Annotated in this window: 52 protein-coding genes (1 of these 52 running past the window's edge); 18 read left to right on the forward strand and 34 right to left on the reverse strand. The window is 68.4% G+C overall.

Features of this window, described 5'->3' with window-relative positions:
- Positions 1-472: 472 nt before the first annotated feature.
- The 3 genes from BLS85_RS06545 (at position 473) to BLS85_RS06555 (ending at position 3,372) form a co-directional block, all read left to right on the forward strand.
- Entirely contained in the window at positions 473-1,150 is a 678-nt protein-coding gene (locus BLS85_RS06545; RefSeq protein ID WP_092784095.1) for a response regulator, read from the forward strand.
- Positions 1,137-2,501 carry a sensor histidine kinase gene (locus BLS85_RS06550; RefSeq protein WP_092784098.1) on the forward strand — a complete coding sequence of 455 codons (1,365 nt, stop codon included), beginning with the start codon at positions 1,137-1,139 and terminating at the stop codon, positions 2,499-2,501. Before BLS85_RS06545 ends, BLS85_RS06550 begins: the two co-directional genes overlap by 14 nt.
- Positions 2,502-2,640: 139 nt before the next feature.
- Positions 2,641-3,372, forward strand: coding sequence for a YfdX family protein (locus tag BLS85_RS06555; RefSeq protein ID WP_176793434.1), 732 nt, complete (start codon positions 2,641-2,643; stop codon positions 3,370-3,372).
- Positions 3,373-4,144: 772 nt separating this feature from the next.
- Here BLS85_RS06555 and BLS85_RS06565 read toward each other — a convergent pair.
- The 8 genes from BLS85_RS06565 to speB form a co-directional block, all read right to left on the reverse strand.
- Entirely contained in the window at positions 4,145-5,221 is a 1,077-nt protein-coding gene (locus tag BLS85_RS06565; protein WP_092784105.1) for a sugar phosphate isomerase/epimerase family protein, read from the reverse strand.
- A 30-nt stretch (positions 5,222-5,251) separates the two neighbouring features.
- Positions 5,252-6,130 carry an ABC transporter permease gene (locus BLS85_RS06570; RefSeq protein WP_092784108.1) on the reverse strand — a complete coding sequence of 293 codons (879 nt, stop codon included), beginning with the start codon at positions 6,128-6,130 and terminating at the stop codon, positions 5,252-5,254.
- On the reverse strand, positions 6,127-7,056 hold the full coding sequence (locus BLS85_RS06575) for an ABC transporter permease (RefSeq protein WP_092784111.1): 930 nt from the start codon (positions 7,054-7,056) through the stop codon (positions 6,127-6,129). Before BLS85_RS06575 ends, BLS85_RS06570 begins: the two co-directional genes overlap by 4 nt.
- Positions 7,053-8,063, reverse strand: a complete 1,011-nt coding sequence (locus BLS85_RS06580) for an ABC transporter ATP-binding protein (RefSeq protein WP_245699116.1) — start codon at positions 8,061-8,063, stop codon at positions 7,053-7,055. Before BLS85_RS06580 ends, BLS85_RS06575 begins: the two co-directional genes overlap by 4 nt.
- The gene (locus BLS85_RS06585; RefSeq protein WP_092784114.1) at positions 8,060-9,067 is read right to left on the reverse strand and encodes an ABC transporter ATP-binding protein; all 1,008 of its coding nucleotides are present in this window, start codon (positions 9,065-9,067) and stop codon (positions 8,060-8,062) included. The genes BLS85_RS06580 and BLS85_RS06585 overlap by 4 nt, the downstream gene beginning before the upstream one ends.
- 74 nt (positions 9,068-9,141) lie before the next feature.
- Positions 9,142-10,695: an ABC transporter substrate-binding protein gene (locus tag BLS85_RS06590; protein WP_092784118.1), complete on the reverse strand. Its 1,554-nt coding sequence runs from the start codon at positions 10,693-10,695 to the stop codon at positions 9,142-9,144.
- A 176-nt stretch (positions 10,696-10,871) separates the two neighbouring features.
- A complete protein-coding gene (locus BLS85_RS06595) occupies positions 10,872-11,597 on the reverse strand; it encodes a GntR family transcriptional regulator (protein ID WP_092784121.1) in 726 nt (241 codons plus the stop codon).
- A 3-nt stretch (positions 11,598-11,600) separates the two neighbouring features.
- The gene (gene speB / locus BLS85_RS06600; protein WP_245699117.1) at positions 11,601-12,506 is read right to left on the reverse strand and encodes an agmatinase; all 906 of its coding nucleotides are present in this window, start codon (positions 12,504-12,506) and stop codon (positions 11,601-11,603) included.
- Between the two features lie 628 nt (positions 12,507-13,134).
- On the opposite strand from speB, the gene BLS85_RS19045 reads away from it, so the two are divergent.
- A complete protein-coding gene (locus BLS85_RS19045) occupies positions 13,135-13,302 on the forward strand; it encodes a hypothetical protein (RefSeq protein WP_176793436.1) in 168 nt (55 codons plus the stop codon).
- 83 nt (positions 13,303-13,385) lie between these two features.
- Here BLS85_RS19045 and BLS85_RS06605 read toward each other — a convergent pair whose 3' ends face one another.
- From BLS85_RS06605 to BLS85_RS06660, 12 genes are all read right to left on the reverse strand, one after another.
- Positions 13,386-14,210 carry a phosphodiesterase gene (locus BLS85_RS06605; protein ID WP_092784126.1) on the reverse strand — a complete coding sequence of 275 codons (825 nt, stop codon included), beginning with the start codon at positions 14,208-14,210 and terminating at the stop codon, positions 13,386-13,388.
- Positions 14,207-15,238: an ABC transporter ATP-binding protein gene (locus BLS85_RS06610; protein ID WP_092784129.1), complete on the reverse strand. Its 1,032-nt coding sequence runs from the start codon at positions 15,236-15,238 to the stop codon at positions 14,207-14,209. Before BLS85_RS06610 ends, BLS85_RS06605 begins: the two co-directional genes overlap by 4 nt.
- 10 nt (positions 15,239-15,248) lie before the next feature.
- Positions 15,249-16,061 (reverse strand): ABC transporter permease, encoded by an 813-nt coding sequence (locus BLS85_RS06615; RefSeq protein ID WP_092784132.1) that lies wholly within the window; start codon positions 16,059-16,061, stop codon positions 15,249-15,251.
- A 16-nt stretch (positions 16,062-16,077) separates the two neighbouring features.
- Entirely contained in the window at positions 16,078-16,899 is an 822-nt protein-coding gene (locus tag BLS85_RS06620) for an ABC transporter permease (RefSeq protein ID WP_092784135.1), read from the reverse strand.
- A gap of 86 nt (positions 16,900-16,985) precedes the next feature.
- Positions 16,986-17,999: an ABC transporter substrate-binding protein gene (locus tag BLS85_RS06625; protein ID WP_092784138.1), complete on the reverse strand. Its 1,014-nt coding sequence runs from the start codon at positions 17,997-17,999 to the stop codon at positions 16,986-16,988.
- Positions 17,996-19,057 (reverse strand): LacI family DNA-binding transcriptional regulator, encoded by a 1,062-nt coding sequence (locus tag BLS85_RS06630; RefSeq protein ID WP_092784141.1) that lies wholly within the window; start codon positions 19,055-19,057, stop codon positions 17,996-17,998. The genes BLS85_RS06625 and BLS85_RS06630 overlap by 4 nt, the downstream gene beginning before the upstream one ends.
- Before the next feature lie 186 nt (positions 19,058-19,243).
- Positions 19,244-20,050, reverse strand: a complete 807-nt coding sequence (locus BLS85_RS06635) for a carbohydrate ABC transporter permease (protein ID WP_092784144.1) — start codon at positions 20,048-20,050, stop codon at positions 19,244-19,246.
- Complete coding sequence (locus tag BLS85_RS06640; RefSeq protein ID WP_092784147.1) at positions 20,047-20,910, reverse strand: carbohydrate ABC transporter permease; 864 nt, start codon at positions 20,908-20,910, stop codon at positions 20,047-20,049. Before BLS85_RS06640 ends, BLS85_RS06635 begins: the two co-directional genes overlap by 4 nt.
- A gap of 211 nt (positions 20,911-21,121) precedes the next feature.
- Positions 21,122-22,411 carry an ABC transporter substrate-binding protein gene (locus tag BLS85_RS06645; protein ID WP_092784150.1) on the reverse strand — a complete coding sequence of 430 codons (1,290 nt, stop codon included), beginning with the start codon at positions 22,409-22,411 and terminating at the stop codon, positions 21,122-21,124.
- A gap of 106 nt (positions 22,412-22,517) precedes the next feature.
- On the reverse strand, positions 22,518-23,510 hold the full coding sequence (locus tag BLS85_RS06650; RefSeq protein WP_092784153.1) for an ABC transporter ATP-binding protein: 993 nt from the start codon (positions 23,508-23,510) through the stop codon (positions 22,518-22,520).
- Positions 23,507-24,361 (reverse strand): DeoR/GlpR family DNA-binding transcription regulator, encoded by an 855-nt coding sequence (locus BLS85_RS06655; RefSeq protein WP_245699118.1) that lies wholly within the window; start codon positions 24,359-24,361, stop codon positions 23,507-23,509. The genes BLS85_RS06650 and BLS85_RS06655 overlap by 4 nt, the downstream gene beginning before the upstream one ends.
- Positions 24,362-24,626: 265 nt before the next feature.
- Entirely contained in the window at positions 24,627-25,175 is a 549-nt protein-coding gene (locus BLS85_RS06660; protein WP_092784156.1) for an ABC transporter permease subunit, read from the reverse strand.
- A gap of 32 nt (positions 25,176-25,207) precedes the next feature.
- On the opposite strand from BLS85_RS06660, the gene BLS85_RS06665 reads away from it, so the two are divergent.
- Positions 25,208-25,414, forward strand: a complete 207-nt coding sequence (locus BLS85_RS06665) for a hypothetical protein (RefSeq protein ID WP_143027114.1) — start codon at positions 25,208-25,210, stop codon at positions 25,412-25,414.
- A 192-nt stretch (positions 25,415-25,606) separates the two neighbouring features.
- Here BLS85_RS06665 and BLS85_RS06670 read toward each other — a convergent pair whose 3' ends face one another.
- The gene (locus tag BLS85_RS06670) at positions 25,607-26,404 is read right to left on the reverse strand and encodes a DeoR/GlpR family DNA-binding transcription regulator (RefSeq protein WP_176793439.1); all 798 of its coding nucleotides are present in this window, start codon (positions 26,402-26,404) and stop codon (positions 25,607-25,609) included.
- An 85-nt stretch (positions 26,405-26,489) separates the two neighbouring features.
- On the opposite strand from BLS85_RS06670, the gene BLS85_RS06675 reads away from it, so the two are divergent.
- From BLS85_RS06675 to mdoH, 8 genes are all read left to right on the forward strand, one after another.
- On the forward strand, positions 26,490-27,131 hold the full coding sequence (locus tag BLS85_RS06675; protein WP_092784165.1) for an SLOG cluster 4 domain-containing protein: 642 nt from the start codon (positions 26,490-26,492) through the stop codon (positions 27,129-27,131).
- Positions 27,132-27,214: 83 nt separating this feature from the next.
- On the forward strand, positions 27,215-28,336 hold the full coding sequence (locus BLS85_RS06680) for an ABC transporter ATP-binding protein (RefSeq protein ID WP_092784168.1): 1,122 nt from the start codon (positions 27,215-27,217) through the stop codon (positions 28,334-28,336).
- Positions 28,333-29,235, forward strand: a complete 903-nt coding sequence (locus tag BLS85_RS06685; RefSeq protein WP_092784171.1) for a carbohydrate ABC transporter permease — start codon at positions 28,333-28,335, stop codon at positions 29,233-29,235. Before BLS85_RS06680 ends, BLS85_RS06685 begins: the two co-directional genes overlap by 4 nt.
- Positions 29,232-30,062, forward strand: a complete 831-nt coding sequence (locus BLS85_RS06690; RefSeq protein WP_092784174.1) for a carbohydrate ABC transporter permease — start codon at positions 29,232-29,234, stop codon at positions 30,060-30,062. The genes BLS85_RS06685 and BLS85_RS06690 overlap by 4 nt, the downstream gene beginning before the upstream one ends.
- A 95-nt stretch (positions 30,063-30,157) precedes the next feature.
- A complete protein-coding gene (locus BLS85_RS06695; protein WP_092784177.1) occupies positions 30,158-31,411 on the forward strand; it encodes an ABC transporter substrate-binding protein in 1,254 nt (417 codons plus the stop codon).
- 634 nt (positions 31,412-32,045) lie between these two features.
- Positions 32,046-33,644: an OpgD/OpgG family glucan biosynthesis protein gene (locus tag BLS85_RS06700; protein WP_092784180.1), complete on the forward strand. Its 1,599-nt coding sequence runs from the start codon at positions 32,046-32,048 to the stop codon at positions 33,642-33,644.
- A gap of 17 nt (positions 33,645-33,661) precedes the next feature.
- The gene (locus BLS85_RS06705; protein WP_143027115.1) at positions 33,662-34,093 is read left to right on the forward strand and encodes a hypothetical protein; all 432 of its coding nucleotides are present in this window, start codon (positions 33,662-33,664) and stop codon (positions 34,091-34,093) included.
- A gap of 79 nt (positions 34,094-34,172) precedes the next feature.
- Entirely contained in the window at positions 34,173-36,242 is a 2,070-nt protein-coding gene (gene mdoH / locus BLS85_RS06710) for a glucans biosynthesis glucosyltransferase MdoH (RefSeq protein WP_092784185.1), read from the forward strand.
- Between the two features lie 7 nt (positions 36,243-36,249).
- Here the strand turns inward: mdoH and BLS85_RS06715 are convergent, their stop codons facing one another.
- From BLS85_RS06715 to BLS85_RS06725, 3 genes are all read right to left on the reverse strand, one after another.
- On the reverse strand, positions 36,250-37,713 hold the full coding sequence (locus tag BLS85_RS06715) for a RimK family protein (protein ID WP_092784188.1): 1,464 nt from the start codon (positions 37,711-37,713) through the stop codon (positions 36,250-36,252).
- Complete coding sequence (locus tag BLS85_RS06720; protein WP_218128328.1) at positions 37,710-38,873, reverse strand: peptidase C39 family protein; 1,164 nt, start codon at positions 38,871-38,873, stop codon at positions 37,710-37,712. Before BLS85_RS06720 ends, BLS85_RS06715 begins: the two co-directional genes overlap by 4 nt.
- Before the next feature lie 161 nt (positions 38,874-39,034).
- On the reverse strand, positions 39,035-40,003 hold the full coding sequence (locus BLS85_RS06725; protein ID WP_092784195.1) for a calcium/sodium antiporter: 969 nt from the start codon (positions 40,001-40,003) through the stop codon (positions 39,035-39,037).
- A 277-nt stretch (positions 40,004-40,280) separates the two neighbouring features.
- Between BLS85_RS06725 and opgC the strand changes: the two genes are divergently transcribed.
- Positions 40,281-41,405, forward strand: coding sequence for an OpgC domain-containing protein (opgC, locus tag BLS85_RS06730; protein WP_092784198.1), 1,125 nt, complete (start codon positions 40,281-40,283; stop codon positions 41,403-41,405).
- A gap of 356 nt (positions 41,406-41,761) precedes the next feature.
- Here the strand turns inward: opgC and cobF are convergent, their stop codons facing one another.
- Together cobF and cbiE are read right to left on the reverse strand one after the other, a co-directional pair.
- Positions 41,762-42,562, reverse strand: a complete 801-nt coding sequence (gene cobF / locus BLS85_RS06735; RefSeq protein WP_092784745.1) for a precorrin-6A synthase (deacetylating) — start codon at positions 42,560-42,562, stop codon at positions 41,762-41,764.
- A 4-nt stretch (positions 42,563-42,566) separates the two neighbouring features.
- Positions 42,567-43,805 carry a precorrin-6y C5,15-methyltransferase (decarboxylating) subunit CbiE gene (gene cbiE, locus BLS85_RS06740; RefSeq protein WP_092784201.1) on the reverse strand — a complete coding sequence of 413 codons (1,239 nt, stop codon included), beginning with the start codon at positions 43,803-43,805 and terminating at the stop codon, positions 42,567-42,569.
- A 207-nt stretch (positions 43,806-44,012) separates the two neighbouring features.
- Between cbiE and BLS85_RS06745 the strand changes: the two genes are divergently transcribed.
- The 3 genes from BLS85_RS06745 to cobJ are packed head-to-tail and all read left to right on the forward strand — an operon-like array spanning position 44,013 to position 47,114.
- The gene (locus tag BLS85_RS06745) at positions 44,013-44,645 is read left to right on the forward strand and encodes a precorrin-8X methylmutase (RefSeq protein WP_092784204.1); all 633 of its coding nucleotides are present in this window, start codon (positions 44,013-44,015) and stop codon (positions 44,643-44,645) included.
- 1 nt (position 44,646) lies between these two features.
- On the forward strand, positions 44,647-45,390 hold the full coding sequence (locus BLS85_RS06750; protein WP_092784207.1) for a precorrin-2 C(20)-methyltransferase: 744 nt from the start codon (positions 44,647-44,649) through the stop codon (positions 45,388-45,390).
- Entirely contained in the window at positions 45,387-47,114 is a 1,728-nt protein-coding gene (gene cobJ, locus BLS85_RS06755; RefSeq protein ID WP_092784210.1) for a precorrin-3B C(17)-methyltransferase, read from the forward strand. Before BLS85_RS06750 ends, cobJ begins: the two co-directional genes overlap by 4 nt.
- On the opposite strand, the gene BLS85_RS06760 is transcribed toward cobJ, so the two are convergent.
- The 8 genes from BLS85_RS06760 to BLS85_RS06795 form a co-directional block, all read right to left on the reverse strand.
- Positions 47,087-47,293 (reverse strand): DUF433 domain-containing protein, encoded by a 207-nt coding sequence (locus BLS85_RS06760; RefSeq protein ID WP_092784213.1) that lies wholly within the window; start codon positions 47,291-47,293, stop codon positions 47,087-47,089. The genes cobJ and BLS85_RS06760 overlap by 28 nt on opposite strands.
- Before the next feature lie 315 nt (positions 47,294-47,608).
- Complete coding sequence (locus BLS85_RS06765; protein WP_092784216.1) at positions 47,609-48,364, reverse strand: cobalt-precorrin-6A reductase; 756 nt, start codon at positions 48,362-48,364, stop codon at positions 47,609-47,611.
- Positions 48,354-49,454, reverse strand: a complete 1,101-nt coding sequence (gene tcuB, locus BLS85_RS06770; RefSeq protein WP_092784219.1) for a tricarballylate utilization 4Fe-4S protein TcuB — start codon at positions 49,452-49,454, stop codon at positions 48,354-48,356. Before tcuB ends, BLS85_RS06765 begins: the two co-directional genes overlap by 11 nt.
- Complete coding sequence (gene tcuA / locus BLS85_RS06775; protein WP_245699120.1) at positions 49,441-50,706, reverse strand: FAD-dependent tricarballylate dehydrogenase TcuA; 1,266 nt, start codon at positions 50,704-50,706, stop codon at positions 49,441-49,443. Before tcuA ends, tcuB begins: the two co-directional genes overlap by 14 nt.
- Positions 50,707-51,007: 301 nt before the next feature.
- A complete protein-coding gene (locus BLS85_RS06780; RefSeq protein ID WP_245699121.1) occupies positions 51,008-52,855 on the reverse strand; it encodes a TRAP transporter permease in 1,848 nt (615 codons plus the stop codon).
- Positions 52,856-52,865: 10 nt separating this feature from the next.
- A complete protein-coding gene (locus BLS85_RS06785; protein WP_245699122.1) occupies positions 52,866-53,843 on the reverse strand; it encodes a TAXI family TRAP transporter solute-binding subunit in 978 nt (325 codons plus the stop codon).
- Between the two features lie 223 nt (positions 53,844-54,066).
- The gene (locus BLS85_RS06790) at positions 54,067-54,891 is read right to left on the reverse strand and encodes a 4'-phosphopantetheinyl transferase family protein (RefSeq protein ID WP_176793441.1); all 825 of its coding nucleotides are present in this window, start codon (positions 54,889-54,891) and stop codon (positions 54,067-54,069) included.
- A gap of 14 nt (positions 54,892-54,905) precedes the next feature.
- Positions 54,906-56,195, reverse strand: a complete 1,290-nt coding sequence (locus BLS85_RS06795; protein ID WP_092784226.1) for an MFS transporter — start codon at positions 56,193-56,195, stop codon at positions 54,906-54,908.
- A 122-nt stretch (positions 56,196-56,317) separates the two neighbouring features.
- Here BLS85_RS06795 and BLS85_RS06800 point away from each other — a divergent pair, with 122 nt between their 5' ends.
- Positions 56,318-56,750 carry the 5' portion of an endo alpha-1,4 polygalactosaminidase gene (locus BLS85_RS06800; RefSeq protein ID WP_092784229.1) on the forward strand. The gene runs 320 nt beyond the window's last position, so 433 of the gene's 753 nt are visible here — the first part of the coding sequence; its start codon is at positions 56,318-56,320; its stop codon lies off the right edge, out of view.

The raw sequence follows: 56,750 nt of genomic DNA on the forward strand, positions 1-56,750 counted from the left end.
CGCCTGAAGGACCTCCTGCGGCGGCACAGGGGCATCGCCACCAAGTACCTCGACAGCTACCTGGCGTGGTACCACCTCACCGTTCTGCCTCAGCTCCCGTCACCAAGATCCATCCTGGCCTGTGTCGCCGGGCTCATCTCACCCAAAGATCCAATCTGCATAGCTAACGCTAATTGAGCCTAGAATAAAGAACGAATGGGATCGGTGTGAAGCGGCGCGGTGGCGGGGATCGGACCGGCGGTCATCGTAATCGTCGCTGACCGGCCAAGGTAATTGTCGGCGAACACAGCCGGACAGGCCAGAACCGGTCAGGCCCTGTCGTACCAGTCTGCTTTTGTCCTGACTCTTGAGAACAAAAGCTCTGCGCCGCTTCGCGGTGCCAGAGCAGAGCAGAGCAGGATGCGCGTCAGCATCAATAATGCTAACTCATCACGGGGATGATCAACGCCTGCTATGGGAGCACGAGACGGGCATGAAGATCCTGTTGGCCGAAGACGATGAGACGACGGCCCAATTCGTTCACAAGGCTCTGATGGAAAAGGGGCACTCGGTCGATCTGGTTTCGGATGGCCGGGATGCCCTGAGCTATTGCCTCTACAACACCTGTGATCTGGTCGTGCTTGACCGCACCATGCCAGGGATGGACGGCCTATCCGTGTTGAAGGCTCTGCGGGCGGCCGGGTCCTCCACCCCCGTGTTGTTCCTGACCATTCTGGGGGATGTCGACGAGCGGGTCGAAGGCTTGCTGGCCGGAGCCGACGACTACCTGGTGAAACCGTTTCATGTCTCGGAGTTGCTGGCCCGCATCACGGCCCTGAACCGCCGCCCACGGGACACCGAGCAACGCACCTGTCTGGTCGTGCATGACCTTGAACTGGACCTGCTGACCCGAACGGCCACGCGCCAGGGGGTCGTGATCGAGCTGCAGTCCAAGGAATTCGCTTTGCTGGAAATTCTGATGCGCAATGAAGGCCGCGTCATCACCCGGTCCATGCTGCTGGAACAGGTATGGGACTTCAACTTCGATCCCAAGACCACCGTCGTCGAGACTCACATCAGCCGCTTGCGAGCCAAGATCGACAAGCCGTTCGACGTGCCGTTGCTGCAAACGATCCGCAATCTGGGGTACTCGATCCATGCTCCCCGGTAACGTCTTTTCCGGCGCGCCGTTCAAGACCGCGCTCTGGATTCTCGCGGCCGCATGCCTTGCGCTGACTGTCACAGGGGCGGCGGTGTTCGGGATCGTGCGCTCCACCCTCTATGAGCAACTGGGTGCGCAGATCCTCGACGACACCATGCTGTTGCGGGACATTTACCAGACCGGCGGCCCTGCGGCCCTGACGGAAGCCGTGAAACAGTTCGAGCAATCGGCCGCGCCTGTCGGTGAGGCCATTGGCGTCTTCGCGCTGACCGGCGAGAGACTGAGCGGAAACATCCTGAAGATGCCGGAGATCGTCGGCTGGGGGCCGCTGTTTCCCCGCCCGCATGGACTTGACCCAAGCGCGGCGTTTTACGGCAATGTCAGCGTGCTTGGCGATCGGGTGCTGGTCGTCGGCCGTGATTTGGGCCTTGTCAGGACAGTCCAGACCCGGCTTCTGCGCGCCCTCGTCGGCGCCGGGGCGGCGGTTGCCCTGCTGTCTCTCCTGATCGGCTATGGAGCCAGTCGGGGCGTGTACCGCCGTCTTGCCGAAATGGCGGCCGCGCTGGAAGAAGTGTCCAAGGGGCGAACCGAAGTCAGATTGCCGATGACGGCCGGAAACGACCAGATCGACCGCATATCGCGCCAGATCAACGGCCATCTCGATCACCTTGCCACCCTGATCGACAGCACCCGCCACTCGATGGCGGCCATCGCGCACGAGTTGAAGACACCGCTCAATCACGCCCATGTTCTTTTGCAAAACGCCGCCCTGGCCACGAACGGCCATACCGATCCGGACGCCCTGGAACACGCCCGACAGGAGGTGAGCAAGATCAGCGGCATCTTTGACACCGTTTTGCGGATCTCCCGGCTCGATGCGGGCGCGGACCAGACCAATCTGGCGCCCGTATCGGTCGCCGACATCATGCAGGACATCGCCGCGATCTATGCCCCGGTGCTGGAAGCCAGCGACCAGAGTCTGCACTGCGACCTCGATGGCGCCCGAGACGCCCGGATCCTGGGTGATGTGCGGATGTTGCGCCAGATGCTGGCCAATCTTGTGGAGAACGCCAGCCGGCATTGTCCGGCAGGGACGTCCGTCTTCCTGCGGGTGCTTGCCTGCGAGAGCGGCATGGTGCGCCTGGAGGTTGCGGACACGGGGCCCGGAATACCGCCCGAAGCCCGCACCGAGGCGCTGAAACCGTTCGTCAGGGTCCGACGCCACCTCGGACCGGAGGGCACCGGGTTGGGCTTGGCCCTGGTCGCTGCCATCGTCGCGCGACATGGTGGAACCATCGCGCTGTCGGACAATGCGCCCGGGCTCATTGTGCGGATGTCCTTTCCCGCCTGCGATGTCTGACGTGGGCGGCTTCGGCGGCAGGGCCACGAGGCGTCGTGTGCCCGGGACCCCGACCGAAGGAACCGAGGCAGCGTGACTTGACGTGCGCACTTGTCAAATTTGTAAAGTTGGCGAAAAGGCGCTGGCAGGAATGGGATCTATGGTCATGGTGTTCCGCGCTGGAACACAGTCTCTCACCCCAACAAGGACTGCGACCATGAAGACCCTGAAAACCATTTCCGCCTTGGCCCTCGCGGGGACCATGATCGCCTTGCCGGTCGTCAACGCGACCGCCCAGGCCGCGGGCGCGGCAGTCGAACAAGCATCCGCCACCCCGACCGCCGAGGACAAGCAGACCAGCCTGAAGATCATGGACGAAGCCTTCAGCGCCATTCGCGAGATTCATGCCGCGCGCCTGGCGATCTTCAATGGCGAACCCGATCAGGCGAAAAAGTTCGTCAATGAAGCCAGCAGTGATCTGGCGGCGGTCCAGGACAACGTGAAGGACTTCGCCGTCGATACGGCTCACTCCAGCAAGGACGAGGATCTCTACGTTCCGTTCGATTCCACCCTGACGCTTTCTGAAGGGTTCGTGCCGAGCGTGGAAAAGCAGGAGACCCTCGACAAGGCCAACGAACACCTCGCCCAGGGCGAGCACGAGGCGGCAATCAAGACCCTGAAGCTGGCGGACATCGACGTCAGGATGTCGGCGGCACTGATCCCGGCCGACGCGAGCCTGGAGCATGTCAAGTCGGCCCAGTCGCTGATCGATGACGAGAAGTTCTATGAAGCCAACCTCGCCCTGAAGGCCGTCGAAGATTCCATCGTCATTGAATCGTACGATGTCGACAGCGTCCCGACCCAGGGCAGCACGGACAACGGCGCCGGTTGACGTTGCGCCTTGATCTCATCCTCGGCGGCGGCGGCGCTCCCGCGCCCGGCCCCTCCCCCGATCTGCCCGGGGGCGCGCCGCCCGCCAGGACTGAAACGCCCCGGGTTCGCTGGAGGCGAAAGAGTATGAGAGGGCCTGGGTTGGGGCACGGTTTTGTGAGACATCACGCTGCGCTACCTTGGGGTTCCCCAGGAGGTAGAGAGCATGACCGACAAGACCGATATCGATCCCCGCGCGCCGGAGGCCTCGGCGCCGCCGAGGCCGGGTCACCGAAGCGCTTCTCCGCGAAAAAGAAACTCGCCGCCGTGCAACGCCTGTTCCGGGGCGAGAGCCTGGAGACGGTGTCTCGCGACCTGGCCGTCCCGGCCCATCGCCTGTCGGAGTGGCGCGACCGCGTCCTGCTGAAGTTCAAACAGGGCGGGGCCACGTCGGGGGCGAACACGGCGCTGGCCGCGGCCATCAAGAACACCCCCCATGTGCCGGCCTCCCTGCTCGGCGAGACACGCCTGCCGAAACAGCCGCCGCCCCACGACGCCCTGGGATCGAAGGACGACGCGATCCTCACTGTCCTCTCCAGCCTGGAGACATGGACATCGACCAAGGGCGCCCTGACCTGGCTGAGCGACACCGCCAAAAACACCCTGAAAAAAAGTGGGCCGCTCAAAATCGAGGATAGCCTTCTGTTTTCGCTCACAAACCCCTGGTCCCTCCAAAACCCGGTGACGGATGCGGGTCTGAGTGTCGGGCCTGCGACGGCGACCGGGTGCCAGCCTTATTCCTGCCCTTCAATGATCGCGCTCGCCAACGCCCGCATCTCCGCGAACATCGTGCGCACCCACTGGAGCTGCGCCAACGCGTCCCGGTGCTCGATCTGGCGGCTCATGGCGTCGCTCAGACCGGGAAGTCGGGCGGTGAGGCTGGGCTCTCGGGGCGGGATGACAGGATCGGGCGGCTCGCCGGGGAAGCGGTAGGCCGGCGCGACGTAGTTCACCTCCTCCTCAAGGCCGATGGCCGTGACCTGGGGTGTCTCCTCGCCCAGCACCAGCAGGTCCGCCAGCATCCGCGCCAAGGGAACATCGCCGGTGCCCGTGCGGCAGCCGAACTGCGCCCACCCGCCCCGGTCAGGCAGCATGAGCACATCCTTCAGGTGCACCGCGCGCACCCAGGGGGCCTGGATGCGTAACGCCTCCATCGGCCGTTCGCCAGCGTTGACCATGTTGCCGGTATCGAACAGCAAGCCGACGCGCGGGTCCGCACAGGTCTTGACGATGCGGACCATTTCCTCCGACGTCAGATCCTCGTGCTGCTCGACCACGAGGCGGAACCGCCCCTTGGGGCCGAGACGGTCCAGGACCCAAAGAAGGTCGGCCGCGACCCGCTCCAGGATCCCGGACACCCGCCCCGCGTAACGCGGGTAGCAGCGGATGGACTCGGCGCCCAGGTCGGCGGCGACCGCCAGGGCCGCGCCCAGGTCCTCGGGCGTGGTGCTGCTCACCTCGACGTGCCAGCGCAGGCCGAGGTCCCGCGCCCGCGCGCCCAGGGCGCGCCGATCGGCGGGTGCCATCGCCGCCAGCGACCGCCGGCCGGCGTCGAAGACATGGCACTGCACGCCGGCCAGTCCGTGGGCCGCCGCGAAGTCCAGCAGGTCGCCCGGCCCCCAGACCTCGTCCAGCAGGTGGAAGTGGAACGTGTAGGCGTGGATGAACAGGGGAACCGCGTCGATCCGCGTCACCAGCCGGGACAAGGTCGCGCGGTCCAGGGGGAACGGGGCGGTCCCCTCCACCGAAAGCATCGCCGCCAGACGTTGGCGCGGCGACGGGGTGAGGTCCGGCGTGGGCAGGCCGGTCATGGCACGGGTCCTCTTGATGGCGTGACCCGATCAGGTCCCGCGAAGGGTCGGGTCGAGGCGGTCACGCAGCCAGTCGCCCAGGAGACTGAACGCCAGCGTCGTGACGAAGATGACGATGGACGGCAGCACCGCGATCCACCATGCCGTCAGCAGATAGTCACGGCCGAAGCCGACCATGTTGCCGAGGCTGGTTAGCGGCGGCTGGATGCCGAGGCCGAGGAAGGACAGTGACGTCTCCACCAGGATCGTCTCCGGGAAGTTCAGCGTCATGTTGACGATGATGGCGCTGCCCATGTTGGGCAGGATGTGGCGCAGATAGACGCGTACCGGGTTGGCCCCCAGGGTGCGCACCGCCACCGCGTAGCCGTGCGACGAGGCGGACAGCGCCAGTCCGCGCACGATGCGGGCATAGCGTTCCCAGCCGTACACCCCCATCACCAGCACGAACAGCACGAAGCTGTTGCCGAAAAAGGCCAGCACGGCCAGGGCGAGAATGATGAACGGCAGCGCCGCCTGGAAGTCGATCAGAACCATCACGACATGGTCCACCCAACCCCGGAAATGGGCGGCGGTGAAGCCGATCACAGTACCCAGCACGGCCCCGATCAGGGTGCCGAGCAGGGCTACGAACAGGCTGATCCGCAGGGATTCGATGATGCGCGACAGGACGTCGCGGCCCAGGTCGTCGGTCCCCAGGGGGTGGGCCCAGGTGCCGCCGTCCATCCAGACCGGCGGCTTCAGCCGGCCCAGCAGGTCCATGTCCTGGTAGTCGTACGGTGCGACCACGTCGGCCAGTAGCGCGATCACGGCCATCAGGCTCACCCATGCGGCCGAAACCAGGACCGACGGCGGCATGTCGCCCAGGTCAACGCGCCACGTCTTGCGGTCGGTGGGCAGGGCCGTGGTCATTTGGACTCTCCGCTGCGGGTGCGGGGATCGAGCCAGCCGTAGGCAAGGTCGACCAGCAGGTTGGTGACCACCATCGTGACGCCGACCAGGATGACGATGCACTGGACCACGGCCAGGTCACGGTTCTGCACCGATGCCACCAGCAGCTTGCCGATGCCCGGCCAGGCGAACACGTTCTCGGTGATGGTGGCGGCGGCAATCTGGCGGCCGACATAGATCCCGCCGACCGTGACGATGGGAATGGAGGCGTTCGGCAGGGCATGCCGGCGCACCGCCTCGGTCCACAACAGGCCCTTGGCCCGCGCCGTGCGCATGAACGGCGCCGACAGCACTTCCAGCATGGCCGACCGGGAGAAGCGGGCGAAGATCGCCGCGTCCGCCGTCGCCATGGTGGCGACCGGCAGGATGTAGTGCAGCCAGGTCTCGCTGCCCGCCGTCGGCAGCACCCGCAGGACCACGCCGAACAGCATGATCAGGACGATGCCGACCACGAAGTTCGGCAGGCTGAAACTGGCCACGGTCAATCCCATGGTCAGGCGGTCGACCGCGGTGTTGCGGTGCAGGGCGGCGTAGACACCGGCCGGGATGCCGATGCCGAAGGTGAAGATGGTGGTCAGGCCCATCAGCCACAGGGTCTTCGGCAGGCGCTCGGCGACCACCTCCGTGGCGGGCCGGTTGCCGATGAACGAGTGCCCGAAATCGCCCTGGAAAATGTTCCAGAGATAGCTGACGTACTGATCCCAGATCGGTCGGTCGAGGCCCCAGCGCTCGCGGAACGCATCCAACGCCCGGGGGTCCGCATCCACGCCCAGCATCTGGATGGCCGGGTCGCCCGACAGGCGCAGGACGACGAACACGAAACTGACCAACAGGAACACCGTGATCAGCGCCCGCAGGATCTTCGAGGCGACACTCAGCGTGGTCATGCGGCGGTCCCCCGTCCATGCACGACGTGGCACGCGACGGCGTGCGCCGGCGCATCCATGGGTTCAAGGTCGGCGTCCGTTGATCGACACATCGGTTCTTGCAGCGAGCACCGGGGATGGAACCGGCAGCCGGGGGGGGGATTGAAGGGGCTCGGCGGCTCGCCCGGCAGGATGATGGTCTCGTGGTCCTGGTCCGGCTCCGGCACCGGGATCGCCGACATCAGGGCGCGGGTGTAGGGATGGCGGGGGCGGGTGAACACGGTCCCGGTGGGGCCGTGCTCGACGATCCGGCCCAGGTACATGACGGCGATGTCGTCGCAGACGTACCGCACCAGTGACAGGTCATGGCTGATGAAAATGATGGTGAGGTCGAGCGACTCCTTGAGGGCCTCCAGCAGCCGGATGACCTGCGCCTGGATCGACACGTCGAGGGCCGAGACCGGCTCATCGCAGATCAGCAACCGGGGCTTCAGGACCAGGGCGCGGGCCAGCACGACGCGCTGGCGCTGTCCGCCGGAGAGTTCGTGCGGAAACGTGCAGAACATGTCGCCGGTCAGGCCGACCGCCTCTAGCATCTCGCCTCCGCGCGCCCGCCGTTCGGCGGCGTCGCCGAGGCCGTGGATGATCAGCGGCTCGACGACCTGACCGAGCACGGTCATCCGGGGGTCGAGCGCGCCCAGCGGATCCTGGAACACATACTGGATGTCCTGCCGCAGCGCCCGCCAGCCGGCGGCGTCCAGCGTGGCGAGGTCCGTGCCGTCGAAGCGGATGGACCCCGACGTCGGCGTGTGGATGTTGAGAATGCTCTTGGCGACAGACGACTTGCCGCAGCCGGATTCGCCGACGATGCCCAGAACCCGCCCCCGAGGCACATCGAAGCTGATGCCGTCGACCGCCCTGACGCTGCGCCGCCCGCCGAACACCGTGCCCGACGAGACGCGAAAGCTCTGGCGGAGATCCCGCACCGACAGCAGTGGTGCGTCCGGGCGCGTGGTGCGGGGGGTCAAGACGCGCCTCCCATCGCCGCCATGGGCTGCGCGATGTCCTGATGGTGGCAGGCGGCGCCGTGATCGCCGTCCATTCGGAACGCCGGCACCGCCGCGTGGCACGTGTCGGACACCCTGTCACAACGCGGCCCGAAGGCGCACCCCGGGGGCAAGTCGCGGGGCGATGGCACGACGCCGCCGATCGGGGTCAGACGGGCGCTCCCCAGGTCCGGACGCGGCCGGGAGTTCAGAAGGCCCCGGGTGTAGGGATGGGCCGGCGCTTTGAAGACCGTGCGCACCGGGCCCTGCTCGACAATGCGGCCGCAGTACATGACCGCCACCCGGTCGCAGGTCTCGGCGACGACGCCAAGGTCGTGCGTGATCAGGATGATCGACATGCCGTGCGCGTCGCGCAGGCGCTTCAGGAGCCGCAGGATCTGGGCCTGGATGGTCACATCCAGGGCGGTGGTGGGCTCGTCGGCGATCAACAGCGCCGGCGAACCGGCCAGCATCATGGCGATCATGGCGCGCTGGCTCATGCCGCCGGACAGCTGGTGTGGATAGGCGGACAGGCGGCTTTTCGCTTCGGGAATACCCACCTCCTCCAGCAGCCGCGCGGCCTCGGTCTCCAGGGCTGTTCGCGACGCCTTGGCCAGGGCCGGATTGTTCAGGCGGATGGCCTCGAACATCTGCGCGCGCAGGGTCTTGACCGGATTGAGCGAGGACATGGGATCCTGGAAGATCATGGCCACCGCGCGACCGCGCAACGCGGCGATCTCCCGTTCCGACAGGGACAGCAGCGAGGTGCCCCTGAATCGGGCCTCGCCGGTGACCTTGGCGCGGGCGCCGGCCAGTTGCAGCGCGGCGAGGCAGCTCACGCTCTTGCCGGAGCCGCTTTCGCCCACCAGGCCGACAATTTCGCCGGCCTCGACCCGCAGGTCGATGCCGTGCACGACACGAATAGCCCGCGCCGGATCGGAACCGAAGGCCACCCGCAGGTCGGAGATGTCGAGCAAAGCGTCCATGGCGTGGCCCTTCCCGGACAGGGTGGGATCCGAGGCACCGGCGGGGCATATGCCCCGCCGTCCTTCGTCCTGCGTTATTCGAACGCCAGCGCGCCGGCGCGGAAATCCATCAGGCCGGTGCCGGAGGACTCCCAGGCGATGGACTCCTTCTTGCCGTAGTACATCGGCAGTACGTGCAGATAGGTCCCCGGCGCCTCCGCTTCGAAGATGTCGAGCATCTCGCGGAACGCGGTTCGACGGGTTTCGAGGTCGGTGGAGAACAGCCCGGAGTCGGCCGCCGCGTTGAACGCGGAGCCGTCCCAGAATCCGTGCACCTGGAAGAACCCGGTGGGGCCGAATATGCGATGGCTGTGGCCGATCGGGTCGTTGAAGTAGACGGTGCTGGACCAGTTGACGATACCGCGCCCCTCGGCCACGTCGTCCTCCTCGATCTGACCCCAGTTTTCCTTCAGCTCCAGTTTCACGTTCAGGCCGACCTCGCCCCACATCTGCTCCAGGATCTGGGCGGTCGAAACCTCACCGGTGTAGTAGTCCTTCAGGTAACGGTAGGAGATTTCGGTGCCGTCGTAGCCGGCTGCGTCAAGAAGCGCGCGAGCCGCGTCGGGGTCGTAGGTGGCGCCCTGGAAATCCTCCAGGTAGATGTCGCCGAAGGCGGGCACCTGCATGCCGTTGGGCACGTCGGTCTTGCCGCCGAACACGGCCTCGACCAGCAGCTCCCGGTTGATGGCAAGGTTCAGGGCGCGGCGCACGCGCGGGTCCTGCAGGGCGGGGTGACGGGTGTCATAGACGATGATGCGGATGTTCCGGATCGGGCCGCCGGCGATCACGGTGCCCGGGTTGTCGTCGATGGTCTTGAACTGGTCCGGCTGGATCTCGGTGATGAAATCGTACTCACCGGAGATCAGGCCGGCGATCCGCGCCGCCGTCTCGGGCACGACCTTGTAGGTGATGCTGGCCGCCGGCGCCGGCTCGCCCCAGTAGTCGCCAAAAGCCTCGAAGCGGTGAAATTCCCCGGGCTTGTTCTCGGCGATCCTGTAGGGGCCGGTGCCGATGACCGTCTGCCCCCAGGCATCCCAGCCGTCGGCCGCCAGATAGGCGTCGGCGCACGGCACCTGGCCCATCCAGCCGGACAGGCGATTGATCAGCAGCGCGTCCGGCTCATAGGTCTCGATCCGGATCCGGTTGCCGTCGAGAGCCGTCACGGCCTTGATCGTGTTGAAGAACTGCTGCGCGATCTTGTAGCCGGGACCCTGATTGTCCTCGGTGCCGTAACGCTGCGGGCCGAACATGATCTCGACGTCCTCGGCCGTGAAGTCGGTGCCGTCGTGGCACGCGACGCCGTCGCGGATGGTCAGCTCCAGGGTGGTCGGGTCGACCATCTTCCACGCGGTGGCCAGACCCGGAACGGTCTCGCCCGTCTTCCAATCGTAGCGGATCAGGTTCTCGACGATGTTCTCGCCGACCCGTTCATTGACGTTGGAGTTCGCGCCCATGGGGTCGAAGTGCGGCGTCAGCTTGGTGACGGCCACCACCAGATCCGGGCGGTCGTCGGCTGCCGCCCCGGTCGCGACCGTGCCGGCAACAAGAGCCGTCAGGCAGACCGAAACCATCAGCGTATTCTTGGTCATCTCGGGATCCCCTCGTGTGGTGCCGTTGTCGTGGCGCCGCCCCTCCGAACGGGCGCGATGCGGCTGCTTCTGGTCTAGACCAGACCCGCCACGTGTATCAGGGGCGTGAGTGTCTCGGGATGAATTTGCGATGAAGCTTGTGCGACCGGACCAAGCCTTGAAAAGGCGCGGACCCGTCAGCCCGGAACGTTGCCGACTACGACTTCCAGGATGTCGGACAGCCAGAACTCGCGATCGACCTGAACGACCGCGCCGCCGTGCGACTTCAGGCGGGTGATGAACAGCCCCGGCGTCCCGTTCGCCACCCCCAGAGCCGCCGCCACCGCGCCGTGGAACTGGGTTGAACGGGCGCGGAAGCCGGTTTGTTCGGGGACGAATCCGTATTCGTTGCGAACGAAGTCCGTAATGGGGTCGTAAAACTTCATGTCCAGAAACCCCGGAAACACATCGGCCTTCAGGTAGTTCTCTTCGAAGCAGACCCGCCTGCCGTCCAACAAAGCAATGCTGCACATCTCGTACAACGCGTCGCCGATCCCACACCCGAACAGGGTCGCCAGCGACTGCGTCGCCGCATGGGATTCCGGCGCCGTCGTTTCGGCCCCCGGCTCCTTGCCGGCCTCCTTGAACAACCCGAAAATATTAATGTGGTTGGTGGGATCCGTGCGCAGTCGGGTCGGCGAGACGAAATACCCCCGCCGATCCTCCCGGTAGATGAGCCCCTCTCCCTGCAACAGAAGAAGGGCATCCCGCACCGTCATGCGGGCGATCCCCATCTCCTGGGACAGCGCTCGCTCCGAGGGCAGGCGTTCGCCCGGCGCGATCCGGCCCGACCCGATCCGTTCCGCCAGCGCGTCTCTCAGCCGAAGGTAAATCGGGGCGCCGCCACCGGTCTTCATGTCCATCGGTTAGCCCGACGGCCGGGTGCGCGCCCGCGCCTCGGCGAGCACGCACAGGATCTCGAACGCCAAGGTCGCTCCGACCAGGGCCGTCGCGCCGTTCACATCGAACGGCGGCGCGACCTCGACGACGTCGGCGCCGACCAGGTCCAGCCCGCCGAGACCACGAACAACGGCCTGGGCCATGTGGGTCGTCATCCCGCCCACCTCGGGTGTCCCGGTGCCGGGCGCATACACGGGATCGAGGGCATCCACGTCGAAGGTCAGGTAGGCCGGAGCCGACCCGACCACGCGATGAACCTCGGCCACTATGCCGGCCACGCCGATCTCGAACACGTCCTCGATGGTGAGGACCCTGATGCCCGTCTCGGCCGCGAAGTCCCCGCCCTTCGGGCTGTATCGGCTGCCGCGAATGCCGATCTGGATCGTCCGCTGCGGATCGACGAGCCCTTCCTCGATCGCCCGGCGGAACACGGTGCCGTGCGTGAACCGGCTGCCGCCGAAGTAGACGTCATTGATGTCCGAATGGGCGTCGAACTGGACCAGCCCGACCGGCGCGTCTCGGGCGATGGCCCTCAGAACTGGCAGGGTCACAAGGTGGTCGCCGCCAACGCTGAGCGGAGCGGCGCCGGCCGCGTGCAGGGCGGCCTGGAAGCTCTCGATCCGTCGGAGGGAATCCTCCAGGTCGACAGGATTGACGGGCGAGTCGCCCAGATCGGCGACCCGGCAGACATCGTAAGGCGACCGCCGGGTGACATGGTGATAGGGCCGGATCATCATCGACTGGGCCCGAACCTCGCGCGGCCCGTGCCGGGCGCCCGGCCGGTTGGTCGTGCCGCCGTCCCACGGTACGCCGACCACGGCCACGTCGACGCGCGCGGGATCATCGATCTGCGGCAGGCGGAAGAAACTCACGGGCCCGGCATACCGAGGCACCTGGCTCGAGTCCGCGGGACAGAACCTTTGATCGTTGCTTGGCACTGCGTACCCCTCCTGGCGTCCGACGTTCAGATAGGCAGGCAGGATCCGACCACCATCGGGAAGCGACGTTCCGTGCTGACCCGACCGCCAAGGGGACCGGGGTCCACAGCGATGCGGTACAGGCCTGGGGTATCGGTCAGTCGGATCAGGCCGTCAACCCGAATTCCCCGGATGGCCACGCGATCAAGCGCCATGGTGGCAGGATTCAGATATCAGAATCAGCGTGTTGGCGTTGCATTGGAGGAGAAGGCATGGCCCATCCGATGGGTGAACGCGAAACCGGGGCACTTGGGCCGAAATCCGATCGGTCGGTCCTGTGGCGGGGGTGTTCGACTATGATTGGCGCCGAGCCGAAGCGGCCTATGGTGAATCAGCGATAAACTGGGCGAGTTCCTGCTTTCACGCCGATCCGGCGGTTTGAAACCCGCCGTGTTGACCTGAGGTGCCGTTCCATGGCTCCTGGAAGGAGACGAGACTGCTGTCTTCAGGGCCAAATTCGGCGGTCGAAGGGGGACTGTCGGACGCAGGGCGAAACGCGCCACAGGTCGGGGCATCGACCGCCATGGATCGGCACAGGAGAACCCCGGCCGGGCGGCCGCGCGCCAGGGCCTTCGCCATTCCCTTCGACAGCTTCAAAGGTAGCGGCGAGCTGTCCGGCCCCCACAGGGTGGCCGAGATTGGCGCCCTCGCCCTGCCCCTCGCCATCACCAACGCCTGCCCCACTCCATGAGTCCCGGGCTGCGTCACTCAGCCCCAATGCGGCTATTCGCGAGTCTGGTTCGGAACCTGGGGCACCCGGTGGCGCCGGGCCGTTCACGCGATCAACCCGCCGTCCGGGGTGAAGAAGGGGTACGGGCCGTCGAACCGCCCCACGGCGCTGAGGTGCGACGTCAACATGCCGGCCGGGTCGAGCCGGAACAGGCGGATCATGGGTGGCTCCAGGGTGAAGGAGGGCGCGGCGTCCGGGTGGAAATCGAGCGTCACCGCGTGGGCCGGGCTCGGGGCGATGCTGACCCCGACGCCGCGCACGGTGGTCTCGACGGCGCGGTGGACGTGGCCGCAGGCGACATGCCGCACCTGGGGATGGCGCGCCAGAACCTCGAACAGCGCGTCGGCGGCGCGCAGGTTCTGGACGTCCATGTGGCGCAATCCCGTTTCGAACGGTGGGTGGTGCTGGAAGATCAGGGTCGGCGTCGTCGGCGCTTCGGCAAGGCGCGCCTCCAGCCACGCCAGACGCTCCGCGCAAAGGCGGCCGTGCGGCTGCCCCGGGACCGTGGTGTCCAGGCCGATCAGGCGGAGCGGAAAGCGGTCCTCGACGACCTGGATAAACGGGCCCGGGGCCGTCCGGCGGTCGATCTCCGACGGGAAGGTCGCGCGCAACGCGGCGCGGTCGTCGTGGTTGCCCGGCACCGCGAGCCACGGCGCGCGTAAGGCCGCGAGCAGGTCCCGCAGGGCGGCGCCGTCTTCCGGCGTGCCCCCGTCGGTCAGGTCGCCGCTCAGAATGACGGCGTCCACGGCGGGCCGCAGGGCGTTCAGGTGGTCGACGGCGGCGGCCAGGAACGCGGCCGTATCAACGCGGCCATAGGCGAGACGCCGGCCGGCCTTGATGTGCAAATCGGTCAACTGGGCGAGGATCATGGGGCGGTGCCCGCCTCGGCCATCGCAGCCAGATCCATGCGCACGTCCGGGCGCACGCGGACGGCCACCGACTGGCCATGATCGAACGCGGTGCGCTCGCGCGTGTCCAGCACCACCGGTGTTTCGCCCGGTCCGGCTAGGATCAGGCGCGTGCGGTCACCCAGGAAGAAGGCGGCCGTCACGGTGCCCGAGAAATCGGCCTCGTGCGGGGCGACGATGTCGGCATCCTCGGGCCGGAAAACCAACTCGGGGTCGCCGTCGCTTCCCGCGCAGGGCACCCGGTTGATGGTGCCGATGAAGTCGGCGACGAAGGCGTTGACGGGACGGTGGTAGATCTCGCGCGGCGGGCCGATCTGGGCGATGGCCCCGTGGCTCATGACCACGATGCGGTCGCCCAGGGCCATGGCCTCGGCCTGATCGTGGGTGACGTAGATGGCCGTGATGCCCAGTCGCCGCAGCAGGCCGTCGATCTCGACCCGCAACCGCTCGCGCAGCAGCGCATCGAGCGCCGTCAACGGCTCGTCCAGCAACAGCACGCGCGGGCGCACGGCGATGGCGCGGGCCAGGGCGACCCGCTGACGCTGACCGCCGGAGAGCTGGTCGACGCGCCGGGCGGCCAGATCGCCGATGTGCATCATGTCCATCATCTCGGTCACGCGGGCGTCGATCTCCGCCCGCGCGACTCGCCGCACCTTCAGCCCATAGGCGATGTTGTCGCGCACCGTCATGTTCGGGAACAGGGCATAAGACTGGAACACCATGCCGACGTTGCGCTTTTCGATCGGGCGGGCGGTCACGTCCTCGCCATTGAACAGCACGCGACCGCCGGGGTCGGGGCGTTCCAGGCCGGCGATCAGGCGCAGCAGGGTTGTCTTGCCGCAGCCGGACGGTCCCAGGAACACCACGGTCTCGCCGCCCGTCACCTCCAGGTCGATGGGCCGAAGGGCGCGGGTGCCGTCGGGGAAGGTCTTGGCGCAGGCCCGCAGGGTGACGGCGGTGGTCTCCGGGGGGGTCTCACGCGGGGTCATGGCGTCGTCCTTACGGGCGTGTCGAGGTGTTCTGGGGTTGGCGCACGCGGCGTTCGCGGCCCAGCATCTGCATGGCGGCCAGCAGCGGCATGATCATGATGAAAAAGACCAGGGTGTAGGCGCTGGCCACCTCCAGGCGCATGGAGGCATAGCTGTCCGCGAGACCCACCGGCAACGTCTTGGTCATCGGCGTGTGCAGCATCCAGGTCAGGTTGAACTCACCCACCGACAGCGTGACCACCATCAAAGAGCCGGCCAGGATGCCCGGACGGGCATTGGGCAGCACCACCGTCCACAGCCGCTGCCAGAACGAGGCACCGAGGCTGGCCGCGCCTTCCTCCAGTTCGCGGAACCGGATGGAGGACAACACCGCCAGCACCGACCGCACCATGAAGGGCAGCGTGTACAGAACATGCCCCACCAGGATGAAGGCCCAGCTGATGCGGAACTCGCGGATGCCGCCGTAGGTCACGATCAGCGCCAGCGCGATGGCCAGACCGGGCACGGCGATGGGCAGCACGATGGTTTCCTCGATGATCCGCGCCAGCCGCCCGCCCTGCCGCGCCAGCACATAGGCGGCGGGCACGCCGATCACCAGGGTCACGATCAGGCAGCTCCCGGCGATCAGCAGCGACAGAAAGATGGTGTCGGCGTACAGGCCCCAGACCTCGCCGATCCAGCGCAGGGTCAGGCCGCTCCCCAGACCCTGAAAGAAGTTGGCCGTGACACCGGCCAGCATGGACAGGATCACCGGCACCAGCAGGAAGGCGCAGACCAGTAGCGTGAAGGCGAGTTGCAGGGTGAAGGTCACGGGCTTTCGCATGGCTGTCAGCCTCCCCCTATCCCGACACTGCGACGGTGGTGCCGGACAGGCTGCGCGCCACGAACAGCGCCGCCCAGGTGATCAGGCCGAGGACGATCGACAGGCTGGCCGCGCCGGCGATGTTCGCGTTCAGGGTGAACTCGGTGTAGATGGTCATCGGCAGCACATCGATGTTGGTGGCCAGCGTGAAGGCCGTGCCGAAGGCGCCCATCGCCGTGGCGAAGCAGATCGCGCCGGAGGCGACGAAGCCGGGTTTCAGCGCCGGCAGCAGGACGTCCTTGACCACGCGCCAGCCGGGCGCACCCAGCGAGCGCGCGGCCTCCTCCAGCGCCGGGTCGATCTTCTCGGCCGTGGCCATGACGGTCAGGATCACGCGCGGAATGGAGAAATAGAGATAGCCGACGAACAGGCCGGCCATGGAATAGGCAAACACGATCCTGTCGCCGATCAGCAGGTCGGAGACCGAACCGATCAACCCCTGCCGACCGGCCAGCAAGATCACCAGGAAGCCGATGACCACGCCGGGGAAGGCGAGGGGAAAGGTCAACAGGGAGACCAGCAGCGAGCGCCCGGGGAAGCGATTGCGCACCAGGAACAGCCCGGCCACGGTCGAGACCGCCAGGGCGGTCGCGGTCACGCCGACGGACAAGACGACGGTCGCCACCATGCTCTCGAAATGGCGCGGCGTGGTCAGGATGGAGAGATAGGCGGCCAGTCCATCCTCGCCGGTCGCGCCGACCACCGCCACCCGGGCCATGGGCACCAGGAAGAAGGCGGTGAAGACCAACGCCAGGGGCAGGAACAGAACGAACAGGCGGGGATAATCGCGGCCGTGCATACCGGTCCTCGGAGCTTGAAGGATTGGGCGCCGGGGATGGCGCGCCGACCGGCCATCCCCGTTCGACCCAAGACGCGCGCGGACGATCAGCGCACCTCGTTGAGATACCGTTCCTTGAAGGCTTCCTGAACGGCGGCCATCCGGCCGTAATCGACCGGTGCGGCGCGCGCGTAGTCGGTGTCCGGCAGAAACTTCGCCGCCGCCTCTTCGGACATGGCGGAGGCCCGGATCGGCCGCAGGAAGGCGTTGGCCCACACCGCCTGACCCGTGTCGGACATGATGAAGTCAAGGATGGCCTTGCCTTCCTCGGGGTGCGGCGCGTTCTTGACCAGGCTCATGACATAGGGAACCATGACGGTGCCCTCGGCCGGAATGACGAAGCGGACGTTGACGCCGTCCTTGTACTGGGCGCGGTAGGCGTTGAAGTCGTAGTCGAGCAGGATGGGGATTTCGCCGGACAGCACCCGCGCGTAAGAGGTCTGCTTGGGCACGATGGGGTCGTTCTCGGCCAGCGCCTGGAACCATTCGATGCCCGGGTCGAAGTCGTCGAGCGATCCGCCCATGGCGCGGTTGACGGCCACCGCGCCGGCGTAGCCGACGAAGGCCGAAGACGGATCGAGATAGCCGACCATGCCCTTGTATTCCGGCTTCAGCAGATCCGCCCAGGCGGTCGGAACCGGGGCGTCGCCCAGGGCGTCGACATTGACGAAAAAGCCCAGCGTGCCGGAGTGGATGGTGAACCAATAGCCCTCGGGATCCTTCAGGCCCTCGGGGATCTCGTCGAAGTGAGCCGGCTGGTAGGCCTCAACGACGCCCTTCTCGGCGGCCTGGATGCCGAACGAAACCCCGTAATAGGCGACGTCGGCCACCGGGCTGTCCTTCTCGGCCAGCAACTGCGACAGCGTCTGGCCGGAGTTCTTGTTGTCGTGCGGGATCTCGTAGCCCAGGTGTTCCTTGATGGTCTCCAACTGGGTGGCCCAGTCGGCCCACTGGGGCGGGCAGTTGTAGCAGACGGCGTCGGCGGCTTGCGCCGGCGCGTTGGCGAGTGTTACGAACAGGGCCGCAGCGGCGGCCATGGACTTCAGACCCGTTCCGGTCATGATGGGGACCTTCCGTTGTGGTGGAATGGGACCTGGAGATCGGCGGGGCAAGGCTTGGCGGCTGGTCCCGCCGATTCTCCCGGGCGCAGGGTGTGGGGCAGAACGGTCGCGGGTGCGGCCGTCTCCCCGGCAAGGCGGGCCAGCAACCGGGTGGTCGCGACCCGACCCATCTCCCGCGACGGCTGCGCGACCGTCGCCAGGGTGGGGTGAAGCTGGGCGCCGACGGCGATGCCGTCGAAGCCGATGACGGAGACGTCTGCGGGCACGCCCAGGCCCAGGCGACCGAGGGCGCCGATCACCGAGATCGCCAGCAGATCGTTGGAGCAGAACAGGGCGGTGGGTGCGCCGGTCCGGTCGGCGAACAGTGGTGCGACCGCGGCGTCCGCGTCCAGGTCGACGAAATCCACCTCCAGGACCCGGGGCGCCGCCAGACCCCGCGCTTCGGCGCCGGCCACGAAGCCGTCGCGTCGGGCGCGGGCGCGATCCGAGGCGGTCAGCGTCCCGGACACCATCGCCAGCCGTTCGTGCCCAAGGTCAGCGAAAAAGTCGGCGACCTCGCGGCCGGCGGTCACGTTGTCCACGGTCACCGTGGGACGGTTTCGTGCTGTCGGCTGGTTGTAGATCAGCACGTAGGGAACGTCGTCGCGGTCGAGCGCGTCGAGCACCGGGCTGTCGGCCGCGTCGGCGACGGTCAGGATGAGACCGTCGACCTGATACGCCAGCAGGGTGCCGACCAGCGCCTGTTCATCCGTGCGCACATAGTCGGTGGCCATGAACATCAGCGTGTAGCCCTGCGCCTTGGCCTCGGCGTTGATGCCGGCGACCGCGTCGGCGAACACCGGGTTCGACAACGACGGAATGACCACCCCCAGGGTGCGCGTGCGGGCGGTGGAAAGGTTGCGCCCGATGGCGTTGGGGCGGAAGCCGAGCCGGTCAATGGCTGTCTGGACCCGGCGGGCCGTGTCGTCACGCACCCGGCCGGTGCCGTTGACCAGCCGGGAAACGGTCGCCACCGAGACCCCGGCGGCCTGTGCCACATCGCGGATGGTCGCGCCCACGCCAGCCCCTCCCGTGAACCGCCGGCCCGATCACCGACAGGCGTCACCGTGACCGATGTAAACGGTTACATCAACGACAGGAGGGTGAATGTTTGGTGACGATCCCCTCTTGGGGGGCGTGACGGGCTCGCCGATGGCCTGCTCGGCGACGATCTCACCAGGATGATGACGGTGATGGACGGGTTTTCAGCGGATGCCGGCGCGCATGAATGACTGCACGAACTGGCGCTGGAACAGCAGGAAGGCCAGCATCAGCGGCGCCACGCTGAGCAGAGTGGCGGCGGAGACCACCGACCAGTCCACGCCTGATTCCGGCGCCCCGAACACCCCCAGGCCGACGGTCAGGGGTCGCGTCTCGACCGAGTTGGTCACCACCAGCGGCCACAGGAAAGTGTTCCAGTGGTGACTGACCGACACCAGCCCATAGGCTAGGTACGTTGGGCGGGCGAGCGGCACATAGACCCGCCACAGCACGCCCAGCGTGCTGCAGCCCTCCAGCCGGGCCGCCTCTTCCAGTTCCTTGGGCGTGGACTTGAACGCCTGTCGCAACAGAAAAATGCCGAAGGCACTGGCCATGTAGGGCAGGCCGATGCCCAGAATGGTATCGACGAGGCCCAGGTGGGCGAGCGTGGCGTAGTTCTCCACGATCAGGATTTCGGGCGCGATCATCAACTGCACCAGCACCAGCGCAAAGGCGATGTCGGCCCCCTTGAAGCGATAGCGCGCGAAGGCGTAGGCGGCCAGCGTGCACAGCACGAACTGGGCGGCGAGCAGCATGGTCACCAGGATGAAGGTGTTCAGCATGTAGCGCGGGAAGGGGGCCCGGGCCAGCGCCTCGCCGAAGTTCTCCAGCGTCAGCGGGGCGAACGGATCGAACGTGACCGCGAATGCGGCCGGGTGGAACGCCGCCCACAGCGCATACAGCAGCGGTGAGATCCACAGCAGCGCCAGCAGCCAGGTGGCGCCGGTTTCAAGGGCTCCACGCGGGCTCATCGGTAGTGAATCCGCTTGTCGAGCACGACATACTGCACCAGCGACAGCACCGCCAGCACCAGCAGCAGGACCACCGTCAGCGTGGCCGCATACGTCGTGTCGAAGAACGAGAACGCCGTCTCGAAGATGTAGTACAGCAGCAGGTTGCTGGCGTTGTCCGGCCCGCCCTTGGTCAGGATGAACAGGTGATCGACCAGCTTGAACGAATTCAGGATGGCGTTGATCAGCACGAACAGGGTGGTCGGCATCAACAGCGGGAACAGGATGCGCCGGAAATAGGTCCAGCGCGCCGCGCCCTCCAGGCGCGCGGCCTCCCACAGCTCGGGCGGGATGGTCTGAAGGGCGGCCAGATAGAAGATCATGAAGAAGCCGGCCTCCTTCCAGACCGTCATGACGATGATCGCCCCCAGCACGGTGTCCGGATCGCCCAGCCAGTTGTGTCCGGGCAGCCCGATCAGGCCCGCGATCTGGTCGATCAGGCCGATGTCGGGCGTGTAGAAGAACAACCAGATGTTGGCGACCGCGATCATGGGCAGGATGGTCGGCGTGAAGAAGGCCATGCGCGCCAGCGCCCGGCCCGGCAGCGCGCGGTTGACCATCAGGGCCATCATCAGGGCCAGCGCGATCGAGGCCGGAATGGTGCCCAGCGCGAACAGGGCGTTGTTCCACAGCACCTGCCAGAAGATCGGGTCGTCGGCCATCAGGGCATAGTTTTCCAGCCCGATGAACCGCGATGGCCGGATCGGGTTGCCCCGGCTGAACAGGCTGTCGGCCACCGTGGCGCCGATGGGCCAGTAGGTGAAGGCGATCAGCAGGATCGCCGCCGGGGTCAGCAGCAGCCAGCCGATGACGTGGCGCATGGGATCGGCTCCTTCAGGCCGGCGGCGTTCAGAGACATGCCCCGGGGGCTGAGCGCTGCCCGGAGTCCCTCCCCTGGATAGGGGAGGGGTGGGGTGGGGTGGGGTTGAAAATGACTGTGGGGTTGACGCGGAACACGCCACGGGCGCGCACATCACCTCGCCCCCCTCCCAGCCTCCCCCCGATGGGGGGAGGAGACCGGGATTCGCAGCCCTACCGGTACGGCGTCAGCAGGCGCTCGGCGGTGGCCTGGGCCTCGCCCAGCGCCTCGGCCGGGGTCTTGGAGCCGGTCAGCGCGGCCTGGATGGCGTCATCCAGGGCCTTGCGGACGCGGCCGGTCTGATAGGTGGACAGCTCGGCGGTGGCGAACTCAAGCTGGTCACGGGCCACGGCCGCATAGGGGAACTCTTCGACGTAGTCCTGAAGGATTTCGGTCTCGTAGGCGGCCGGGGAGACGCCCATGTAGCCGGTCTTCATGGACCATTCGGCGGCCCGCTCCGGCGCGGTCATGAAGCGGATCAGCTTCAGGGCGGCGCTGCGTTCGGCGTCCGTGGCGTCCTTGAAGATGTAGAAGTTGCCGCCGCCGGTGGGCGTGCCCCGGCGCTCGTTGGCCGGCAGCATGGCGACGCCGAAGTCAAACGCGGCGTTCTCCTTGACGGCGGTCAGGTTGCCGGTGGAATGCCACATGATGGCGGTCTTGCCCTCCAGGAAGTTCTGGCGCAGCGTGCCCCATTCGATGGTGCCTTCGGGCATGACCTTGTGTTCGGCGCCCAGGGACTGCCAGAAGTCGAGCGCCTCGACCGTGGCTTCCGCATCGAAGTAGGTCTCGGTGCCCTCGCCGTTCATCAGCACCTGGTCGTTCTGCATCGCCAGCGCGCCGAACATCCAGTACGGATAGCCGGTCGAGGGGATCATCACGCCCCACCGCGAGCCGTCCTCCTTGGTCAGCGCCTGACCAGCCTCGACCAGCGCGTCCCAGGTCGCCGGCGGCGTCTCCGGATCCAGGCCCGCCTCACGGAAGGCGTCCTTGTTGTAGTACATGACGATGGTGGAGCGCTGGAACGGGATGCCCCAGGTCTTGCCGCCGGTGCGGCCGTTTTCCATCAAGGTCGGATAGAAGCTGTCGAGCCAGGCCTTTTCCTCGTCGGTTTCGACGATGTCGTCGAAGGCGACGATGGCGTCCTGTTCGATCAGGTCGTAGATGTCGATGGAGAACATCACCGACAACTGGGCCGGCTCGCCGCCCTTCAGCGCGGCCAGGGCCTTGATGCGGGCGTCGTTGTAGTTGCCGGCATAGATGGCGTTGACCGTGATGTCCGGGTTCTCGGCCATGAAGTCGGTGACCATGCCATCGACGATCTCGGTCAGCGGGCCGCCGACGGCCACCGGGTAGTACATGGTCAGTTCGGTTTCGGCCTGGGCGGTGGAGGCACCGGCCACCCCGGCCATCAGAGCGGTCGCGGCGGCGGTGCCGACGACGGCCTTTTTCAGGTCATGGAACATCGTCTAGACTTCCTTTTCGTCTGGGCTGGCAAGCGACCGGACCATCCGGTCCGGCCCGGGCGAGTCCGTCGGGCGCGGCAACGCCTTCCGGACGGGGCGGGGCGGCTCATGGTTCACCGCCGTCCCGCCTGATTCCGGTGTCCTCGAACAGGTGCTCGGCCTCGGCCGGCCAGGCGACGCGAACCGTTTCGCCCGGTTGCGGCGCGCCCCGGCCGGGGGCACGGGCGATGATCTCCTCGCCGTCCAGCGACAGCCGCAGCAGGGTCTCGGCCCCCAGGTAGTCCAGCGCCTCCACCCGCGCCGGCCGGCCGTCGCCGTTCAGCATGACGTCCTCCGGCCGCACGCCGGTCAGCGTGCCCGGCGTCGGGCCGCGCAGCAGGTTCATGGGCGGCTGGCCGATGAAGCGCGCGGCAAAGGCGGTGGCCGGACGTTCGTACAGCATGGGCGGCGGCCCCTGTTGCTCGATGCGGCCGGCGTTCAGCAGCACCACGGCATCGGCCATGGTCATGGCCTCGGTCTGGTCGTGGGTGACGTAGACCATGGTCAGGCCGAGCGCCCGTTGCAGGCGCCGGATCTCGTCGCGCATCTCGGCGCGCAACTTGGCGTCCAGGTTGGACAACGGCTCGTCCATCAGGCAGACCGGCTGCTCGGCGACGATGGTGCGGGCCAGGGCGACGCGCTGACGCTGGCCGCCGGACAGGCTGGCGGGCTTGCGGTCCAACAGGCCGTCGAGGCCGACCATGCGTGCCGCCGTCTCCAGCCGCCGGGCGCGGTCCGCCTTGGCGACGCGACGCACCTTCAGGCCGAACAGGATGTTCTCGGCCACGGTCAGATGCGGGAACAGGGCGTAGGACTGAAACACCATCGAAACGCCGCGCTTCGCCGGATCCAGACCGGTGACGTCGCGCCCGCCGATGGTCACCTGCCCGGCCGAGGCTGTTTCCAGGCCGGCGATCAGGCGCAGGATGGTGGACTTGCCGCAGCCGGACGGCCCCAGTAGGACGGTCAGGCTGTTGTCCGGCACGGTGAAGGACACACCATCGACGGCGGCATGGCCGTCCCAGCGCTTGACCAGCCCCTCGACCGCGATGGCGCTCATGGTCCGGCCTCCGCGTCGGCGACCGTCAGCGCCGTCCCGGCCTTTGCCAGACACGCCGCCAGGGCGGGTGTCGGCGGGCGGTCGCAGACCACCCGGTCCACCTCGGTGATGGCCCCGCCGCGCACATGGGCGGCGCGGCCGAACTTGGTATGGTCCAGCACCAGGAACGAGGCCCGGCAGTTTTCGCGGATGGCCTGACGGGCGGCCACCTCGTCTTCGTGGAAGTCCAGCAGGGTGCCGTCCTCGTCGACCCCGGCGACGCCGAAGATGCCGATGTCCACCTTGTAGGCGGAGAAGAAGTCCACCGTCCCGGACCCCAGGACGTCGCGGTCGCCGCTGCGCAGGCGGCCGCCGGCGATGGTGATCTCGCACGACGGATTGGCCGACAGCGTCATGGCGACGTTGAGGTTGTTGGTGAAGACGCGTAGCGCGCGGCGATCCACCAGCCGACGGGCGACGACCTCCGGTGTGGTGCCGATGCTGAAGGCCAGGGTGGCGCCGTCTGACACGAAGCGGGCCACCGCGCCCGCGATCCGCTCCTTGGCCTCCAGATTGAGCACCTGACGCGTGCCGTAGGCGAGATTCCCCCCGTTGGCCGGCCGCTCCACACCACCGTGGCGCCGACGCACAAGCCCCAGGTCGCACAGCCCGGTCAGATCGCGGCGAATGGTCTGTGTGGTGACGGCGAAGCGCTCGGCCAGCCCGTCCACGGACAGGAACCCGCTTTCCCGCACCAGTTCGGCGATCTCGGCCTGACGCTGGCTCAATTCCATGGGCGCCGCCTCTCCCGTCGGCGTCGACATGAACGCGCGAACACCGCCGGTGACCAGATCACGCGTCGAGTGAGTCATCAAATGAAAGTCTGGTGACTGTTGTGTTGCAGCTCGAGCGTTCGAATGAACAGGCGGGGCACCGAATCAGCACAATCAGGCGCGTACCTTCGCCGCGGGTATGTTGGCGGGAAGGCCGGCCGCGCACGGGCGCCAATGACGCGCCGTCGCTTGTCGACCCTGGCTTCGGAAACCACCACGATCCCCCAGTCCCTTCCCGGTCCGTCACCCACGTTCGGCCATGGCTCCGCTCTGGCTGGTACCGGCACGGGGGGAGGTCCCTCGTTCACTTCAGGCCGCCGGCGAAGCCGCGGGTCAGGCCCCGCTGCACGATGCCCACCAGCGCGAGGATCGGGAGGGAGGCCATGAAGCCGATGGCTGTCAACTGACCCCAGAAGGTCTCGTCCTCGGTGATCAGGGTGGCGATGTAGGTGGGCAGCGTGAACGTCGACGGGGTCTGAATGAACAGCAGGGCGTAGGCAAACTCGTTCCAACACAGGATCATCAGGAACACGGCCGTGGCCACCAGTCCGGGCGTCATCAGGGGCAGCACGATGGTGGTCAGGCGGCGCGCCAGGCTGGCCCCCTCGATCCGGGCGGCGTCCTCGTAGGTGACCGGGACATCGCGCACGAAGCCGAGCAGCATCCAGATGGCAAAGGGAAGGCAGTAGACCTGATAGACCAGGATCAGACCGGGCAACGTGTCGAGCAGCCCTATGGTCCGCAGCACCTGATAGAGCGGGATGGCCAGCACCAGGGGTGGCGACAGCTTGACCACCAGCACGAAGATCAGAAAGACGCCGTCCAGGCGGCGCGGCAGGCGCAGCCGCGCCAGGGGGTTCGGCTCCGCCTCCCGACGTGCTGCCGGTGCGGGTCCTGACGGCGCTGTATCAGGGGGCGACCACGCTGGTCACGGTGGCGCCGGAGCTGGCCCCGGACATCCCCCTGACGCTGCGCTATCCGGGAGCAGACGCCCCACCGGAGGGCACCCGGGCCGGCCTGCGGATCAACGCCGCCTGGGTGGTGCCGGATACCGGCGCGGGCGCCCACGACCAAGCCAATCACCAAGACTGAGCGGAACGCCCGAATACGGACTCGCATGGTGATTTCGAATTCGGGCGTTCCGCTCTGAAACCATAAGATCGCGCCGATTCACGCTCGAAATCGGCCCCACCCCAGTGGTTCCGATGTCGAGCGATCGGCGCCAAGCGGCGCGGGCAGTCCCGTCCCGGAGCCGACATCGGTCCGGCGAGGCGGACAGGGCAGTCACGGCGCCTCGGTCTCGTCGCCGTCCTCGGTCAGGATGGCGGCAAAGGCCTCGCGCCGGGCGATCTCGGCGCGGGCACTGCGGTCGAACTTGTCGCGCGCGGCCAGCAACAGGCTGGCGTCGGCGGCGCGCATGGCGGCCCGCTTGACCGCGATCTTGGCCATGTCGAAGTCCATGACGCGGCCCGTTTCCTCGATGCCCGAACAGCCGATCAAGGCCAAGTCCAGGCGCAGGCCGGCCAGGGTGGTCAGCGGGGCCTCGCCGGTCACCGAACCGTCCTTGCCGGACAACCGCCCGCCCAGCAGGTGGACTTCATGGCGCTCAAAACTGAAGGCCATCGCCGCGCGCATGCTGTTGGTAAACACCAGCAGGCCGGATTTCTGGTTCAGTGCCGCGGCGGCGGCCTCCACCGTGGTGCCGACATCCAGGAAAACGGCGGCCCCGTCCGGCACGCGGGCAGCGGCATGGGCGGCGATGGCTCGCTTGGCTTCGGTGTTCAAGGTGCGCTTGCGTTCGTGATCCAGGCGTACGCTGATCGGCGCGCGCGCGATCCCGGCACCGCCGTGGAAGCGCTGGATCAGGCCGGCGCCGTCCAGGGCGATGATGTCGCGTCGCACCGTCTGGGCCGAGACGCCGAAGTGGTCGGCCAGGCTTTCGATGGTGACGAAGCCCTGATGTTCGACCCGCGCCAGGATGTCGGCCTGACGGTGCGACACCGGACCGCCGGCGCTGGCGCGCACGTCCGATCCGCCGGGCTGGTCGCCCTGCCGGGGCGAGGGGACCGCCGATAAGGCCATGCGCGCTCTTCCTTTCCCGACTCGAGAATGTAAGCTAATTTCCATCGACCTCGATCTTCAACGGTATACCGGACAGGATGCGGACATGGAAGGCGTGCGCTATAGGGTCGATCATGATGGCGGGCTGTGGCGCTCGGACGGGTGCCGCCTGGACCCCTGGATGTGGATGTGGCGGCCTGCCGACGCCGCTCCGTCGCCGGACTGGGCTGACGTTTCGCCGCGCGAGGCCGTGGCCGCCGCCCTGCGTGCCGGCGCCCGCGCCCTGCCGGTGGGCGTGATCGGCCCGCGCGAGGCCACGCCGGCGCAGATGGAAACCGCGCGCGACCTCGGCCACCACTTGGCCACACTCGGCCTACCGGTGGTCTGTGGCGGGCGATCCGGTGTCATGGCGGCGGTTTCCGCCGGGGCGCGCGCCGCCGGTGGTCTGACCATCGGCATCCTACCGGACACCACCTGGCGCACGGCCAATCGCGATATCGTGGTGCCGCTGGCGACCGGCCTGGGCGAGGTGCGCAATGCCGTCATCGCCCGGGCCTCTCTGGTCCTGGTTGCCATCGGCGGCTCGTACGGGACCCTGACGGAGATCGCCTACGGCCTGCACTTCGGCAAGACCGTGATCGGCCTGGAGGAGCCGCCCGATGTGTCGGGCGTGGTTCCCGTCGGGTCCGTTTCGGAGGCCGTCGCGCGGGTGGCGGAGTCGCTCCTGATGCTCCCCGATATGTCATAAAACTTACACCGTTGTGACGTGGATCTTACGCCGGGCGTTGGCTATCGTCCGGCCTTGAGATCGGACACGGAGGCGGCCCCACCATGGAACTGCGGAACGTCCGGCGGTCCTTTGGCGGAACGGAAGTGCTGCGCGGAATCTCGCTCGATGTTCCGGACGGCAGCTTCACGTCCCTGCTGGGGCCGTCCGGCTGCGGCAAGTCCACCACGCTGCGCATCATGGCCGGCCTCGACCGGCCGGACAGCGGACAGGTCCTGATGAACGGCGAGGAGGTCTCGGACCGATCAGCCACGGCCCGCAACATCGCCATGGTGTTCCAGTCCTACGCCCTCTATCCGCACCTGACCGTGGCCCAGAACATGGCCCTGCCTCTGACCATGCGTGAACTATCACGCTGGCAGCGCCTGCCCCTGGTCGGCGGCCTGCATGGCGGGACGCGCCAGACCCGACGCGCCATCCAAGCGCGCGTCGCCGCCATGGCCGCCATGCTGGACCTGACCGACCTGTTGGGCCGCAAGCCGGGCCAGTTGTCAGGCGGTCAGCAGCAGCGCGTGGCGGTCGGGCGCGCCCTGATCCGCGAGCCGTCGGTCTTTCTGCTGGATGAGCCCCTTTCCAACCTGGACGCCAAGCTGCGCACCCAGATGCGGGCCGAGCTGAGCGCCCTGCACACGCGCACCGGGCGCAGCTTCGTCTATGTCACGCACGACCAGACCGAAGCCATCAGCATGTCCGATCAGGTCGCCCTGATGCTGGAGGGCCGCATCGCCCAGATCGGCCCGCCCCGAACCCTGTACGAGACTCCGCAAAGCCGGGCGGTGGCGGCCTTCATCGGCGATCACCCCATCAATCTGGTGCCGGTCTCGCTGGCCCCGGGACAGGCCTCCGGCGCGTTCGCGCGCTGCCGGCCGATTGGGTTGACGACGCCGCGCACCGTCGTGATCGGGCTGCGGCCGGAGCATCTGTACCTCGACCCCGCCGGCCCGCTCGAAGGCAGGCTTGTCGGCGCCGAGTATCTGGGCGCCGAGACGGTGCTGACCCTGAAGGTCGCCGAGGATGTCGAGATCCGGGCCGTCGCCCCGGGGGACGTCACACCGCCGGCGCCGGATTCGCCCCTGCGGCTGGGCTTCGCGCCCGAGCATGTCCATGTGTTCGACGCCGACGGCGGTGAGCGGCTGGATCTTTCGCTTGAAAGGGCGGCGGCATGATGGGCGGGGCGCGCGCCTGGCGGGAGGGTCTGACGACCCTGTGGCTGGTCGGTCCCGCCACCCTGGCCATGACGGTCCTGATCTTCGTGCCGGTCGCGCTGGTGGCGATGCTGTCGTTCACCGACTATCAGTTCGGCGCCCGGACGTTCAACTGGATCGGGCTACAGAACTTCGCCGACATGGTGTCCAGCCCGCTGGGCCGACGCGCCATCGTCAACACCCTGATCTATGCCGCCGTCGTCATTCCGTTTTCCATCATTCTGGCGTTGCTGGTGGCGCTGGGGCTGCACCGGCTTGCGCGGCGGGCGGGCTGGCTGTCGAACACACTGCGCGCGGTCTACTTCCTGCCCGTGGCGGCGACGCTGGTGGCCATGGCCATCGCTTGGCAGATGCTGCTGCATCCGACCATCGGTCCGGTCAATACCGCCCTGGTCGCCCTGGGGCTGCCGCGTCAGGACTGGCTGTCGGATCGCGGACTGGTGCTCTACACCCTGGCCGCGATCGGCATCTGGCAGTCGGTCGGCTACAACATGGTCCTGTTCCTGGCCGGTCTGTCCGCTATTCCCGCCTCGCTGTACGAGGCCGCCACGGTGGACGGGGCCGAGCGCCCTTGGGAACGCTTCTGGACCGTCACCTGGCCGATGCTGGGGCCGACCACCCTGTTTGTCACCGTGATTACGGCGACCACGGCCTTCCGCGTGTTCGAAACGGTCGCCACCCTGACCAAGGGGGGGCCGGCGTTCGCCTCCGACACGCTGGTCTATGCGCTCTACCGAGAGGGCTTCGTCTATTTCAAGGCGGGCTATGCCAGCGCCATCACGGTCGTCTTTTTCATCTTCGTGCTACTGTTCACGGCGCTGAAGTTCCGGGTCCTGGAATCGCGGGTGCACTACCGATGAAACGCAGCGTTACCGGAACGGATACGCTTGCGCTGGTCGGGTTGCTGTTGGGCGCCGCCGTGGTGTTGCTTCCGTTCGTCTGGATGGTTTCGCTGTCACTCAAGCCGGCCGACGAGATCTTCACCCGCGGCGTCGACCTGCTGCCCAGCCGGTTGGAATGGCAGAACTACGTCGATGCCTTCACCCAGGTTGATCTGGCCCGCTATCTGATGAACGGCGTCATCGTCTGCGGCGGCATCCTGGTGTTCCAGACGCTGTTCGCGGTGCCCTGCGCCTTCGCGCTGGCGCATCGGCGTTTCGTCGGTCGGCAGGTCATCTTCGGCTTGGTGTTGGCCGGCCTGCTGGTGCCGTTCCACGTCACCGCCATCCCGATCTTCCTCGGGCTGGCCGAACTGCGCCTGATCAACACCTATACCGCCTTGATTGCGCCGTTCGTGGCGTCGGTCTTCGGCATCTTCCTGTTCCGCCAGTTCATGGCCCGCCTGCCGGCCGACCTGTTCGACGCCGCGCGGGTGGACGGCCTGTCGGAAACCGCCATCGTCTGGCGCATCGCCTTTCCCCTGGCCATGCCGGCGGCGACCGCGTTCGCGGTCTTTTCCGTCACGGCGCACTGGAACGACTTGTTCTGGCCGCTGATCGTGGTGACGGATCCCGATCTGGCGACTCCGCCGCGTGGCATCGTGTTCTTCCGCGATGCCGAAGCCGGAGACAACGTTGGTCCGCTGATGGCTGCCGCCGTCATCGTCACGGCCCCCCTCATTGCCGGGTTCCTGCTGGCGCAGCGCACCTTCACGCGCGGCATCGCCGCTGGGGGGCTGCGCGGCTGATCCGGCCCACCAAGAAGCGCGCCCACGCGCCTCGAACCGTCCCTGCCCAAAGCACGTCCGACCGACCCCCATCGAACAGAACCGGAGACCCCGTCATGAGACTTCTCGCCACCGCCACGGCCCTGATGCTGACCGTGGGCACCGCCCAGGCGGAAACCCAGGTCCGCGTGCATTACGCCATCCCGACCATCTGGGCGGACGTGCAGCAGATGCTGGCCGATGCCTTCATGGAAGCCAACCCGGACATCGAAATCGTGATCGATGGTCCTGCGGAAAGCTATGCCGAAGGCGTTCAGCGCCTGTTGCGTGAGAGCGTCGCCGGCACCCTGCCCGACGTCGCCTTCGTCGGTCTGAACCGCTGGCGCATCCTGGAAGACCGCGGCCTGACCCAGCCGCTGGATCCGTTCATCGAGGACGAAGCCGCGTTCGAGGCCGCCGGCTACACCGGCGCGCTGCGCTCGCTGGGCCAGTACCAGGGCCAGCAGCACGCCCTCGCCACCTCGGCGTCCACCCTGGTCATGTACGTCAACCCCGATCTGGTGGAACAGGCCGGCGGCTCGATGGACGACTTCCCGACCACCTTCGACGGCGTCATCGAACTGGCCGCCAAGATCGACGCCCTGGGCGACACCATCGACGGCATCTGGATCGGCCGCCACGACTGGCGCTTCCAGTCCCTGCTGGGATCCTACGGCGGGCGTCCCATGACCGAGGACGAGAGCGACATCACCTTCGACCAGCCGGCCGGCATCGCCGCTGCCGAGCTTTATGCCCGCTTCGTCGACGAAGGCGGCATGAAGACCTATGGTCAGGACCAGGCCCGTCAGGCCTATCCGGCCGGCACCATCGGCATCATGATGGAAAGCTCGTCGCTGATGACGCGCTTCATTGAGGCCGCTGGCGATGGCTTCGATGTCACCGTGAAGGCCCTGCCGGTGGCGGCCGAGGACCCCTCGACCGTTTACTTCCCGACCGGGGGGTCGGCCATCGTCATGCTGAGCGAGGATCCCGAGGTTCAGAAGGCCGCCTGGGACTACATCACGTTCGTCACCGGCCCCGAAGGCGCCCGGCTGGTCGTGCAGAACACCGGCTATGCCCCGACAAACGCCCTGGTCCTGGAGGATGACGCCTATCTCGGCGACTTCTACAAGGACAACCCCAACGCCTTCGTCGCCCATCAGCAGGTCGCCAATTATGCCGGCCCCTGGTATGCCTATCCGGGCGCGGAGGGCGTCGCCGTCACCGACCTGATCGCCGCCGCCCTGGTGGAGATCACCGAGGGCGCCGATCCCGAAACAACCATCAAGGACCTGGCCGAGACCGTGCGCGGTGAACTGGGCATGAAATAACATCCGAGGCCCACCGCTTCGCCATTCACCCCGCGCCATTCCCAGGCAATGGCGCGGGGTCCCGCCGATGTGCCGGGAGCCGCTTATCGGTGTCAGGTCCATGACGGCCGCCATCACGGACCGGCTGCCGCGCAAGACCAGAAGTCGCTGGCTGCGTCTTGAACAACGACCGAAGAACGATGTGATGGCCGACCTTGCCAATCAACCCGGCAGACATGGGGCGGTTCGATCCTCTCAAACTCTGGAGCCTCCGGCAAACCCGGGGCGGTTCAATTCGCTGATGAGGACCAGGGCACAGCGCACGGTCTCGCGATAGTGACGCAGCCCCTGGTTAAGTGGTCCGGGTTGAGGTCGAGGCCGCGTGATGGTGCGGCCGGCGGGGGGCGGCGGGTCGGGACCCTGTTCCCCGCGGGATGACATGTTTCTGCCACAAAGCCGCGTGTGGATGACCATTATCGTGACATAGAGTGGGGCCTTACTCTGCTGTTTGCGAAGGGCCCTTTCCGTGCAGGTCGATGGCGGACATCCGTACCGCCCATGACGATCCGACCGCACGATCAAGCTCGTTCGCCGCGATGTCATCGATCTGGCCGTCGCCTCCGTCGGCCGCTAGGCGCCTGGAGTCCTCCCCAACATGTCGCCCGGTCCCGCTTTCTTTTGTGGTGGTAAGAATATCCCCCGGCGTGCGGTCCTGTCAGGGATTGCCGGTCTGGCCGGGGCGGCCGGCGGTGCGTTTTTGCCGTTGCCTTTGGCCCATGCCCAGGACGCGGATGGTTTCTTCGCGCGTCTGACGGATCGGGCGGCCCGCCGCGCGGCGACCCCCTACGATCCGTCGGCCAAGGACATCCCGCAGGCGTTGGCGGACTTGAGCTACGACGCCTTGCGCGACATCCGGTTCGACCCCCGTCAGGCCATCTGGAGAGGCGAGACGCCGTTCGAGATCCAGCTTCTGCACCTGGGTCGCTACCTGCGGACGCCGGTTCGTGTTCACACCGTCGAGAACGGGCGCGCGACTCCGCACGCATACCGTCCCGACCTGTTCAGCTACGGTCGGACAGGCCTGGACCCGGAGACGTTCGGTGATCTCGGGTTTTCCGGGCTGCGGGTCCACCACGCCCTCAACGATCCCGCCGTCATGGATGAGTTGATCGTGTTCCAGGGCGCCAGCTATTTCCGCGCCCTCTGCGCCGGGGCCGTCTATGGCCTGTCGGCGCGCGGTGTCGCGGTCAACACCGCCCGTCCGGAGGGCGAGGAGTTCCCCGGCTTCACTGACCTTTACGTGGAACGGCCGACGGCTGCGGCCCAGTCCATCGTGCTGTACGCCCTGCTCGACGGCCCGTCGCTGGCGGGCGCCTACCGGTTCGAGGTCACACCGGGGACCACGACCGTGACGTCCGTCCAAGCCCGGCTGTTCGCGCGCCGGCCGGTGGAACAGCTGGGAATCGGGGCGTTGACCAGCATGTTCGACTTCGCGCCGATCGACCGGGTCGGCGTCGACGACTTCCGGCCACGGGTTCATGATTCGCAGGGGCTCGGCATGCAGACCCGATCCGGGGAGTGGCTGTGGCGACCCCTCAACAATCCTGATCGCCTTGAGGTGAACGTGTTCCGGTTTGTCGATCCGGCCGGGTTCGGATTGATGCAGCGGGTGCGCCGCTTTGATCGCTATCAGGACCTTGAAGCCCGATACCATCAGCGGCCCAGTGCCTGGGTCAGTCCGCGGGGTCCGTGGGGAGAGGGCGAGGTCATTTTGGTCGAGATTCCGACACCGGATGAGACCAATGATAACATCGTGGCGTTCTGGAAACCGGCCGTGCCCTTCGAGCCGGGTCGGCCGGTGTCGCTGGACTACGACATCCAGTGGACGCTGGACGGACCGAAACCCGATCTGGCCTGGTGCCTCGACACGGCGGCCGGTCATTACGGCCTGCCTTCGACGGAGCTGGACGACACCACGCGTCGGCTTGGTCGCAAATGGGTGATCGATTTCGTCGAGGGCCCGCTGCGCACCCTCAGAACGGCCGAGGATGTCGCGGTGATCACATCCGCCGACTGGGGCCGGGTCGAGGGGGTGGCGCATGTTCTGAACCCGGACACGGGCGGGGTGCGAGTCTTTCTGGACACGATGGCCAAAGGGGCCGGCCCCATGAACCTGCGGTGCCATCTGGCCCGTGACGGAGCGCCCGTCTCCGAAACCTGGACCATGCAATGGCGTCCGCCTGCAGCCGCTTGAGGGGGAAGATCGAACTGATGATGCCGCTTTCGCCCCTAGGTTTGGACATTCTGCTCGCCGAGAAGGCCCGGACCTACCTGACCGCCGCGCATCACATGGATACGGCGGCCGCCGATCCTATCGCCCGACAGGCCGCCTGGCGGGTGATGGCCGGGCTGAGACCGTCCCGAGTCCAGCGGGCTTTCCCCATCGTTGTTGGTGTGGCACGTCATATGGCGCTGGCCTTGCCGAGCCCTGATGGGGCCGCGGTTCGGCCGCCGATCGCCACGCGGTGCGGCCGGCCGATGCAGAGGCAACCCCTCGACCCCCTGACCCTCGAAGAGCTGAAGGATCATTCGCGCCAGCGTGGTCGCTGGCTGGTTGGACGCCTACCGCGCATGCGCTCCCTGGTCTGGGGGCTGACGGTGGCGGCGATTTCCGTGGTCCTTTTGCCCGGGATGACGCACTGACGCGCGGCCGTTGCGAGACAGCCTCTCCGCACGGGAGAGCGGCTCAAGCGGTCTGTTCGGGCTCACGGAGGAGCCGACCATGGTGACGCATCGTCGCCTGTTTCTATTCTGCGTGGCCGTGATCACGATGGCTGCGACGCTGTCGTTCGTGCAGGTGCTGGCCGCGAACGGCCTGTCGCTGCTGCATGTCGCGCTGACCGTCGTGTTCGTGCCGCTGGCCGCCTGGCTGGCGCAGTCATTCTGCACCCTGACGGCCGGTGCGTTCCTGCTGATCTGGCAGCGCCTGCGCCGACGCGGTTCGCCGCCGGGAGGTCTCGAGGACCGGGCGGCCGGCCTGGATCCCGTCCTGCCCCGGGTGGCCCTGGTTATGCCGGTCTACAACGAGACCACCGCGCGGGTTTTCGCCGGGGTCGCCGCCATGCGGGACGATCTGGCCGCGCTGGGCGTGGCCGCGCGATTCGATGTCTTCGTGCTGTCGGACACGACCGACCCGGATGTCTGGCTGGCCGAATGCGAGGCGTGGCACGACGAGTGCCAGCGGGGGGAGAGCCTGCCCGCCCTGTACTACCGGCGGCGCCTCCACAACCTCCGCCGCAAGACCGGCAACATCGAGGATTTCGTCGAGCGCTGGGGCGGGGCCTATGGGGCCATGATCACCCTGGACGCGGACAGCCTGCTGGAGGCCCGCACCATCTGGTCCCTGACCCGGCGTCTTGATGCCTCGCCCGGGACCGCCTTGATCCAGGCGGCGCCCAAGCTCGTGCGGGGCGAGACCCTGTTTGCGCGTCTGCTGCAGTTCGCCGGCGACGTCTACGGTCCCCTCAGTGCCGCCGGCATCGCCTTCTGGGCCGGTGGCGAGGGGAACTACTGGGGCCACAACGCGATCATCCGCCTGAACGCCTTTGCCGCCTGCTGCGGCCTTCCGAAGCTGCCGGGACGAGAGCCCCTAGGCGGCGAGATTCTGAGCCACGACTTCGTCGAGGCCGCCCTGTTGCGGCGCGCCGGGTGGCGGGTGGAAATGGCCTGGGATCTGGCCGGCAGTTACGAGGAGCCGCCGCCGACCCTGTCCGACTTCATGATTCGCGACCGGCGCTGGTGCCAAGGCAACCTGCAGCACGGGCGCATTCTGTTTGCCCGCGGCCTGCACTGGGTCAGTCGGGCGCACCTGATGACCGGGATCATGAGCTATCTCACCTCGCCGCTGTGGTTCGTGTTCCTGATCCTGGCCGGATTGCAGGCCTGGACCCTGTCGGTGGCCGAGCCGGTGTATTTCCGTGCCGGCACGCCCTGGCCGACCTGGCCGATCTCGCAGGAGGAAGAGGCCGCCGCCTTGCTGGCGGCCATGATGGGTCTGCTGTTCCTGCCCAAGCTGTGGGGCTTGCTGCTGGCCTTGACCAATTCCCGCGACCGGGCGGCCCGGGGCGGCGCGGGCCGGCTTGTGATCGGGGTGCTGGTCGAGACCGTTCTGTCAGCCCTGATCGCCCCCATTATGATGATCCGCCACACGCGCTTCGTAGCCGCCATCTTGACGGGCTCCGGGGTGGACTGGACCCCGCAGCGCCGCACGGCCGGACGCCAGACTCTGCTCGGCGCCGCACGCGCCAATGTGGATGTGCTGGTCATCGGCGTGGCGGCAACGGTGGCGGTCCTGCTCTATGCCCCGGCGCTGGGGTGGTGGCTGGTGCCCGTGCTGGCCGGCCTGGTGAGCGCACCGTGGCTCTGCTTGCTCCTGGATAGCGGCAAGTCCGGCGGGCCCCTGGCGCGCTGGGGTCTGCTGGGCATTCCCGAAGATCGCGTGCCGCCGCCCGTCTTGACGCTGGCGAACGAGCACGAGGCGCGGCTGAGCGCACTGCTGGCCAGCGCGACGCCGGCCGACCGCTTCGCCGCCGTGTTGCTGGATCCGGTCAGGAACGCCCGGCACTGCGCGCTGGTGAACGAGGCGGGTGGCGGCTCCGCGCTACCACCGGAGGTCGCCCGTCGCGCTGAAGTGATCGCGGTCCACCTGGAACAGGCGGCCCTGACCCGGGACGAACGCCGCGCCTTGCTGGAGCGGCCGAACCGTCTGCGCCGGGCGCATGATCAGATCTGGGCGAACCGCGACGGCGGCCTCTCGGGCACGCCGGGACCGGAACCGAACGTGGCCGCCTGACGGCGCCTTACCGGCCCTCCAGCTTGTGCAGGAACCACTGCAGAATCGCGCGCCACAGCGCGTCTTTCAGGACCGCGCCCTCGATGCTGCTGTCCAGGTTGGGGTTGTCGTTGATTTCGATGACAAACACCCCACGATCATTCTGCTTCAGGTCCACGCCGTACAGGCCGGTCCCCATTAGCGCGGCCGCCCGGACGGCGGTGTCAACGACCTCGGCCGGGGCGTTCTCGACGGCGAACGTGCGGAATCGGCCTTCGTCGATCCGCCCCGTCTCGCCATGGTGGATGATCTGCCAGTGCTTCCTGGCCATCATGTACTGGCAGGCGAACAGCGGCTGTCCGCCCAGCACGCCCACGCGCCAGTCGAACTCGGTCGGCATGAACTCCTGCGCCAACAGCAGGTCGGTCTGCTGAAACAGGTCCTGCGCCAGGACACCAAGCGCGCTCCGGTCGGCCACCTTATGCACGCCCCGACTGAACGAGCCGTCCGGAATCTTGACCACCATCGGGAACCCCAGCACATCGGCGGCCCTGCTCAGGCCGGCGCCGCCGGCCATCACCACCGACCGGGGCATCGGCAGCTTGGCCGCCTCCAGCCGTTCCTTCAGGTAGACCTTGTTCGTACAGCGGACCATCGAGGTTGTGTCGTCGATCACCGGCATGCCTTCCTGCTCGGCACGCCGGGCGAAGCGGAAGGTGTGATCGTTGACCGACGTGATCTCGCGGATGAACAGGGCATCGAATTCGGCCAGCCGGGGCAGGTCGCGCTGCTGGATGGGCTCCACCTCGATCCCCATGCGGGCGCCGACCTGGGCCAGCCGTTCCAGGGAACTCCGCTTGGTCGGCGGCATGGCCTCCCGGGGGTTGTGCAGGACGGCCAGACTCCAGCGCAGGGGGACCTTTGTTTTCGGCGCGCCCCAGGTCCGCCTGCAATGCCGGGCCAGGGCCTCGACGAGGAACTCGCGCTCGGCCGGCTTCAGGCGGTGCGGCGGCAGCGGGCGCAGGCGCTTGACCCGCAACCAGTCGCCGGCGCCGACCGACACTTCGATCAGCGGACACCGGAACCAGTCGAACAGCAGGGTCGCGAAGCGCTGGAAGCCGGGGTCCGTCGGCAGGCCGAAGCCGACCAGCAGGCGGAAATCCTGATCCGGTCGCGCTGGCAGCTTGCGGGCGTCCTTGTTCAGGGCCTCTTCCAGGTCGGGCAATGCCGCCGCGTACAGCGCCTTGCGCGACAGTTCCAGCATGGTCTGGACGGTCGGCAGCACCCGATGGCCGCGCGCCTCCGCCAGCAGCGAGGCATAATAGCCCGCGCTCTGGTAGGCATACCCGCGCGCCAGATTGATCACGATGGGCCGCAGCCCCTGGAACAACTCCGGCTTGGCGAGGTAGTCCCGCACGGACAGGACCTTGTGCGGCGTGCTGGCCTGATCGAAATCGGCCCCGCGTTCGGTCAGGATGACCCAGTCGCTCATCGGGCGCCTCCCCGTCGAACAACAAGGGCGGCGCGCAGCCGGGCGCGTCCCCACCGCGACATGCGGTCAAAGGCGGCCAGGGGAATGGGCAACGCCGACGCCGCGACTTCCGTTTCCATGTGATCCCGCTCCACCCAGGGGTCGTGAATGAGGACGCTGTTTCCGGCGCGCCCATAAACCAGGACCCAATGGGGCGTCCGGCTCCGCAGCATGCGGTAATGACTGACCAGAACGAGCACCACGGCTCCCGTGTCAAGAGCCTCCTGCAACAGGGCCGGGTTCAAGGGCGTGTGATGGATGGGAAGGCCGAGATCATGGGCCTCGGCCGCGTAGTCGGCCTGTATCAGGGCGATGGCCTCGCGCCGGTCCGGCGCCCGGACACTGTCCACGAAAAACGGCCCCTCCTGGTTGACGAAAACCTCGACGGCAAAGCCGCGACGCACCAACGCGACCGCCATGCCGACGGGTTCGCACCCGCCGTGACCGGCCTGCATGAACACCGTCGTTGCTTCCCGCCACAGCCGAAACTCGGCGGTCCGATCAAAGGGGATCGAGGGGTCCAGGGCGCGCATGGCCATCATCATGGCGGCCGGGCCGCAGGTGAAGTCCGTCGTCTGGGCATAGTAGGGCGGCGCGTCGGGTGTCCGCGCGGAGGCAATCAGGGATTTCTGAAACCGAAGCGCCTCGCAATGATCCTCATAGTAGTCGAGGTACCGGCCGAACGGCCTGTATCCCCGTCGGCGGTACAGGGCGATCGCCTCCGCGTTGTCGTCGCGGACCTCCAGGCGGATGACCACGCAGTCCCGGTCTCGCGCCGCGTTCTCGGCGGCCCCCATCAGGGACCCGGCGAGGCCGCGCCGCCGCGCCCACGGCATGACGGCCATGGAGTACAGACGCGCGGAGGCGGTCCCGCTGCGATACAGCACCAGGGCATAGCCTGCCAGGCGGCCGTCGATGTCCGCCACCAGCAGGCTCGCCCGTCCCTTTTCGATGAAACTTCGAAAACTGCGGCGGGTCAGGCGGTCGGTCTCGAAACAGGCGACCTCCAGAGCCGTCAGCGCGTCGAGATCGGCGGGGACGGCCGGCCGGATCTTGGGGTGTGCCGGCGCGGGTGTCGGCGCGGGGGCATCGTTCGGCATTGCCGGTTGAACGCCTGTCACGTCAGTCAGTCTCCATCGTCGCCCCGAGTGCATGGATCCAGACAAAAAGATGCAGCGAGCATCATGTGTCTGGATCGAAGAATGTACTAGATTCATAAAGTTGTGCAGCGACGTTTGCCGTCAAGGGTGTAACCCTTGACGGCGTCGCTGCACTCGCGGGGTCAGAGCGGCGCCGCCATCAGGCCGGTCCCAAGCCAGACGATATACCCGCCGTAAAGTGCCAGGAAGACGCCACCCTCGATCCGACTCAGGCGCCAGCCGGTCACCGCGAAGACGATCAGGAGCAGGGTCGCGCCAAGCATGACCCAGATGTCCATCGCCGCGATCTGTGGCGGGACCGGGATCGGGTGAACCGCGGCGGTGACGCCCAGGATGCCCAGGGAATTGAAGATGTTGCTGCCGATGACGTTGCCGAAGGCCACATCGGATTGGCGGCGGATCGCGGCGACCACGGACGTGACCAGTTCAGGCAGGGAGGTGCCCACGGCCACCACGGTCAATCCCAACACGGTTTCCGAAACCCCGAAGGTGCGGCCCACCGCGATGGCGCCCTGAACAAGGAACTGTGCCCCCAGCAGGATCAGGGCGAGCCCACCCACCGCGAACACGATGGCGAGCCACAGGCTTTGCGGCCGGGGTTCCGCCGCCGAGGCTTCCCCGGCGTGCATGGCCGACGATGCGTCGGACACCGTCCGTTCCCGGAGGTAGGTGAAGGTCAGATAGGCGATCAGCAGCCCGACCAGAGCCAGGCCGGACAGGCGATCCAGCGATCCGACCAGGACGACGCCGAGACAGGCCAAGGCCGACACCAGAAGGACCGTTCCGTCGCGCGTGAAGGCGGATCGGGAGGTGGCCATGGGGCAGATCACCGCCGCCACACCGAGGATAAGGAGGATGTTCGCCGTATTGCTGCCCACCACGTTGCCGACCGCGATGCCCGGCGACCCCGCGAACGTGGCCTGAAGGGATGTCAGCAGTTCCGGTGTGGAGGTGCCGAACCCGACCAGGGTCAACCCGATCAACAGCGGCGACATGCGCAGCCTCTGGGCGATGGACACGGCCCCCCGGACGAGGGAATCGCCGCCGAGCAGCAACAACAACAGACCGCCAAGCAAAGACGCATACATCATGGCGAAGACCCTGTGCGATGCCGCCTTGCGATCGACACAAGCCGGCTCTAAACGTCTGATCCACGGAGAACGATTGGCCCAGAGGGCACTGTAAGGCCCGTATCCGACCGCCACCGTTTATCACGCGGGCGGGTCATGGAACCGAGGCGACACCGTATGCGGCCGTGTGTTCGGCCGCCCCGAAGACTGCAATATGTTGTGTGCCGGTCCCCAAAACGAACGCCATTCGTGGTACCCATCAGGGCTATCCGGACAGACACTCGGAGGATGACTCGGAATGTCCAAAAGGGATTTGGCGCTGGACGCCTTAAGGGGTCTTTTTATTTTTATTATTACTGTCGACCACATGCAAGGCATTATTGTATATTTTACATGGCAGACATTCGGGTTCGCCTCGGCTCTGCCGGGTTTCCTATTCCTGTCCGGTTATCTTGTCGCAAGGGTTTACGGCGGCCTCATGCTGCGGCGGGGCGTATTGTCCGGCCTGCGAAAAATGGCGCTGCGGGTCTGGAAGATCTATCTCTGGCACGCCGCGTCCGTGCTGGTCGTGGTCGGAGGAACGATGGCCCTGGCGTGGGTGGGGCTCGGCATCGAGCACCGGATGGCGACGCTGCAATCCCTTGCGGGGCTTCTGATGCTTGAGCATCTGAACGCCTATTTCAATATCCTGCCCTTGTACCTTTTCTTTCTGGCGTTGGCCGCGCTGCTTCTGCTTCTTTTTTCCCGCTACCCCCTTCTGATGGCCGTGACAGGCGTCCTGATCTGGGCGCTGGCCCCGGTGGTGCCGTCCGTCTTGCATCCATGGGGGAGCACGGCGCTGTTGCAGCCGCTGTCCTGGCAGGTGGTCTTCACCCTGGGGCTGGCCTTGGGGCTGTTCCAGGTGCAGGGCGGGCATTTTCGGTCGCCGCCATGGCTGACAATGATCGCCGCGGGTCTCGCCCTACTGTTTTTCGCTCTACGCTGGCACATCCTGGAGTTCGAGGATGTCGGGTTGGATCCGGGCCTGTTTGAGCGGGACGCCCTGGGGGTGGGCCGGCTGCTGAACATCCTGTGTCTGATCGTTCTGATCACCTGGGCGTGGCCGCGCCTGAAGCCGTGGCTGGAGCGGCGTCGTCTGCTCGTGATGGTCGGTCAGGCCAGCCTGGCCGCGTTCAGCCTGCAAATCATGATCGTCTATTATCTGGGCATGATCCGGCGCGGATTGGTCCCCTACACAAGGCCGGGCTTTCAGGACCTGGTCCGGCTCGACGTCGATTGGCCGAGTGTCGTCTACCTCCTGATGTTCGATGGGCTCTCGGTCTTCCTGGTCGCCCTGTCGACATCCTGCGTTGGTTTTATGGCAATCCCCCTTCGATTCAAGCGTTCGCCGTCTCCAGAGCGGGAGCGCGGCGTCAGGGCCTGACCGCCTTGACAGTCCTGTTCGCGGGCCCACGCGGCGTGTCCGTGACAATGGGACGCGACCATCGCCACCGGTGCCCGCGTCGGTCACGCCAACACCCGCGCTTGCGCCAACCCCCTTACGCGACCGCGTTCCGGCATCGCCCGGGCCAATCATCACGTTGCCGGTCATGGGCAGGCCCTCCCCGAGGGGGAGCGAACGCGCTGGGCGACAGGAACCGCTCGCGCTTACGTTTCGGGTCCTAGCCCACATGGCGGCACGGTTTGACGCCGTCCGTCAGGTCGAGAGCCGCCCCACGGTAGCTCCAGAAAGCGAATGTCCGGCGGCAACAGCGTCCCCGCCGGGTGAGATCAAGCGCCCTATCCGTCCCCGTCTGTGCGAGAGGAGCCCTTGGCCCGTTGGCGCCGCCGCAGGATGTAGGTGTCCATGACCCAGCCCTTGCGGGCGCGCTGGGTCTTGATGGTCTCGGCGATGCGGTCGGCCGTCCCGTCCAGGGGGCCGGCGATCAGGATCTCGTCCGGGCTGCCGACGTCGCCGCCCCAGAAGATGTCCATGTCCGGCTGGTCGCGCAGCCGCATGAAGGCGTCGCGCGAGTCCAGCATCACCACGCTGTTGTGGACCGCCGCCGGATCCCCGGTCTCGATCTGGCGGCCGGTGGTGATGACGATCTCCTCGCCGACGCGGTTCAAAGGGATTCGGTGCTTGGCGGTCAGGGCCTGGATGCAGGTGATGCCGGGGATGACCTCGAAGGCGATGTCGTCGCGGCCCTTGGCGATCAGGTCGTGCAGGTTCTGCATCGTGCCGTCGTACAGCGCCGGGTCGCCCCACAGCAGGAAGGCGCCGGTCTCGCCGTCCTTCATGTTGGCGTCGATCAGGTCGGCGATCACCTGCGTGCGGCGGTGGCGCCAGTCCTCGACCGCGCCCTGGTAGTCGGCCGAGGCGCGGTCGCGCCTGGGGCTGGCGCCGGTGGCGATGCGGTAGGAGCGGTCGCCGGCATGCTCGGCGAGGATCTCGCGCCGGAACCGGATCAGGGAATCCTTGCCGTCGCCCTCCTTCTCCAGGAAGAAGAACACGTCGGTGCGCCGGATCGCCTTGACGGCGGCCAGGGTTAGGGCGTCCGGATCGCCCGGCCCGATGCCGATGAGCAGGATCGTTTTCATCACTTCACTTTGACTCTGTGTCGGGGCCGGGGGTCGGCTTGCGCAGGGAAAGCAGGGTCACGGGCATCGCCGGGCGCCAGCCGTGGAAGCCGCCCAGCGGTTTGGCGTGCGCCACGGACAGCCGGGTCAGGTCGCCGCCGAGGCGCGCGTGGCGGTCGAGCAGGGCCGCTTCTCCCTCCAGCGTCACCGCGTTGGCCACCAGCCGGCCGCCGGGCTTCAGGGCTTCCCAGCAGGTTTCGAACACCCCCTCGACGGTCACGCCGCCGCCGATGAACACGGCGTCGGGCGGCTCCAGGCCGTCCAGCGCCGCCGGGGCCTCGCCGGCGATGATCGTCAGGCCGGGGACGCCCAGGGCGTCGCGGTTGCGGGCGATGTGCTCGCGGCGGTCGGCGCGGGCCTCGACGGCGAAGGCCCGGCACGCCGGGTGGGTGCGCATCCACTCGATGCCGATGGAGCCGCAGCCGGCGCCGACGTCCCACAGCAGCTCGCCGGGGCGCGGCGCCAGCCGGGACAGGGTCACCGCGCGCTGATCCCGCTTGGTGATCTGGCCGTCGTGGTCGAAGGCGTCGTCGGGCAGGCCCGCCAGCCGCGACAGGCCGCCCGCGCTGCCGGAGTCGGCCGTGCACGACACGGCGATCACCGCCAGATCCGCGCCGGGCGGGTGCGGCCAGTCGGCAGCGGGGCCATCCAGCCGGTGGTCTCGCGGCCCGCCCAGGTGTTCCAGCACGGTCAGGGCGCTGGCGCCGAAGCCGCGCGCCGTCAGCAGGGCCGCCACCTGGGCCGGGGTGTCGCGGTTTTCGGCCAGCAGCAGCAGGCGGACGCCGTCGTGCAGCAGCGGATGCAGCGCCGCCAGCGGGCGGCCGTGCAGGGGCAGGGTGGTCACCTCGTGCAGCGCCCAGCCCATCCGGGCCGCCGCCAGCGACACCGACGACGGCGCCGGGAAGACGCGCATCTCGGCGGCGGGGAGTCGTTTCGCCAGGGTGGCGCCCAGGCCGAAGAACATTGGGTCCCCGCTGGCCAGCACGCACAGCGGCGCGCCCCGCCGCGCCAGCACCCGGTCATAGCCGTCGGCGAACGGCGTCGGCCAGGTCTCGCGGGTCTGGCCCGGGATGTCCGGCAGCAGGGCCAGATGGCGCGCGCCGCCGGTCATCACGGGCGCGTCCCGCACGGCCCGCCGGGCCGCCGCGCCCAGGCCGTCCCATCCGTCCTCGCCGATGCCGACCACCGTCAGCCAGGGGTCCATGATCCCTCTCACCCGTCGTTCCGGGAACCGAGCGTGGTGATACGCCCCGGGGCCACGTCCTGACAACCCGTGCCGCGTCCTGGGGGCGCGGACCGGTTTACGGTTTCGCGCGCGCGGGGCTCGGTGTAGATAACGCCTCGCGACATCGGATGCTTCTCCGGTCCGTTCCCGGAGAGGCGCCGGCCTCTTTTCTGCGCGGAGTCCGCCATGAACGCCTACAGCCGCGACGCCCACGAGATCTACCGGCAATCCTTCGCCATCATCCGATCCGAGGCGGACCTGAGCCGCATTCCCGCCGACCTGGAGGCGGTGGCGGTGCGCGTGGCCCACGCCTGCGGCATGCCCGACGTGATCGACGACCTCGTGTTCTCCGAGGGGGCCGGAACCGCCGGCCGTGCGGCGCTGGAGGCCGGTGCGCCCGTCCTGTGCGACTGCCGCATGGTGGCCGAGGGCATCACCCGCGCCCGCCTGCCGGCCGACAATGCCGTGGTCTGCACCCTGAACGATCCGGCCGTGCCGCAGATGGCCCGGGACATGGAGACCACCCGCTCGGCGGCGGCCGTCGAGCTGTGGCGCCCGCATCTGGGCGGGGCCATCGTGGCGATCGGCAACGCGCCGACGGCGCTGTTCCACCTGCTGACCCTGCTTGACGATCCAGACACGCCGCGCCCGGCGCTGGTCCTGGGCTTCCCGGTGGGCTATGTCGGCGCCGTCGAGTCCAAGGAGGCGCTGGCCGCCGACAGCCGGGGGGCGCCGTTCGTCGCCCTGCGCGGCCGGCGCGGCGGCAGCGCCATGGCCGCCGCCGCCGTCAACGCGTTCGGGCGGGAGGCCCACGGCTGAGATGAGTCACCAGAAAGGACGCCTGTTCGGTCTGGGCGTCGGTCCCGGCGATCCCGAACTCATCACGGTGAAGGCCCTCAATCGCCTGCGGGCGGCGCCGGTGGTGGCCTTCCCGAGCGCGCCGGGGCGCAAGGGGCATGCGCTGACCATCACCGAGGGGTATCTGCGGCCGGAGCAGATCCTGCTGCCCATGGTCTTCCCGGTGACCATCGAGACGCCCTCGACCTCGCCGGACTATGAACGTCTGGTGCGCGACTTCTACGACCGCAGCGCGGAGGAGATCGCCGCCCACCTTGACGCCGGGCGCGACGTGGCCGTGCTGTGCGAGGGCGATCCGTTCTTCTACGGCTCCTACATGTACCTGCACGACCGGTTGTCGGGCCGCTACGAGACCGAGGTGGTGCCGGGCGTGTGCTCCATCCTGGCCGGGGCGTCCGTGCTGGGGACGCCCCTGGTCTACCGGGAGCAGGTCCTCGCCGTGTTGTCGGGCGTGATGTCGGAAGACGACCTGCGCCGCCGCCTCGCCGATGCCGACGCGGCGGTCGTGATGAAGCTGGGGAAGACCTTCGCCAAGGTCCGCCGGGTCATCGCCGACATGGGCCTGATGGACCGCGCGCTCTACGTGGAGCGGGCGACCATGGCCAGCCAGCGCGTCCTGCCGCTGGCCGAGGTGGCGCCGGAGACCGTGCCCTACTTCTCCCTCATCCTCATCCCGGGCCGGACCTGGTCGGGGCCGGGCGGATGACGGCCGACGCCGAACAGCCCGCCGCCATCGTCGTTCTGGGGCAGGGCAGCCTGGAGACGGCGCGGCGCATCCAGGCCGCGTTGCCCGAGGGCACGCGGGTGCATGGGCTGGCCGGGCGGGTCGAGGGCGCCGACATCGCCTACGACGGCTTCGGCGAGACGCTGCGGGGGCTGCACCGGGACGGCGTTCCCCTGGTGGCGCTGTGCGCCAGCGGTATCGTCATCCGCGCCCTGGCGCCGCTGTTGCAGAACAAGCGGGTGGAACCGCCGGTGCTGGCCGTGGCCGAGGACGGCAGCGCCGTGGTGCCGCTGCTGGGCGGGTTGCAGGGGGTCAACGGGCTGGCGCGCCGCATCGCCGACGCCCTGGGCGTCGCGCCGGCCATCACCACCACCGGCGACGTGCGCTTCAACGTCACGCTGGAGGCGCCGCCGGCCGGCTATGTGGCGCGCGATCCGGGGGCGTCGAAGGCGTTCATGTCCGACCTGCTCGGCGGCGCGTCGGTGCGGCTGGAAGGGCGCGCGCCCTGGCTGGCGGAGAGCCGGCTGCCGTTCACGCCGGACGGGGCGCGGTGCATCCGTGTTACGCCCGACGACCGCGCGCCGGAGGACGGCACGCTGGTGTTCCATCCAAAAACGGTGGTGGTCGGTCTGGCCGGCGGAGGGGAGGACCTCCCCGACCGGGTGACGGCGGCGCTGGCGGCGACCGGGCTGGCGCCGGCGGCGGTGGCGATGGTGCTCGCGCCGGCGGGTGAGGCGGCCCGCAAGGACGTCCAGCGGGTGGCGGATGTGTTGGGGTGTTCCGTCCGGTTCGTCCCGGATGCGACCGACCCGTCCGCTCTGGTCGCGGCGGCGGTGCCGGAGGCCGACCGCGATCGTCCGGTGTGGTCGGACGGAGCGGTCGCGATCGCGGTCGCCCGCGCGCCTGATCTGGTGCGTTCGGTGGGGCGTCCGCGCGGGCATCTGGCGGTGGTGGGTCTGGGGCCGGGCGGCGCCGACCTGCTGGCCCCGGCGGCGCGCGAGGCGCTGCGCCGCGCCGATCACTGGGTGGGCTACGAGTTCTATTTGCAGATGGCGGAGCGTCTGGTCGGCGCGCCGCGACCGGGGCAGGCGGTCCATCCGTCAGACAACCGCGAGGAACTGGACCGGACCCGGCACGCCCTTTCGCTGGCGGCGGCGGGCGCGCGGGTGGCGGTGATCTCGTCGGGCGATCCGGGCATCTTCGCCATGGCGGCGGCGGTGATGGAGGCGTTGCAGGACGCCGCCGATCCGACCTGGCACGGGGTCGCGGTGGCGGTGGTGCCGGGCATCACGGCGGCGCAGGCGGCGGCGGCGCGGGTGGGCGCGCCGCTGGGGCATGACTTCTGCGTCCTGTCGCTGTCGGACAACCTGAAGCCGTTCGACGTTATCCTGGAGCGGCTGGAGCACGCCGCCCGCGCCGATCTGGCGATGGCGCTCTACAATCCGGTCTCCAAGGCGCGGCCCTGGCAACTCGGGCGGGCGCTGGACCGGCTGCGGACCGTGCGGGCACCGGACACGCCGGTGGTGCTGGCCCGCGACGTGGCGCGTCCGGACGAGGCGGTGCGGGTCACGACTCTGGGCGCCGTGCGGCCGGAGGACGCCGACATGCGCACCGTGATCCTGGTCGGCTCGTCGGCCACGCAGACCTTTCCCCGTCCGCTGGACGGCGGCGCGTGGGTCTATTCGCCAAGGTGGTACGGGCAATAGCGGAGAGCCTGGAGAATGTCCTTGCGTTCCAGGTAGGGGTAGGCGGCTAGGACCTCGTCCACGCTATGGCCGGCGCCAATCTGTCCGACGATCATGCCGACGGTGACGCGCATCCCGCTAATACAGGGCTTTCCGCCCATGACGGTGGGGGTGTGCGTGATGCGGTCGAACGGACCCATGCCTCCCTCCAGATCGGGGCAGGAGTATCGCCCCATAGCCTCATCAAGGTCGGCGCGCGTAGCGTGAACGTCAAGATTGATGAGTGCGTGTCAACGAATGCGTTCAAGTCACCCAGGGCAATCGGGTAAAGGCACCTTTGTCGAAATGCGGGATTGGGTAGGGCGGGTTCGCGCCGAAGGCGCAACCCGCCGCATCGGCGCCACATGGCGGATTGCCCCGCTTCGCGGGTCGAATCCGCCCTACCCGAATGAAAGAAGGTGGCGCGTTCCGTCCCACGGGACACAATCACCGCGTCTTTGCGACCACACGGCCCTTCACCCGATTGCCCTGTCAAGCCACCCCGTTGCCGCGTCCACGGTCGCGACGGTGACGGTCTCGGGCCGCCGGGGACGGTCGCGCATGACCACCCGCACCCCCAGGGCGCGGGCGGCGGCCAGCTTGGACTCCGTGGCGCCGCCGCTGTTCTTGCAGACGATGGTGTCGATCCGCTGGTCGCGCAGCAGGGCGGTTTCGTCCTCCAGGCTGAACGGGCCCCGCGCCAGCAGAAGCTCGGCATGCGTAAAGGGCGGCATCGGGTCGGGGGCCTGGACGGAGCGGATCAGCATCCACACGTCGGGCAGCACGGCGAAGGGCGCCACCTCCTGCCGGCCCACCGCCAACAGCACGCGCTGGGCTCGGAGCGTGCGCAGGGCGTCCACGGCCGCGTCCCAATCCGGCACCAGGGTCCAGGCGTCGCCGTCGCGGGGCACCCACTTCGGTCGTTCCAGGCGCAGCAGCGGGACGCCCGTGTCGGCGCAGGCGGTGGCGGCGTTCCAGCCCATGCGGCGGGCGAAGGGGTGGGTGGCGTCGATCACCGCCGCGATCCCCTGGTCCGTCAGCCAGCGGGCCAGCCCCTCCGGCCCGCCGAAGCCGCCGACGCGCATGTCCCCGGCCGGCGGACGCGGATTGGCGGTGCGCCCGGCCAGCGAGGAGACCGGATCCCAGCGGCCGTCCGCCACCAGGGCCTCGGCCAGGGCATAGCCCTCCGTGGTGCCGCCCAGGATGAGCACGCGGGGCCGGTCAGCGGTCATCGTGGCGGCGATCCTCTTTCTGGCGGTCGATGGCGGCGCGCAGCAGCGCCAGCGCGCGGAACGGCGCGTGCATCATCTTCCCAAAAGGCAACGTGACGAAAAAGGCCAGCACGGTTCCCAGGTGCAAGGCCAGCAGCATCCCCATGGCGGCGGTCTCCCGCAAGGCCAGCAGGGCCAACCCGCTGGCGGCGGCGGCGCCCAGCACGGCCAACAGGGTCCACTCGGCCGTCCGGGTCTCCGGGGCCTCCGGCGCCGGGTCGGCGCGGTGCTTGATCCAGGCCAGGGCCGCCACGCCGGCCAGCAGCGCCACCCCGCCCCCCGTGCCCAGCAGCACCGGGGCACTGGTCCAGGGGTAGGGGGCGCGCATCCCCAGCAGGTGGTGGGACACGGCCGCCGCCAGCGTCGCGGCGACGGTCAGCAGGAAGCCCCACAAGACCAGATGGTGCGCGTGCCGGCGTCCGCCGGAGAAGCCGTCGTCGCGGTCGTTGCAGCCGACACCGCCGCCGCTCAGGTTCCGCAGGGTGAGGATGTCGCGAAGGGTCGCCGGCAGCGCCCGCGCGACCTGTCGCGGCGTCCCCCCGCCGATGGCGCGCCAGAACCGCGCCATGGCGAGCGCGACCGGCCACAGCGGTGCCAGCAGCGCCAGCGCCGCGCCCCAGACCATGGCGCCGCGCGGGATCACGGCGTGGAAGGCGCCCGGTCCCCGGTGCGCCGCGAACAGGACATCCGCCGGCACCAGCAGCACGGCCAGCACCGGCACCAGCAGGGTCGCGGCCAGGGCAAAAGCCGCCGGCCCGCCGGGCGGTGATCCCACCCCCACGAACCGCCGCCACGACAGCGCCCGCACCCGCGCCAGTGCCGCCGGCAGCGCCACGGCGAAGGCGTGCGGCGGCCGGTACTGGCAGGCGTACCAGCAGTTCCGGCAGTGATGGCACAGGTTGGCGAGGTACATCAGGTCGGCATCGGTCAGGGCCGGTCGCGCGTCGGCGGCGCGGAACACGTCGCAATAGCCGTTGCAGTACTTGCAGACGACACAGACCGTCATCTGCCGCCGCGCCTCGGCCAGGATATCCGCGTCACGCGAGGGCATGGCGCGCCGCCGCCTCCCCGGCGCGGCGGCCGAACACCGCGCACACCGTCAGGGCGGTTCCCGACAGGTAGCGTCCGCCCAGCACCGCCGGAGCCATGATCATGCCGGCGGCGAACAGGCTCGGCAGCGGCGCCCGCGCGGCGTCCAGGACCCGCCCGTCGGCGTCCGTCCGCACGCCCAGGCCGGTGAAGGTGAGGCCGGGGCGGATGGAGACGACATGCCAGGGCGGTCCGCCGGGCGGTCCCTCGCGGCGGAGCGTGTCGGCCAGAGTCGCGGGGTCAAGCGCGAGGGCGCGGGCCAGGGTCTCGGTTTCGGGCATAATCCGGGGGGCATACACCCGCCGGCCCAGACGCGCCAGCCCGGCGTCGTCCAGGATCACATGGGCGATCCCGCCCGGGCACCCGGCCACCAGCCGCCCCCAGCCCGAGTATCGCGCCGAGCCGGTCTCGTGGGCGGCGTCGCGCACCGGGCAGCCGTCGCGGTCGAGCACCAAGCCCCACGCCATGCCGTCGGCGCGGGTGACGATGCCGCCGTCGTCCGCCGGGGCGCGGGCGTCGACGGCGACGAGATGGGCGTGCGCCGCGTCTCCCGCCGGAGCCGCCCCCAGGTCCAGCAGCGCCCGCAGCAGGCGGCCGTCCGCATGCGGTGTTCCCCGGTTGAGGACCCCGTCGGCGGCGGATCCGAAGGCCTCGCGCACCCAGGCCCGGTTGGCCTGGAACCCACCCGTGCCAGCGACCACCGCGCCGGCGGTTACCTCGGTCCGGCCGCCGTCGCCGCACAGGACGGCGCGTCCGTCCGGCGCTACCTCCTCGACGGCGGTTCCTTGGAGCACCCGCACCCCCAACGCCCCGGCCGTTCGGGCCAGCGCGTTGACCATCGCCGTGCCGCCGCCCAGCAGGAACACCGTGCGCCGCGAATAGGGCAGGGCGTCCCCCGCGCGCGGCTGGAACGCGACCCCCTGCGCCGTCAGCCAGCGGGGCAGATCCCGGGAGTCGCGCGCCAGAGGGGCGACCAGGGCGGGATCGGCGCCGGGGTCGGCCCGCCGCAGGTCGGCCTCGAACTCGGCCACCGGGTAGCCGTCCGGGACGAAGGCGGACGGCCCGTCGTGGGCGACGCGGATGTTGCGGCCGTGACGGGCGTTGCCACCCTTCAGGGCTTCCGGGGCGGCATCGACCATCCAAACCGAGGCGCCGGCGCGGCGCGCGGCGATGGCGGCGCACAGCGCGGCCAGACCGCCTCCGGCGACCAGCACATCGGGGCCATTCCGTGGGTCGGCCCGAGCGCTTTCCGTTATCCTCGTCTCAGCCATCCCGAACACGCCTGACCATCGGTTGGTGCCTTTCGGTGGCGGATCGGGACCCAATCATCCGGACTCCGTATCAGGTGCCACCAACGCCGACGGTCCAGGCCGAAAAACGGGGCCCCGGGATCGCCGGGCGGCTGCGTCTTTCTAGGGCGCGTTGTGTGAGTCGACCCTCACCCAGCGCGCCCTAGGAATTTGATGTTCAAGCACATCGTGGTCGTGATCCGTTCCGGATCGCGCGGGATCCGCTCTAGAACCCACCGATGAAGATGACGGCGGCGCCCAGGGCCAGGGCCAACGGCCGGCTCCACCAGCGCCGGAAGGGGTCGATGGCCGCGAAGCTGATCAGCCAGACGCCGGCGCCGACCTTCAACGCGGCCAGAACGCTCAACAGGGGCTCGGTGCCCAGATTGAGCAGCGACGGGTTGGCGACGAAGCCCAGCGGCACGATGAACAGCCCGATGCCAAGCTGCATGGATCGGAGCGAAACCGGAATCCAGGGGGTCTTGGCGATCCCGGCGGCGATGAAGACGTTGCCGCAGACCGGCGGCGTGATGGTGCACAGCAGGGCATACCAGAACACGAACATGTGGGCGTACAACTCGGGCAGGCCCAGTTCGACCAGCGCTGGCCCGGCCACCGCCACGGCGATGATATAGGCCGCCGTGGTCGGCAGTTCCATGCCCAGGACCAGGCTCGCCAGTCCGGTCAGCAACAAGGCCAGCCAGAGATCCCCGCCCGAGGCCGACAGGATCAGCGAGGTGATCTTGACCCCCACGCCGGTCATGTTGAACACGCCCACGATCAAACTGGCGCAGACGATGATGGCGGCGATGTTGGCGACCTGACGGCCCGCGTCGGCCACACCGGTCAGGATGCGGGACAGCCAGCCCGACAGCGAAATCCGCCCGTTCGGATCGGCGGCCAGCATCAGAACCGTCGTGACGATGGCCACGGCGGCGGCATAGGGCGGCGTGAATTTCGTGAAGGCCAGGAAGAAGATCAGGATGGCGAACGGCACCAGGAAAAACGGCACCGTGCGCGCGACGATGCCCCAGCCCGGCATGTCGGTCGAACCCAGGGGCCGCAGGTCCAGGCGGATGGCGAACTGATGCACCCCCCACCACGCGGTCAGGAAGAACAGCGCCGCCGGCAGGGTGGCCGCGCCCATGATCTCGATGTAGGGGCGATGCAGCAGCTCGGCCATGACGAAAACGGTCGCCCCCATCAGGGGCGGCATGATCTGTCCGCCGGTGGAGGCCACGGCCTCGACGGCGGCGGCCAGACTGGGCGGATACCCCAGCCGCTTCATGGCCGGGATGGTGACCATTCCGGTGGAGGCCGTGTTCGCCGCCGCCACGCCCGATATGGTGCCGTACATGGCGCTGGAGAGCACCGCGACCTTCGCCGCCCCGGCGCGAAAGCGCCCGGCCACCTGCTGGGCCAGCGACATGAATCCGGTGCCGGCGGCGCCGGCGGAGATGAACGCGCCGAGGATGATGAAGGGCGCGATGACATTGACCGAAACGCCGGTCAGGCTGCTCCACAGGCCCCCTTCGGTGATCACCAGCGTGCCCAGGAAGTAAGACACCGGCAGTTCGCCATGGCCGAAATGCCCCGGCACTAGATGGCCGAAGGCGCCGTACAGCAGCACCACGGTGGCCACCGCCGGCAGCACCGCCTTGATGGCGCGCCGCGCCATCTCCAGCACGGTGACGATCAGAATGACGGCCACCGCCATCTGAAGCCCGCCCTCCAGCGAGCCATACTGCTCCGCCAGCGGTTTGTGGGAGACGACCAGATAGGCGCAGGACGCCAGCCCCAGCCCGGCCAGCAGATACCCCGACCAGCGCGCCAGCGGGCCGTCCGTTTCGCGCAGGAAGAAGACCCAGGGAACGGCCAGCATCAGGTGGATGGGCCGCGTCACCAGATGCGGCAGCAGGCCGGCGAACACCAGATACAGATGAAAGGCGACCGTCGCCGTGCCGAACAGCAGCGGCACCGCGCCGATGGCCCGGATGGTCTCGCGCGGGGACGGAGCGACCCCACCGGCGGCGGGGCCGGTGGGGTCGTCGAGCGGGCTGTCTCGATGGATCACGGCCGCGCCGTCACTTCATCGCGTCAGGAATGTCGATGCCGGCTTCTTCGTAATAGCGCAATGCGCCCGGGTGCAGTTCGGCGCCCAACTGAACGATCATGTCGCGGGTGACGCCGTTCCACCACGGGTTCTCTTCAGCCAGAGTGTCCTTCCACTCCCAGAAGGTCTTGGTGACGAAATAGGCCACGTCGTCACTCATGCGCACGGTGCCATAGGCGCCCACGGGCACGCCGACCGTCTGGATCGGCTCGTCCTGGCCGTCATAGGTGCCCGCGGCGATGGTCAGCGGCCCCGACAACGGATCGAGATCGAGGATCTTCTGGCGTTCCTCATCCGAGAAGCTCAGCACCCTGACGTCGGCCGTGGTCGCCAGTTCCACGAGCTGTGGCGTGGGGTGGGCCGAACAGGTGGCGAAGCCGTCCACCTTGCCGTCGCGCATGGCGTCACCGGCGGCGGACAGTTCGACCTCGACGATGTTCACGTCGTCGCTCAGGCCCAGCAGGTCCAGGATCCTGCTGGTGCGCTTCTGGCAGAAGGTCCCGGTGCCGCCGGCGATGAAGTTCTTGCCGGCGAGGTCGGAGACGCTGTCGATGCCGCTGTCGGCGCCGACCACGAAGTGGATGGTCACGAACGGCATCACGAACAGGGTGCGGGCGTCGTCATTGGTGGTGCCCTCGAACGGCGCCTCGCCGGCACGCGCGGCGGCCAGCAGGCTGGGCGGCGTGGTGAACAGGAAGTTGCCGGGGCGGACGAACGATTCCTTCACGTTCTGGACTGAGCCCTGGCTCTCCTCGACCGTCGGCGAGATTTGGCCGTCGCTGGCCTCGCGGGTCATCTCGGCCAGTTGCACCATCATCACGTAATAGGACGAGGTGGACTTGGCCGATTTCAGCGTCAGGCGTTCCTGGGCCTGAGCGGCCGAAACCGACGACAGGGCCAGTCCGGCCGTCAACGCGGCACCCACCGCCAGCGTCTTCATGAAGTTCATCACCGATCCTCCTGGAAGGTTTTCGAGTGTTTGGGGAGGGTGGCCGCCACCGGCCTGACCCCGCTCGGAACCGGGGCAATCCTAAGCAGGGTTGGTCCCGTCGGGCAATGCGCGTTCAGGCGTCCATCCCACGCTCCTTCCTTCAGGATCGAAGGGACCGTCCAATCCGAATGTGCGAAAGACTCCATACGTGATTCGCGTCGCCGGCTCCGCGTCCCCGTCCTCACCCCGGCGCCCCGGTGTGGTGCCGCCGCAGCAGGCGCACCGGCGGACGCGGCGCTCGCCAGGGGGCGCACACGGCCCACGACAAGCGGTGGGTGGGGGTCGCGTTCTGGCTGCCCATGTGCCACTGCGCGACGTGGCCGATGACGTCGGGCGGCCCCACCACGCGGGGCGGCTCGCCCAGACAGGAATACAGCGCGAGATGGTTGGAGATGCCGAGCCCCAAGGCCTTCAGCACGGCCTCTTTCCGGGTCCACAGGGTCAGGAACAGGCGGTGACGCTCGCGCCCGCGTGGGACCGACTCGAGGGCGTCGGCCTCGTCCGGATGGAAGAACCGCCGCGCCAGCCGTGCCGCCGGCAGGGTGGCGCGCTCGGTCCACTCGATATCGACGCCCAGTTCGGCGCCGGGCGGCCAGGGTCCCAGGCTGACGGCGCAGGCGGCCAGCCCGTGGGTGTGGCTGAGGCTGAAGCGCGGCCGGGTCTCGGGGTCGAGCGGGAACGGCAGGCGCGTCAGGTCGACGTGCGGGCGGCCACCGGGCTCGGTCACGAAGTGCCAAGCCAGCGGGTCGGCGCCGTGATAGCGGCTCAGCATGGTCCGCAACAGCACGCGGGCCGCCGCGCTGGACCAGGCGTGGTGCGGGTCGCGGAAGGTGGTGACCCGGTTCCATTCGTTCCCGGACAGGTGCGGCCGCATGGCCTCGATGTCCGGCTGGCCACGGGAATCCGGCTCCAGCGTCCACAGCGCCACATCGAGTCCCCTGGTTGGCGAGGCGCCCGGGGGTTTTTCGCTAAGTTCGGCGCTGGCGGGCGGAAAGATCATGTCCATGGATGTTGACGGTCTCAATCCTCTCGCTGGTGGCATCGGGTCTCGCGTGTCAGCAGCGCCGCCCCCAGGGCGACCCCCTGCATCAGCACCAGGACCCACATGGCGCTGTGGAAGGCCTCCGCCCCGTACACCGGCCTTCCGGCTTCCACGGTGCCGTCCCAGGCGCGGTCCAGCAGCCATCCCAGCAACGGCTGGAACACGGCCCCGGCGGACATCGCCAGCATGTTGACGACGCCCAGGGCGGCCCCGGCGGCCCAGACCGGATTGTGCTCCCGTCCGGTGGCGAAACACAACACCATGCCGCCGCCGAACACGCCGTTCAGGACCATCAGGGCCACGACGGCCGTGACCGGCAGTCCGGGAGCATACAGCGCGGCGCCCAGGGTCAGCAGCGAGACCGATGAGGCCAGTAGCATCACCGCCCGGCGCCGCCGCACCCGATCCGACAGCCAGCCCATGACCGGCGCCCCCACGGCCCAGCCGATCAGCATGCCGGACGTGGCCAGCGCCGCCAGCTCGCGCTCGACGCCGTGGACGCGCTCCAGGTATGGCACGCCCCACAGGCCTGCGAACGACAACATGGGCGCGGTCATCGACGCGCCGTACAGGCCCACGATCCAGGTCTGGGGATTGCGCGCGACCCGCGCCAGCCCCTTGGCCAACGAGGGGCGAGGGGTGTCGTCGCCGGCCGTGGCGGGCGTGAACGGCCCCCGGTCGCGCACGATCAGGGCGACCAGCGCCGCCAGCATCAAAGCGAGCCCGCCCGCGAGCCCCAGGGCGCCGCGCCAGCCGATGGCGTCGATCAGCAGCGCCAGCGGCGCCTGCCCGCCGACTCCCCCCGCCATGCCGAGCGCCAGCGTCAGCCCGGAGACCATGGCGAACCGCTCGGGCGGGAACCAGCGGGTGATGATGAACAGGGCGCCGACCCAGGTGAAGGCGACGGCGCCGCCGATCAGCAGGCGCGCGGCATAGGCCATCCACAGTGCATCGGCGAGCGCGAACAGCGCGCTGCCGAAGCCGGCCAGGGCGCAGGCCAGCGCCAGCACGCGGCGCGGCCCGAAGCGGTCCAGGATCAGCCCGACCGGGATCTGCAATCCCGCATACGTATAGAAATAGAGTCCGGACAGGGTGCCGGTCAGCGCGGCGCCGACGGCGAATTCGCGCATCAACTCGTCCACCATCACGCTGGGCGCGGTGCGCTGGAAGAAGCCGTAACAGTAGAACAAAGCACCCAGGCCCCACATGATCCAGGGCAGGGCGCGCGGCACCGCGCGGGGCGCGGTCGCGGACGGAGAGGTCGACATGCCGGGATCGTCGCCGATGCCGGGGCGTCGGTCAATCGCCCGGGCGTCGCGGGCCGTTCACGGTCGCCGTCCTGTCGATCAGACTCTGTGATGGGCCGGTCGGATTGCGGTAGAATGCCACCATGGAGATCGACGCCGCCATCCTGATGTCGGACGACGCCAACCCGCGTCCGGCCCTCATCGCCTCGGCCGAGACCGACCCCGCGGCCGCGCGGGACGCGCGCCGGGACCGGCTGCGCGCGGTTGAGCACTGGCTGTACCTGATCGACGTCGATCTGGAGGACGACGTGATCGACCGGATCGGCGCCTCTGGTCACGATACGGTGGTGATCGACTATATTGCCTCCGAGGCCTGGAACGCCGATCACCCGATGGCCGAGACTATGGACCGGCTGAGCGGTCCGGCGGGAAACCGGCTGGTGCTGGCCTATATCGACATTGGCCAGACCGAGGACTACCGAACCTACTGGCGGGACGGCTGGGGGATCGGCAACCCGTGGTGGATCACCGCCCTGGACCCCGACGGCTGGGAAGGCAATTATCCCGTCGCCTTCT

It is taken from the genome of Rhodospira trueperi (assembly GCF_900101965.1).
Lineage (GTDB): Bacteria > Pseudomonadota > Alphaproteobacteria > Rhodospirillales > Rhodospirillaceae > Rhodospira > Rhodospira trueperi.

Coding starts and splice junctions, on each gene's coding strand:
- BLS85_RS06725 (WP_092784195.1), bottom strand. CDS start 40,003: ATGATGTATGCGTCTTTGCTTGGCGGTCTGTTGTTGTTGCTGCTCGGC.
- BLS85_RS19045 (WP_176793436.1), top strand. CDS start 13,135: ATGGATCGGCACAGGAGAACCCCGGCCGGGCGGCCGCGCGCCAGGGCC.
- BLS85_RS06645 (WP_092784150.1), bottom strand. CDS start 22,411: ATGTTCCATGACCTGAAAAAGGCCGTCGTCGGCACCGCCGCCGCGACC.
- BLS85_RS06655 (WP_245699118.1), bottom strand. CDS start 24,361: ATGACTCACTCGACGCGTGATCTGGTCACCGGCGGTGTTCGCGCGTTC.
- BLS85_RS06695 (WP_092784177.1), top strand. CDS start 30,158: ATGAGACTTCTCGCCACCGCCACGGCCCTGATGCTGACCGTGGGCACC.
- BLS85_RS06635 (WP_092784144.1), bottom strand. CDS start 20,050: ATGAGCCCGCGTGGAGCCCTTGAAACCGGCGCCACCTGGCTGCTGGCG.
- BLS85_RS06685 (WP_092784171.1), top strand. CDS start 28,333: ATGATGGGCGGGGCGCGCGCCTGGCGGGAGGGTCTGACGACCCTGTGG.
- BLS85_RS06750 (WP_092784207.1), top strand. CDS start 44,647: ATGAGTCACCAGAAAGGACGCCTGTTCGGTCTGGGCGTCGGTCCCGGC.
- BLS85_RS06650 (WP_092784153.1), bottom strand. CDS start 23,510: ATGAGCGCCATCGCGGTCGAGGGGCTGGTCAAGCGCTGGGACGGCCAT.
- BLS85_RS06620 (WP_092784135.1), bottom strand. CDS start 16,899: ATGCACGGCCGCGATTATCCCCGCCTGTTCGTTCTGTTCCTGCCCCTG.
- cobF (WP_092784745.1), bottom strand. CDS start 42,562: ATGAAAACGATCCTGCTCATCGGCATCGGGCCGGGCGATCCGGACGCC.
- BLS85_RS06765 (WP_092784216.1), bottom strand. CDS start 48,364: ATGACCGCTGACCGGCCCCGCGTGCTCATCCTGGGCGGCACCACGGAG.
- tcuB (WP_092784219.1), bottom strand. CDS start 49,454: ATGCCCTCGCGTGACGCGGATATCCTGGCCGAGGCGCGGCGGCAGATG.
- BLS85_RS06680 (WP_092784168.1), top strand. CDS start 27,215: ATGGAACTGCGGAACGTCCGGCGGTCCTTTGGCGGAACGGAAGTGCTG.
- BLS85_RS06700 (WP_092784180.1), top strand. CDS start 32,046: ATGTCGCCCGGTCCCGCTTTCTTTTGTGGTGGTAAGAATATCCCCCGG.
- BLS85_RS06705 (WP_143027115.1), top strand. CDS start 33,662: ATGATGCCGCTTTCGCCCCTAGGTTTGGACATTCTGCTCGCCGAGAAG.
- BLS85_RS06625 (WP_092784138.1), bottom strand. CDS start 17,999: ATGACCGGAACGGGTCTGAAGTCCATGGCCGCCGCTGCGGCCCTGTTC.
- BLS85_RS06745 (WP_092784204.1), top strand. CDS start 44,013: ATGAACGCCTACAGCCGCGACGCCCACGAGATCTACCGGCAATCCTTC.
- BLS85_RS06785 (WP_245699122.1), bottom strand. CDS start 53,843: ATGAACTTCATGAAGACGCTGGCGGTGGGTGCCGCGTTGACGGCCGGA.
- cbiE (WP_092784201.1), bottom strand. CDS start 43,805: ATGGACCCCTGGCTGACGGTGGTCGGCATCGGCGAGGACGGATGGGAC.
- BLS85_RS06790 (WP_176793441.1), bottom strand. CDS start 54,891: ATGGACATGATCTTTCCGCCCGCCAGCGCCGAACTTAGCGAAAAACCC.
- BLS85_RS06670 (WP_176793439.1), bottom strand. CDS start 26,404: ATGGCCTTATCGGCGGTCCCCTCGCCCCGGCAGGGCGACCAGCCCGGC.
- opgC (WP_092784198.1), top strand. CDS start 40,281: ATGTCCAAAAGGGATTTGGCGCTGGACGCCTTAAGGGGTCTTTTTATT.
- BLS85_RS06675 (WP_092784165.1), top strand. CDS start 26,490: ATGGAAGGCGTGCGCTATAGGGTCGATCATGATGGCGGGCTGTGGCGC.
- BLS85_RS06545 (WP_092784095.1), top strand. CDS start 473: ATGAAGATCCTGTTGGCCGAAGACGATGAGACGACGGCCCAATTCGTT.
- BLS85_RS06565 (WP_092784105.1), bottom strand. CDS start 5,221: ATGACCGGCCTGCCCACGCCGGACCTCACCCCGTCGCCGCGCCAACGT.
- BLS85_RS06640 (WP_092784147.1), bottom strand. CDS start 20,910: ATGCGCCACGTCATCGGCTGGCTGCTGCTGACCCCGGCGGCGATCCTG.
- BLS85_RS06605 (WP_092784126.1), bottom strand. CDS start 14,210: ATGATCCTCGCCCAGTTGACCGATTTGCACATCAAGGCCGGCCGGCGT.
- BLS85_RS06715 (WP_092784188.1), bottom strand. CDS start 37,713: ATGAGCGACTGGGTCATCCTGACCGAACGCGGGGCCGATTTCGATCAG.
- BLS85_RS06590 (WP_092784118.1), bottom strand. CDS start 10,695: ATGACCAAGAATACGCTGATGGTTTCGGTCTGCCTGACGGCTCTTGTT.
- BLS85_RS06595 (WP_092784121.1), bottom strand. CDS start 11,597: ATGGACATGAAGACCGGTGGCGGCGCCCCGATTTACCTTCGGCTGAGA.
- BLS85_RS06570 (WP_092784108.1), bottom strand. CDS start 6,130: ATGACCACGGCCCTGCCCACCGACCGCAAGACGTGGCGCGTTGACCTG.
- BLS85_RS06615 (WP_092784132.1), bottom strand. CDS start 16,061: ATGCGAAAGCCCGTGACCTTCACCCTGCAACTCGCCTTCACGCTACTG.
- BLS85_RS06795 (WP_092784226.1), bottom strand. CDS start 56,195: ATGTCGACCTCTCCGTCCGCGACCGCGCCCCGCGCGGTGCCGCGCGCC.
- BLS85_RS06550 (WP_092784098.1), top strand. CDS start 1,137: ATGCTCCCCGGTAACGTCTTTTCCGGCGCGCCGTTCAAGACCGCGCTC.
- BLS85_RS06610 (WP_092784129.1), bottom strand. CDS start 15,238: ATGACCCCGCGTGAGACCCCCCCGGAGACCACCGCCGTCACCCTGCGG.
- BLS85_RS06690 (WP_092784174.1), top strand. CDS start 29,232: ATGAAACGCAGCGTTACCGGAACGGATACGCTTGCGCTGGTCGGGTTG.
- BLS85_RS06575 (WP_092784111.1), bottom strand. CDS start 7,056: ATGACCACGCTGAGTGTCGCCTCGAAGATCCTGCGGGCGCTGATCACG.
- BLS85_RS06760 (WP_092784213.1), bottom strand. CDS start 47,293: ATGGGTCCGTTCGACCGCATCACGCACACCCCCACCGTCATGGGCGGA.
- mdoH (WP_092784185.1), top strand. CDS start 34,173: ATGGTGACGCATCGTCGCCTGTTTCTATTCTGCGTGGCCGTGATCACG.
- BLS85_RS06555 (WP_176793434.1), top strand. CDS start 2,641: ATGGTCATGGTGTTCCGCGCTGGAACACAGTCTCTCACCCCAACAAGG.
- cobJ (WP_092784210.1), top strand. CDS start 45,387: ATGACGGCCGACGCCGAACAGCCCGCCGCCATCGTCGTTCTGGGGCAG.
- BLS85_RS06585 (WP_092784114.1), bottom strand. CDS start 9,067: ATGGACGCTTTGCTCGACATCTCCGACCTGCGGGTGGCCTTCGGTTCC.